The organism is Bacillus sp. LR_5, from assembly GCF_042709275.1.
Genome location: NZ_JAVAXX010000026.1, coordinates 1 through 43,901, shown reverse-complemented (window position 1 = coordinate 43,901; position 43,901 = coordinate 1). Strand labels below are relative to the sequence as shown.

Annotated in this window: 44 protein-coding genes and 1 pseudogene; 30 read left to right on the top strand and 15 right to left on the bottom strand. The window is 47.5% G+C overall.

The window, feature by feature from the left end; genetic code table 11:
- Nucleotides 1-16: 16 nt before the first annotated feature.
- The 5 genes from frlB to RAC86_RS08550 all read left to right on the top strand — a co-directional run bounded on the left by frlB (nucleotide 17) and on the right by RAC86_RS08550 (nucleotide 5,062).
- Nucleotides 17-1,003 (top strand): fructosamine deglycase FrlB, encoded by a 987-nt coding sequence (gene frlB / locus RAC86_RS08570; protein WP_061187984.1) that lies wholly within the window; start codon nucleotides 17-19, stop codon nucleotides 1,001-1,003.
- Nucleotides 1,004-1,083: 80 nt separating this feature from the next.
- Nucleotides 1,084-2,352, top strand: a complete 1,269-nt coding sequence (locus tag RAC86_RS08565) for an ABC transporter substrate-binding protein (RefSeq protein ID WP_072565234.1) — start codon at nucleotides 1,084-1,086, stop codon at nucleotides 2,350-2,352.
- Between the two features lie 57 nt (nucleotides 2,353-2,409).
- Nucleotides 2,410-3,288: a carbohydrate ABC transporter permease gene (locus tag RAC86_RS08560; protein WP_003222831.1), complete on the top strand. Its 879-nt coding sequence runs from the start codon at nucleotides 2,410-2,412 to the stop codon at nucleotides 3,286-3,288.
- A 3-nt stretch (nucleotides 3,289-3,291) separates the two neighbouring features.
- Nucleotides 3,292-4,194, top strand: coding sequence for a carbohydrate ABC transporter permease (locus RAC86_RS08555; protein ID WP_072565233.1), 903 nt, complete (start codon nucleotides 3,292-3,294; stop codon nucleotides 4,192-4,194).
- A 13-nt stretch (nucleotides 4,195-4,207) separates the two neighbouring features.
- A complete protein-coding gene (locus RAC86_RS08550) occupies nucleotides 4,208-5,062 on the top strand; it encodes a fructoselysine 6-kinase (RefSeq protein ID WP_014115069.1) in 855 nt (284 codons plus the stop codon).
- 24 nt (nucleotides 5,063-5,086) lie between these two features.
- Here the strand turns inward: RAC86_RS08550 and frlR are convergent, their stop codons facing one another.
- Nucleotides 5,087-5,815: a transcriptional regulator FrlR gene (gene frlR / locus RAC86_RS08545; RefSeq protein WP_061187989.1), complete on the bottom strand. Its 729-nt coding sequence runs from the start codon at nucleotides 5,813-5,815 to the stop codon at nucleotides 5,087-5,089.
- A 180-nt stretch (nucleotides 5,816-5,995) separates the two neighbouring features.
- On the opposite strand from frlR, the gene RAC86_RS08540 reads away from it, so the two are divergent.
- Nucleotides 5,996-7,099 carry an ABC transporter ATP-binding protein gene (locus RAC86_RS08540; protein ID WP_072565231.1) on the top strand — a complete coding sequence of 368 codons (1,104 nt, stop codon included), beginning with the start codon at nucleotides 5,996-5,998 and terminating at the stop codon, nucleotides 7,097-7,099.
- A gap of 32 nt (nucleotides 7,100-7,131) precedes the next feature.
- On the opposite strand, the gene RAC86_RS08535 is transcribed toward RAC86_RS08540, so the two are convergent.
- Nucleotides 7,132-7,998: an endonuclease I family protein gene (locus RAC86_RS08535; RefSeq protein WP_072565230.1), complete on the bottom strand. Its 867-nt coding sequence runs from the start codon at nucleotides 7,996-7,998 to the stop codon at nucleotides 7,132-7,134.
- An 81-nt stretch (nucleotides 7,999-8,079) separates the two neighbouring features.
- A pseudogene (locus RAC86_RS08530) lies at nucleotides 8,080-8,151 on the bottom strand (hypothetical protein); the annotation flags it as partial.
- A gap of 556 nt (nucleotides 8,152-8,707) precedes the next feature.
- Here RAC86_RS08530 and allC point away from each other — a divergent pair.
- The 7 genes from allC (at nucleotide 8,708) to pucE (ending at nucleotide 16,629) form a co-directional block, all read left to right on the top strand.
- Nucleotides 8,708-9,946 carry an allantoate deiminase gene (gene allC / locus RAC86_RS08525; RefSeq protein WP_072565229.1) on the top strand — a complete coding sequence of 413 codons (1,239 nt, stop codon included), beginning with the start codon at nucleotides 8,708-8,710 and terminating at the stop codon, nucleotides 9,944-9,946.
- A 16-nt stretch (nucleotides 9,947-9,962) separates the two neighbouring features.
- Nucleotides 9,963-11,213, top strand: coding sequence for a (S)-ureidoglycine--glyoxylate transaminase (gene pucG / locus RAC86_RS08520; RefSeq protein ID WP_072565228.1), 1,251 nt, complete (start codon nucleotides 9,963-9,965; stop codon nucleotides 11,211-11,213).
- A 229-nt stretch (nucleotides 11,214-11,442) separates the two neighbouring features.
- Nucleotides 11,443-12,435: an XdhC family protein gene (locus RAC86_RS08515; RefSeq protein ID WP_072565227.1), complete on the top strand. Its 993-nt coding sequence runs from the start codon at nucleotides 11,443-11,445 to the stop codon at nucleotides 12,433-12,435.
- Nucleotides 12,432-13,049 (top strand): xanthine dehydrogenase accessory protein PucB, encoded by a 618-nt coding sequence (gene pucB / locus RAC86_RS08510; protein ID WP_041521062.1) that lies wholly within the window; start codon nucleotides 12,432-12,434, stop codon nucleotides 13,047-13,049. The genes RAC86_RS08515 and pucB overlap by 4 nt, the downstream gene beginning before the upstream one ends.
- Nucleotides 13,046-13,879 carry a xanthine dehydrogenase subunit C gene (pucC, locus tag RAC86_RS08505; protein WP_072565226.1) on the top strand — a complete coding sequence of 278 codons (834 nt, stop codon included), beginning with the start codon at nucleotides 13,046-13,048 and terminating at the stop codon, nucleotides 13,877-13,879. Before pucB ends, pucC begins: the two co-directional genes overlap by 4 nt.
- A complete protein-coding gene (pucD, locus tag RAC86_RS08500) occupies nucleotides 13,880-16,117 on the top strand; it encodes a xanthine dehydrogenase subunit D (RefSeq protein ID WP_072565225.1) in 2,238 nt (745 codons plus the stop codon).
- Nucleotides 16,108-16,629, top strand: a complete 522-nt coding sequence (pucE, locus tag RAC86_RS08495) for a xanthine dehydrogenase subunit E (protein ID WP_072565224.1) — start codon at nucleotides 16,108-16,110, stop codon at nucleotides 16,627-16,629. Before pucD ends, pucE begins: the two co-directional genes overlap by 10 nt.
- Nucleotides 16,630-16,939: 310 nt before the next feature.
- Here the strand turns inward: pucE and RAC86_RS08490 are convergent, their stop codons facing one another.
- From RAC86_RS08490 to pucR, 7 genes are all read right to left on the bottom strand, one after another.
- On the bottom strand, nucleotides 16,940-17,038 hold the full coding sequence (locus RAC86_RS08490) for a YjcZ family sporulation protein (protein ID WP_003222857.1): 99 nt from the start codon (nucleotides 17,036-17,038) through the stop codon (nucleotides 16,940-16,942).
- Between the two features lie 351 nt (nucleotides 17,039-17,389).
- Entirely contained in the window at nucleotides 17,390-17,506 is a 117-nt protein-coding gene (locus tag RAC86_RS08485) for a YjcZ family sporulation protein (protein WP_003240909.1), read from the bottom strand.
- Between the two features lie 299 nt (nucleotides 17,507-17,805).
- Complete coding sequence (uraH, locus tag RAC86_RS08480; protein WP_072565223.1) at nucleotides 17,806-18,156, bottom strand: hydroxyisourate hydrolase; 351 nt, start codon at nucleotides 18,154-18,156, stop codon at nucleotides 17,806-17,808.
- A complete protein-coding gene (gene pucL / locus RAC86_RS08475) occupies nucleotides 18,156-19,640 on the bottom strand; it encodes a factor-independent urate hydroxylase (protein ID WP_072565222.1) in 1,485 nt (494 codons plus the stop codon). Before pucL ends, uraH begins: the two co-directional genes overlap by 1 nt.
- 12 nt (nucleotides 19,641-19,652) lie before the next feature.
- On the bottom strand, nucleotides 19,653-20,945 hold the full coding sequence (pucK, locus tag RAC86_RS08470) for a uric acid permease PucK (RefSeq protein WP_061188004.1): 1,293 nt from the start codon (nucleotides 20,943-20,945) through the stop codon (nucleotides 19,653-19,655).
- 5 nt (nucleotides 20,946-20,950) lie between these two features.
- Nucleotides 20,951-22,300: a uric acid permease PucJ gene (pucJ, locus tag RAC86_RS08465; RefSeq protein ID WP_072566776.1), complete on the bottom strand. Its 1,350-nt coding sequence runs from the start codon at nucleotides 22,298-22,300 to the stop codon at nucleotides 20,951-20,953.
- A gap of 146 nt (nucleotides 22,301-22,446) precedes the next feature.
- Nucleotides 22,447-24,042 (bottom strand): purine catabolism transcriptional regulator PucR, encoded by a 1,596-nt coding sequence (pucR, locus tag RAC86_RS08460; protein ID WP_072565221.1) that lies wholly within the window; start codon nucleotides 24,040-24,042, stop codon nucleotides 22,447-22,449.
- 175 nt (nucleotides 24,043-24,217) lie between these two features.
- Here pucR and RAC86_RS08455 point away from each other — a divergent pair, with 175 nt between their 5' ends.
- The 7 genes from RAC86_RS08455 to yunB all read left to right on the top strand — a co-directional run bounded on the left by RAC86_RS08455 (nucleotide 24,218) and on the right by yunB (nucleotide 30,347).
- Nucleotides 24,218-25,558 (top strand): allantoinase, encoded by a 1,341-nt coding sequence (locus tag RAC86_RS08455; protein WP_072565220.1) that lies wholly within the window; start codon nucleotides 24,218-24,220, stop codon nucleotides 25,556-25,558.
- 95 nt (nucleotides 25,559-25,653) lie between these two features.
- Entirely contained in the window at nucleotides 25,654-26,001 is a 348-nt protein-coding gene (locus RAC86_RS08450) for a YunG family protein (RefSeq protein ID WP_014115046.1), read from the top strand.
- Between the two features lie 37 nt (nucleotides 26,002-26,038).
- Nucleotides 26,039-26,887, top strand: coding sequence for a DUF72 domain-containing protein (locus RAC86_RS08445; protein WP_072566775.1), 849 nt, complete (start codon nucleotides 26,039-26,041; stop codon nucleotides 26,885-26,887).
- 17 nt (nucleotides 26,888-26,904) lie between these two features.
- Entirely contained in the window at nucleotides 26,905-27,726 is an 822-nt protein-coding gene (locus tag RAC86_RS08440) for a sulfite exporter TauE/SafE family protein (protein WP_072565219.1), read from the top strand.
- Nucleotides 27,727-27,745: 19 nt separating this feature from the next.
- A complete protein-coding gene (locus RAC86_RS08435) occupies nucleotides 27,746-29,134 on the top strand; it encodes a bifunctional metallophosphatase/5'-nucleotidase (RefSeq protein WP_072565218.1) in 1,389 nt (462 codons plus the stop codon).
- A gap of 64 nt (nucleotides 29,135-29,198) precedes the next feature.
- On the top strand, nucleotides 29,199-29,504 hold the full coding sequence (locus tag RAC86_RS08430) for a YunC family protein (RefSeq protein WP_014115042.1): 306 nt from the start codon (nucleotides 29,199-29,201) through the stop codon (nucleotides 29,502-29,504).
- A gap of 69 nt (nucleotides 29,505-29,573) precedes the next feature.
- A complete protein-coding gene (gene yunB / locus RAC86_RS08425; RefSeq protein ID WP_041521060.1) occupies nucleotides 29,574-30,347 on the top strand; it encodes a sporulation protein YunB in 774 nt (257 codons plus the stop codon).
- Between the two features lie 27 nt (nucleotides 30,348-30,374).
- Here yunB and lytH read toward each other — a convergent pair whose 3' ends face one another.
- Complete coding sequence (lytH, locus tag RAC86_RS08420; RefSeq protein ID WP_041521059.1) at nucleotides 30,375-31,355, bottom strand: L-Ala--D-Glu endopeptidase; 981 nt, start codon at nucleotides 31,353-31,355, stop codon at nucleotides 30,375-30,377.
- Between the two features lie 234 nt (nucleotides 31,356-31,589).
- Here lytH and lipA point away from each other — a divergent pair, with 234 nt between their 5' ends.
- Nucleotides 31,590-32,486, top strand: a complete 897-nt coding sequence (lipA, locus tag RAC86_RS08415; RefSeq protein ID WP_003222888.1) for a lipoyl synthase — start codon at nucleotides 31,590-31,592, stop codon at nucleotides 32,484-32,486.
- Between the two features lie 15 nt (nucleotides 32,487-32,501).
- Here the strand turns inward: lipA and RAC86_RS08410 are convergent, their stop codons facing one another.
- Nucleotides 32,502-33,137, bottom strand: a complete 636-nt coding sequence (locus tag RAC86_RS08410; RefSeq protein ID WP_061188010.1) for a YhcN/YlaJ family sporulation lipoprotein — start codon at nucleotides 33,135-33,137, stop codon at nucleotides 32,502-32,504.
- A gap of 113 nt (nucleotides 33,138-33,250) precedes the next feature.
- Here RAC86_RS08410 and RAC86_RS08405 point away from each other — a divergent pair, with 113 nt between their 5' ends.
- The 3 genes from RAC86_RS08405 to nucF are packed head-to-tail and all read left to right on the top strand — an operon-like array spanning nucleotide 33,251 to nucleotide 34,783.
- Nucleotides 33,251-33,526 carry a YutD family protein gene (locus tag RAC86_RS08405; RefSeq protein ID WP_003228682.1) on the top strand — a complete coding sequence of 92 codons (276 nt, stop codon included), beginning with the start codon at nucleotides 33,251-33,253 and terminating at the stop codon, nucleotides 33,524-33,526.
- 23 nt (nucleotides 33,527-33,549) lie between these two features.
- Nucleotides 33,550-33,984 (top strand): DUF86 domain-containing protein, encoded by a 435-nt coding sequence (locus tag RAC86_RS08400; RefSeq protein ID WP_072565217.1) that lies wholly within the window; start codon nucleotides 33,550-33,552, stop codon nucleotides 33,982-33,984.
- A 28-nt stretch (nucleotides 33,985-34,012) separates the two neighbouring features.
- A complete protein-coding gene (nucF, locus tag RAC86_RS08395) occupies nucleotides 34,013-34,783 on the top strand; it encodes a 5' nucleotidase NucF (RefSeq protein WP_072565216.1) in 771 nt (256 codons plus the stop codon).
- A gap of 25 nt (nucleotides 34,784-34,808) precedes the next feature.
- On the opposite strand, the gene RAC86_RS08390 is transcribed toward nucF, so the two are convergent.
- Nucleotides 34,809-35,309: a phosphatidylglycerophosphatase A family protein gene (locus RAC86_RS08390; RefSeq protein WP_014115036.1), complete on the bottom strand. Its 501-nt coding sequence runs from the start codon at nucleotides 35,307-35,309 to the stop codon at nucleotides 34,809-34,811.
- 152 nt (nucleotides 35,310-35,461) lie between these two features.
- Between RAC86_RS08390 and cotNH the strand changes: the two genes are divergently transcribed.
- The 5 genes from cotNH to RAC86_RS08365 all read left to right on the top strand — a co-directional run bounded on the left by cotNH (nucleotide 35,462) and on the right by RAC86_RS08365 (nucleotide 42,025).
- Entirely contained in the window at nucleotides 35,462-36,490 is a 1,029-nt protein-coding gene (gene cotNH, locus RAC86_RS08385; protein ID WP_072566774.1) for a spore coat-associated protein CotNH, read from the top strand.
- Between the two features lie 167 nt (nucleotides 36,491-36,657).
- Complete coding sequence (locus RAC86_RS08380; RefSeq protein ID WP_061188012.1) at nucleotides 36,658-37,959, top strand: homoserine dehydrogenase; 1,302 nt, start codon at nucleotides 36,658-36,660, stop codon at nucleotides 37,957-37,959.
- The gene (thrC, locus tag RAC86_RS08375) at nucleotides 37,959-39,017 is read left to right on the top strand and encodes a threonine synthase (protein WP_061188082.1); all 1,059 of its coding nucleotides are present in this window, start codon (nucleotides 37,959-37,961) and stop codon (nucleotides 39,015-39,017) included. Before RAC86_RS08380 ends, thrC begins: the two co-directional genes overlap by 1 nt.
- Complete coding sequence (gene thrB, locus RAC86_RS08370) at nucleotides 39,014-39,943, top strand: homoserine kinase (protein WP_072565215.1); 930 nt, start codon at nucleotides 39,014-39,016, stop codon at nucleotides 39,941-39,943. Before thrC ends, thrB begins: the two co-directional genes overlap by 4 nt.
- Before the next feature lie 108 nt (nucleotides 39,944-40,051).
- Complete coding sequence (locus RAC86_RS08365) at nucleotides 40,052-42,025, top strand: S9 family peptidase (RefSeq protein WP_072565214.1); 1,974 nt, start codon at nucleotides 40,052-40,054, stop codon at nucleotides 42,023-42,025.
- A gap of 41 nt (nucleotides 42,026-42,066) precedes the next feature.
- Here RAC86_RS08365 and RAC86_RS08360 read toward each other — a convergent pair whose 3' ends face one another.
- Nucleotides 42,067-42,402, bottom strand: a complete 336-nt coding sequence (locus RAC86_RS08360; RefSeq protein ID WP_171017000.1) for a NifU family protein — start codon at nucleotides 42,400-42,402, stop codon at nucleotides 42,067-42,069.
- A 99-nt stretch (nucleotides 42,403-42,501) separates the two neighbouring features.
- Between RAC86_RS08360 and RAC86_RS08355 the strand changes: the two genes are divergently transcribed.
- A complete protein-coding gene (locus RAC86_RS08355; RefSeq protein WP_072182293.1) occupies nucleotides 42,502-42,828 on the top strand; it encodes a YuzD family protein in 327 nt (108 codons plus the stop codon).
- A 223-nt stretch (nucleotides 42,829-43,051) separates the two neighbouring features.
- On the opposite strand, the gene RAC86_RS08350 is transcribed toward RAC86_RS08355, so the two are convergent.
- Nucleotides 43,052-43,901 (bottom strand): NAD(P)/FAD-dependent oxidoreductase (locus RAC86_RS08350; RefSeq protein ID WP_377885490.1); only part of this gene is annotated, 850 nt, incomplete at its 5' end.

The following is a 43,901-nucleotide window of genomic DNA, read 5'->3' as shown; positions in this document are numbered from 1 at the left end:
ATGAGGAGTGAAGGATTTGAGTCAGGCCACAGCAAAAGTAAATCGTGAGGTTCAAGCTTTCTTGCAGGATTTGAAAGGGAAAACCATTGACCATGTATTCTTTGTCGCATGCGGAGGGTCTTCGGCCATTATGTATCCGAGTAAATATGTGTTTGACAGGGAGTCAAAATCAATCAACTCCGACCTTTACAGCTCTAATGAATTTATTCAGCGCAACCCTGTTCAGCTTGGTGAAAAGTCTCTTGTTATTTTGTGCTCGCATTCGGGAAATACCCCGGAAACAGTCAAAGCCGCTGCGTTTGCAAGGGGCAAAGGCGCACTTACGATTGCGATGACGTATAAACCAGAGTCTCCTTTAGCGCAGGAAGCACAATATGTTGCCCAGTACGATTGGGGTGACGAGGCGCTTGCGATCAATACGAACTATGGCGTTCTGTATCAAATCGTTTTCGGCACCCTGCAAGTATTAGAAAACAATACGAAATTTGAACAAGCAATTGAAGGTTTAGATCAATTGCAGGCTGTGTATGAAGAAGCCCTTAAGCAGGAAGCTGACAACGCACAGCAATTCGCAAAAGCTCATGAAAAAGAAAGCATTATTTATACAATGGCAAGCGGTGCAAACTACGGTGTCGCTTACTCCTACAGCATCTGCATTCTCATGGAAATGCAATGGATTCATTCCCACGCCATTCATGCCGGAGAATATTTTCACGGACCATTTGAAATTATTGATGAATCCGTGCCGTTTATCATCCTGCTCGGTTTAGATGAAACTAGACCTCTTGAAGAGCGGGCGCTTACCTTCTCGAAAAAGTATGGCAAAAAGCTCACAGTGCTTGATGCCGCATCTTACGACTTCACTGCAATTGACGATTCAGTTAAAGGCTACCTTGCTCCGCTCGTTCTCAACCGTGTACTGAGAAGCTATGCGGATGAGCTGGCAGAGGCGAGAAATCATCCTTTATCTCATAGAAGATACATGTGGAAAGTTGAGTATTGATCTGAAACTGAGGAACCATTATGCATTAGACTATAATGTTATATAACATTATAGTCTAATGTCCAGAGGAGGCCAACCCTTTGAAGAAAATGTTGTTGTTTTTGATCATTGCAGCTGTCAGTATGCTCACCATTGCGGGCTGTTCGAGCCAGGGCAGTTCATCGGACGGAAAGGTGACATTGAAATTTTTCCACAGATGGCCGAAGGAGCCGGAAAAAAGTTATTTTGAAGAGGTTGTTAAGGAATTTGAAAAAGAACATCCGGATATCGACATTCAAATTGAAGCCGTTTTGAATGACTCTTATAAAGATAAAATTAAGGTCATGCTGGGAACCACCAGCCCTCCTGACATTTACTTCTCTTGGAGTGACGAGTTTGCTTTTAAATTCATCAGAGGCAATAAGGCACTTGATCTTTCGTCCTACTACGAAAGTGATACAGATTGGTCATCACAGCTCGTTCAATCGCAAGTTACACCATTTACTTATGAAAACAAGCAATATGGCGTGCCATGGCAAATGGACGCTAAATCATTCTTTTATAATAAAGACATTTTTAAAAAGCTGAACCTTGATCCTCCGAAGACATGGGATGAATTAATCGATGTGTCAAAGAAGCTGAAAGAAAATGGCTACACACCAATTAGCTTCGGAACAAAGGCGACGTGGACAATCTCGCACTATATCGGCACGCTCAATCAGCGGATGGTCGATGAAAAAACACGGGAAAAGGACTATAACGCCAAAACGGGTGAATTTACTGATGAAGGCTATGTAAAAGCACTTGAAAAGCTTCAGGAGCTGATGCCTTACTTCAATAAACATGTAAACTCCGTCGACCACGAATATGTAAGACAGCAATTTAAGAGCGGAAAGTCGGCGATGATATATGCAGAAACAGCGGAAATCAAGCTGGTTGAACCGGTGAATCTAGGGATGTTCCCATTCCCTGAAATCAGCGGGCAAAAAGGATCATCAGAAGCGTTAACGGGAGCGCCGGAAGGGTTCATGATTGCCTCAAAAACAAAACATCCGAAGGAAGCGATGGAATTTTTGCAGTTTCTGACGTCGAAAAAAATGGGTGAAAAGCTCGTCAAAGATGTCGGGAAATACAGCGCGGTGCAAGGAACGGCTACCGAAGAAAATTCTACAGCCATTCAGCGTGAAGCGGTTCAGCAAATTGTTGATGCCAAATCAATGGTTCCATGGTTTGATATGGATGTCGATGTTGAAATCGCAGATGCGTACTTAACGAGCGTCCAGCAAATGCTTGGCGGCGACATGACACCGGAGCAGGTGATGAAAGCTGTTCAAAAAGCAGCGAAGCAAATGAGAGCGTCAGCTGAATAAATCAAAGAAAAGGTGAAACTTCGCACCTTTTCTTTTTATAAAGGAGATGAGATATCCTTGGTCAATCAGAATAAAATAATCCCCTATTTGTTTTTGGTGCCCGCTCTCGTTTTTTTACTTTTTGTTTATATCCCGATTTTTGAGAATGTCTTCCTCAGCCTGTTTCAGTGGAGCTCTTTTTCTCCGGAAAAAACGTTTATCGGATTGAAAAACTATGTTGAATTATTTCATGATCCTGTCTTCTATCAGGCACTTACCAATAATGTGCTTTACGCAGTGATCTCAATTGTATGCCAGGTATTTGGCGGTTTGATTTTGGCGGCGGTGCTTGAGGATAAGCTGGTCAGAAAATGGTCGCCGTTTTTTCGTACTGTTTTCTTTTTGCCGGTTGTCATCTCAATGACGGTGATCGCGCTTTTGTTTGATTTTATTTACAACCCTGAGACGGGGCTTTTGAATCAGCTGCTTCAGGCGGTCGGTCTTGATCAGCTGACGAGAGCCTGGCTCGGGGAGGACAGCACGGCTATGCTTTCTGTTATTTTTGTGTCTCAATGGCAATCTGTCGGTTATATTGCGATGCTGTACATTGTGTCGATTCAAAAAATACCGGATGAACTGTATGAAGCGGCCAGGCTTGACGGCGCGGGGAAAATTCAGCAGTTTTTTCATATTACCGTTCCCCAGACGAAAGAGATGTCTTTTGTTGCGGTGGTCATGACGCTGACCGGCGCCTTTACGGTATTTAATGAACCGTACATATTGACAGGCGGCGGGCCGGGAAACGCTTCAGAAGTTTTAAGCACGTTTTTATATAAAAGCGCCTTTACAAAGGATATGATGGGCTATGCCTCAGCGATTGCCACAGTTGTGTTAATCATTACGCTCGCATTGTCGCTCATGCAAATGAAGTTCTTTAAAACTGGAAAGGAGGAGTAACAGATGCTGCCTCAGAAGAAGACAGATTCGTTCAGATTGGAGCCTGTGCCTGACCGGCACATTGAGATGAAAAGAAAGCCTAGACGAAAATGGTACATCGGAGAAACGTCTGTGTGGGTTTTTCTGTTTCTTTATCTGATTGCGATCGCCTATCCGCTTCTATGGATGGTGATGAGCGCCTTTAAAAACTCGGACGATATTTTTGAACATAGCTGGTCGCTGCCGTCTTCGTGGCATCCGGAAAATTTTGTGTCCGCCTGGAATCAGGGGATTTCTTCTTATTTTATGAACAGTGTCATCGTCACGTCGCTTACGTGTGTGATCACCGTCTTTATCAGTGCATGGGCGGCGTACGGCCTTTCCCGGTTTGAGTTTAAAGGAAAAGGATTCTTTTTGGTGCTTTGTCTTGGCGGTTTGATGCTGACGCCGCAGGTCAGTCTTGTGCCGCTTTATTCTATTATTCAGTCGCTGGGCCTTTACAATACGTATTGGGCGTTAATCCTGCCGTATGCTGCTTACCGGATCCCGTTCACCATCATTTTGATCCGCTCTTATTTTCTCTCTATTTCCAAAGAATTGGAGGAGGCGGCTTATTTAGATGGCTGTACGAGTTTCGGGGTATTTTTCAGAATTTTCTTACCAATGAGCGTGCCGATTTTGGTGACATCCGGCATTTTGACGGCTTACCATACGTGGAATGAGTTTATGTTTGCGATTATTTTCATAGATGATGAGAGTTTGCGGACCATTCCAGCCGGGCTGATGCAGTTCAGAGACGCACTGCAGACAGACTGGGGCGTCCTGCTGGCGGGATTAACGATTTCGGCTGCGCCCATTATTATTCTATTTTTATTTATGCAGAAATACTTTGTCCGCGGAATTGCAAGCGGAAGTGTAAAAGGATAAAGGAGGAAGCACAATGAAATTGATTGCGGTTGGAGATAACGTTGTAGATTACTATCAGGACCAAGAAACGTTCTACCCGGGAGGAAATGCCTTAAACGTCGCAGTGCTTGCCAAACGGCTCGGGCACGAGGCTTCCTATATCGGAATCGTCGGCAATGACGAAGCCGCGGCACATCTTTTGAACGTACTGAAATTGGAGAAGGTCAATGCGGATTATATTCGCCAGGCGCACGGAGAAAACGGAATGGCGATTGTCACCCTTGATGAACAGGGGGACCGTATTTTTGTCAGATCAAATAAAGGCGGTATTCAGTCCCGGCTCCGTCTTGTGTTTCAGGAGAAAGATGTATCCTTTATCAGCGGACATGATCTGCTGCATACCAGTGTGTACAGCAGACTTGAGAACGATCTTCCGCAGCTGTGCGGCCTGATCCCGGTCTCCTTTGATTTTTCAACCAATCGGGAGGATAATTATTTGAGGAAGGTCTGTCCTTATGTGACGTATGCGTTTTTTTCAGGCAGCGATTTGAGTGAGTCAGAGTGCGGCGAGCTTGCTGAAAAAGCTCATAAGTATGGAGCGAAAGTCGTATGTATGACCCGCGGGGGCCAAGGGGCGATCTTGTCTGCGGGTGACCGAATCTATCATCAGCCGATTGTGGAAACTGATATAATAGATACACTTGGAGCGGGAGATTCATTTATAGCGGGTTTCTTGACTGCTTTTTGCGAGAAGCAGGACATAATGCATGCTTTGGGCAAAGCGGCGGAAACGGCTGCAAAAACATGCGGCGTGTACGGGGCTTTCGGCTATGGCCATCCTTTTCGCTTGGAGGATGGGGGAAGCAGTGAAAAAACGAGAATACTATAAGCAGTGTCTCGTTTTTTATGCCTGTTATGTGTAGGGGCTGTTGATGGTAAAAGTAACACGGTTTGTGTGCATCAAAAACAATGAGCAGTAGATTGGCTGGTCGTTTGATGTAAAAGCCGTTTTATCGATTTCAAATAGCGCATCCCCTATATCGCAATCCAGGTATTTGCTTTCCTCCTGCTGGGCATATACAACATTTAATAGCTTCGTATTGTGTGTGGGCACAACTTGGTATTGCTGTCGCAAAATATCATGCATGGATACGCCGTCAGCAATAAAGGTATCAATGCCGGGAAACAAATCCAGCGGATAATGTGTCACTTCAAAGGTGAGCGGCTGATCATCGTTATATAAAATCCGTTTTAATTCAACGACAGGGCTCTCGGGATTGATTTGCAGCTTTTCGGCAATGGGTTTTGCCGCCGGAATGATCTCATGGGACAGCACCTGATGCTTCGGTTTTTTGCCGGTTGATTCCATAAATTCCGAGTAGCCGTTTACTGCAATCAGCTCTCGTTTTAATTTAGGGCTTTTAACGAACGTTCCCTTTCCTTGCTGCCGGATCAGATAGCCTTCTTCAACTAAATCGAGAATGGCTTTCCTGACGGTAATGCGGCTGACATTATACTTGCTGCAAAGCTCGTTTTCAGTAGGCAGCTTGGCGGTTGGGGAATACACGCCCTTTTTGATGTCATCAGTGATGATTTGTTTTAGCTGAATGTATAAAGGTGTAGAACTTCCGTTGTTTAACAAAGAGTAGCCTCCTTTTAACCTATTATTCATATTATAATGTATTATGACGTTATAATACAAATTTACATTTTTTATTTTAGAAATATAGCAAAAATAGGAATCGATTACTCTAAAAATAACAGAAAGACCAAGTTGTTTCCAGTGACGAAATAACAGATCAAAAGATAGGGGGAATTTCTGATGGCTGCATTATCATTTGAACATGTCAAAAAATCATATCACTCCCAATTAACGGTGAAGGACTTTGATTTAGATGTAAAGGATAAGGAGCTTTTGGTGCTGGTGGGGCCGTCAGGATGCGGAAAATCGACAACGCTGCGTATGGTGGCGGGGCTGGAAAGCATCTCTGAAGGAAACCTCCTCATTGATGGGGAACGGGTCAATGATCTCCCGCCGAAAGAACGTGATATTGCGATGGTATTCCAAAACTATGCGCTCTATCCGCATATGACGGTATTTGATAATATGGCGTTCGGATTAAAACTTAGAAAGATGGCGAAACAGGAAATTGCTGAGCGGGTTCATGCGGCAGCTAGAATTTTAGAGATTGAACATTTGCTGAAGAGAAAACCGAAGGCGCTCTCTGGCGGACAGCGGCAACGGGTGGCGCTTGGCAGATCGATTGTAAGGGAGCCGAAGGTCTTTTTAATGGACGAGCCGCTTTCCAATCTGGATGCAAAACTGAGAGTGACGATGCGGACAGAAATCAGCAAGCTGCACCAGCGTTTAGAGGCAACCATCATTTATGTCACGCATGACCAGACCGAAGCGATGACAATGGGCGATCGGATTGTCGTGATGAATGATGGGGAAATCCAGCAGGTGGCGAAACCTCATGACATTTATCATTACCCGGCAAATCTGTTTGTCGCAGGCTTCATCGGCTCTCCCGGAATGAACTTTCTGACAGGCGCCATTGAAGAGCACCATGGCGAGCTGTTTTTCACAAACCCTTCGATCCGGCTTCATATTCCTGAAGAAAAAGCGAAGCGGCTTAAAGAAAAGGGATATGCCGGCGAGCAGATGATTGCCGGCGTCCGGCCGGAGCATATCACACATATGACTGAAAATGATCAGCTGTTTGATTCAGTGTTTAAAGCGAAGGTGGAAGTGAATGAAAATCTGGGATCAGAGCAAATTGTACATGTCACGTCTGGGGGCGAGCGGCTCACGGTCCGCCTGGACGGAAACACGCGAATCGCCGCAGGCGATCTGATCCAGCTGGCAGTGAAAATGGGTCACGCCGTCTTTTTCGATGCGGAGACAGAAGAGGCTGTGTATTAGAAAAGGTGCTCCTAAACAGGAGCACCTTTTTCTTACGGCCAAATGTCGTCAGCCCATTCAGGGTGGTCAATAAATGGATTGCGGTTATGCTGATATTTCTCATAAATGATTTCATTTCTTTTTCTCTCGCGGTCATCAACCGGGTCCTGCCTATTCCATTCAAGCAGGACAGATTGTTTTCCGTGATAAGGGGCTGAGCCGTTGCCTGTTTTATCATTAAGCTCAAGGTCAGGGTAGCCGTCATCACCTTCGTAACGGACAGCCATGTAAAACAGCATGCGCGCCACATCGCCTTTTACATCATCGCGAGGCTCCCATGAATCTCCATCATAATAATTTCCCGGCGCTTTTGCATATTCAGTGCCGCCGTTGTCAAAATCCATATTTCCTCTGGCGCTGTTGACTTGAACGTCAGCCGGGCGCAAATGGTGAATGTCGGTGCCAGGTCCCTTGCTTGTACCAAAATTGCCATGAGATTTCGCCCAGACATGCTCGCGGTTCCAATCGCCGATATTGCCGCCGTTCAGGTTTTTCGACCGCGATTCATTCGTATAGAGCAGGATGACGTTATTCGGGTTTGCCGGATCTTCATCGGTTTCTTTCAGCGCGTTCCATACTTCGCTGTAGGACAGCATCGTGTGTCCGCTAACGATGCGGTGCAGAGCGCTTTTTAGCGATTCTCCTGTTTTTCCTTCAGCCCCTTCATAATAGGTATCTGTGTCAGTGTAGGGTGCAGCGGGAGCGGCTAATGAGAGAAGGCCCACGGTTCCTGAAGGGGAAGACGCTAATCGGTCATTCAGACTCAATGCGGTTTGCGGGCTTGCTGATGCGGCGGGCGCAAACCATCCGGAAATCAGTAATACACAGACGAGCGGCAGAAACCTTGTTCTTTTTGTCATCACTTGCCCTCCTTTTATCAGATCATGTCTATTATCTAAAAATGAAATCAAGGATAGAAGTGTCATTTTGTATATTTTTCTTTAAAATTGTAAATTAGTTCCTTTGGAGGAGGCAGATATCCACTGTTCCAATATCTTTAGGCCCCGTTTTTGCTTCAGCTGAGATTTGGCAAGGTCTGTTCCTTCTTCAATTGATGTGGTATGTCCGAATAAATAGTAACGCAGTCCCGCATTCATGATGACTTGCTTTCTTTCATAGTCTAATCCGGCTTCCTCGCTGCCGCTGAGAATCGCCTTGATTTTTTCTGCCTGTCCGGCCTGGCTCATTATTTGATCCACTGCTGCTTCGTCCGACGTTTCTGTTTTGATCCGTTCTGCGATCAGAAATGCCGCGATTTGCACATCGCTTGCTTTACCGGAAAACATCGCTTCTCCCGCAAGCTTGGCTTGTTCATATGAAAGGTGTTTTGACCCCCTTTTCCTCTTGCTGTGTCTTTAATCCATTGTTGCATTTTGGCTCTCTCCCTTACTGTGTTTTCTTTTGACTTTACATGAAAATGGCACTGCGAGGTAGGGAGGTTTCTGGTTGCTATGGTGCTGGATAGATACTGTGACTAAAAAATAAACGTTTTTTTGGTTATTCTGTCAATGAACTATCGAGTTCCTCCTTCTATAATGAAGTCACCATAACGGCCAGAGGGGGGAGTACATGGAAAAGCAGAAGCTATCAGTCAAAAACAGCATCACAGATTATATTGAATGGCTCGCCCAATACGGCGCATCTGCGGACGGCGGCGTAACGAGGCTTTTGTATACAAAAGAGTGGATGGACGCGCAGCTCGCAGTCAAAACGGAAATGTCTTCATTCGGGCTTGAAACAAGATTCGACGATGTCGGCAATGTTTTTGGAAGGCTTTCGGGCACCCAGTCTCCGGATGAAGTGATTGTAACCGGTTCACATATCGATACTGTCATCAATGGGGGAAAGTATGACGGCGCTTACGGCGTTCTTGCGGCCATGCTGGCGATCAAGCAGCTCAAAGAAACGTACGGAGCGCCGAAAAAAACACTCGAAGCGGTCTCCTTATGTGAGGAGGAGGGGAGCCGTTTCCCGATGACCTATTGGGGATCGGGGAATATGACAGGCGTTTTTTCAGTACAGGATGCGGGAGAACCGAGAGACGAATCAGGAGTTTCACTGCAATCTGCGATGTATGAGAACGGCTTTGGCAAAGGCGTGTTTCAGTCAGCGTATAGGACAGATATCAGTGCTTTTGTTGAGCTTCATATTGAACAGGGGAAGACATTGGAAATGTCAGGACGGGATCTCGGCATTGTGACAAGTATTGCGGGGCAGAGGCGATATCTCGTCACGCTGGAGGGGGAATGCAATCACGCGGGAACCACCTCCATGAAATGGCGCAAGGACCCTCTTGCAGCCAGCAGCCGCATCATTCATGAACTGCTGCTGCGGTCGGAAGAGCAGCCGGATGAGCTTCGCCTGACATGCGGAAAGATAACGGCAGAGCCCAATGTAGCCAATGTCATACCGGGCCGCGTGCAGTTTTCAATCGATATTCGCCATCAGCATCAGCACGTGCTGGAGCAATTTCATGAAGATATGGCTGCTTTGATCAACGGCATTTGCCATCAAAAAGGAATTCGCGCCATGATTGATGAATATATGCGGATAGAGCCTGTGCCGATGGACGAAAGGCTAAAGGCTGCGGCTTTTGAGACAGCGGCAGAAAACGGGATCAGCTGTGAAGAAATGGTGAGCGGAGCAGGGCATGATGCACAAATGATCGGAAGGTGCTATCCGGCTTGTATGCTGTTTGTGCCAAGCCGCGGCGGCATCAGCCACTCTCCGAAGGAATATACTTCAGCCAGACAGCTTGAGATCGGCGTCCGCGCATTGACTGATTTATTATACAAACTGGCTTATTGATAAAGGAGGAATGGCTGTGTCAGGCAGAAAAGAATTATGTACCCCGTTAAGAACGATTATGACGCCGGGTCCTGTTGAGGTTGATCCGCGTGTATTAAGAGTGATGAGTACCCCGATTGTTGGGCAATTTGATCCAGCGTTTACCGGTATCATGAATGAAACAATGGAGATGCTTCGGGAGCTGTTCCAAACGAAAAACCGCTGGGCATATCCGATTGACGGTACTTCACGGGCGGGAATCGAAGCGGTGCTGGCGAGTGTGATTGAGCCGGAAGATGATGTGCTTATTCCAATTTATGGCCGCTTCGGTTATTTGCTGACTGAAATTGCCGAGCGGTATGGGGCGAATGTTCATACGCTTGAGTGTGAATGGGGAACGGTTTTTGACCCGGATGACATCATACGGGAAATGAAAAAAGTGAAGCCGAAAATTGTGGCAATGGTGCATGGGGAAACATCGACAGGGCGGATTCACCCGCTAAAAGCCATCGGCGAAGCCTGCCGAGCCGAGGATGCATTGTTTATTGTCGATGCAGTTGCGACGATTGGCGGCTGCGAGGTTAAAGTCGATGATTGGAAGATTGACGCGGCTATCGGCGGCACACAAAAGTGCTTGTCTGTTCCATCGGGAATGGCGCCGATTACATATAATGAGCGGGTGGCGGATGTGATTGCGGCGCGTAAAAAGGTGGAGCGCGGGATTGCGACACAAGCTGACAGGACAACGCTTTCGGGAAACCGGCCAATCACAAGCAATTATTTTGATTTGAGCCAGCTTGAGGATTATTGGAGCGAAAGACGGCTCAATCATCATACAGAAGCGACGACGATGCTGTACGCCTTGCGTGAGGGTGTCAGGCTGGTGCTTGAAGAAGGTCTTGAAGCCCGTTTTGAGCGGCATCGCCACCATGAGACCGCATTAGCAGCTGGGATTAGGGCAATGGGGCTGAAGCTGTTTGGAGATGACAGCTGCAAAATGCCTGTTGTCACTTGTGTAGAAATCCCCGGCGGCATTGACGGCGAGTCTGTCCGCCACATGCTGTTGGCGCAATTCGGCATCGAAATCGCCAGCTCATTCGGCCCGCTGGCGGGAAAGATCTGGAGAATTGGCACGATGGGCTACAGCTGCAGGAAAGAAAACGTGCTGTTCGTGCTTGCCGGGTTAGAGGCTGTGATGCTGAGACATGGCGCAGGGATCGAAGCAGGAAAAGCCCTCCAGGCAGCCCTTGATGTGTATGAAAACGCTGGCCGCCAGGCAGCGGTATAAAGAAAAGCTTGCGGAACGCCGCAAGCTTTTTTAGTGATGCGATTTCGCTTTTTCTCCAATCTGTTTTTCTTTGTTTGACTCTTTTTACAAATCCTCTTTCTCTGTGTTGCATTTTCTGACGAAGCATGAGTCATTTCTCCTTCCATCATCTATTCTTTATACAAGTTACCTATAAAACCATGCTGAACTTGTTGTTTCTTACAGCGATTTTTGAGAGGGGGATGCAGCATTGGGAAATTTGCACATGGTGTTAGATGCGCTCCTGGAAGATCAGGATGAGGCTGTGCTTGCGACAATTGTTCAAGTGGAAGGCTCATCGTATCGAAAAGCAGGCGCTTCTATGCTCTTTAAGAAAAATGGCGAACGGGTCGGATTGCTGAGCGGCGGGTGTGTGGAAGAAGATTTGCTCCACAGAATTAGTGAACTGGGCGATCAGCTGACGTCAGTGCTGATTCCATATGACATGCGGGCGGAGGACGATCTTTCCTGGGGCATGGGAGCCGGATGCAACGGCATAATTCATATTCATGCGGAGCGAATCACTCAGGAAAAAAGACGGCACTATGAAAGAGTGAGGGACTGCCTTCATTCAGGCAAAGCTGTCACAGCCGTTACGCAGCTCGACTCCTCCCGTTATATATTTCTGTCGGAGAACGGGCAATTTGGGAACTGGCCGGACGCGCCTCTGCAAGACATTCAACGTACCGCTTCAACGCTTCATTTACCGCATTTTGATTCATCAACCAACATGTTTATTCGGCGAATTGAACCGAAGCCGCGTCTCATTCTGTTTGGAGCAGGGCCGGATATTGTGCCGCTTGCCAATTTGGCGGCTGATACAGGGTTTTCTGTTATCGTGACAGATTGGCGCCCCGCTTATTGCACATCCTCTCTATTCCCAAAAGCGGATCGGCTGATCACTGCTTTTCCGGAACAAATGCTGAGTGAATTTCAGTTTTACCCGCATGATGCAGCTGTTGTGGCAACCCACCATTTTCAGCACGATCAAGCGATCATCGACTTCTTATTTTCTCAAAATCTTCATTATATCGGACTGTTGGGTTCGGCAAACCGTACGAAGCGGCTGCTGAATGAAAAACAGCCGCCGGCTCACTTTTACAGTCCGGTCGGGCTGAAGATCGGTGCGGAAGGCCCCGAGGAAATTGCCGTCAGCGTTGTCGCGGAAATCATTCAAACAAGAAAACGGCTGGCGGTTGTATGAGAAACCCCTATATGATCGGAGTGTTTCTCGCTGCCGGCAAAAGCAAAAGAATGGGGCAAAACAAGCTGGCTTTGCCGTTAAAGGGAGAAACCATCGGATCGCTTTCTTTGAAAACCGCTCTCTTGTCCCGCCTTGATCACGTGCTGATCATCGAGAGAACTGAACGTGCTTCCCATGAGTGGATGGGAGCGCCATATCACGCGCCGCCTTTTCGAAAACGCTGGAGCCTGCACGTTTGTCAAGAAGCTGAAAAAGGGCAAGGGCATTCAGTCAGCAGCGGGGTGAGAAAAGCAGAAAGCATGGGAGCGGACGGGGTTGTCATTTTATTAGCCGACCAGCCGCAGCTTTCCGTTGATCATCTCAATGCCCTTGTGGCAATGGCTCCTGAGTCATTTGCCGTGTCTTCGTCTTTAGGCGCGTTCGCCCCGCCAATCTATTTCTCATCGGCTTGTTTTCCTTATGTAAAGGAGTTAAAGGGAGATGAGGGGGCTCGCAGTCTTTTGAAAAGCGGGCAGCTTGGAACAGGAGCCGTTTTGGAGGCAAAGGCAAGCTCGGAGTTGAAAGACATTGATACACCGGAGGAATACGACATGGTGAGGAGGTTGATGGTTTGAATGGCCAAGTGACAAAAGCAAGGATGGATATTCAATTATGGAGGCCGGCAGCGCTCGATGAAGCCTACTCACTTTTGGAGCAGCTTGCCCCAGATGTATGTGCCGTCTCGGGCAGCACGCTGCTTCAGCTTCAGTGGGACAAAGGGATTCTTCCGAAACAGCATCTCGTCAGTCTTGAAGGAATCAACGAGATGAGAGGAATCAGCGCCAGTGACACCCATCTGTCGATCGGGGCGCTTACAACACTGAGTGAATGCAGAAAGAACTCCCTAATTAAGAGTGCGCTTGGTTGTTTCAGCGAAGCTGCTTCCGCTGTTGCTGCACCCGGAATCCGCAGCCGAGCCACGCTTGGCGGCAACATCGCGAGTAAAATCGGGGATTTGCTTCCCCTCCTGCTTGTGCTTGATGCTGAGCTTATCGTGTACCAAAAGGAGCTGATGAGGCTACCGCTTGGCGATTGGCTCATAGATGAAGACTTTGAAACTGCCATCGTTACGCGTGTCATCATCCCTCGTGCGGAGGGAGAGCGAGTGTTTTACCGCAAGCTTGGGAGGCGCCAGGCTTTTACTGGAGCTGTTGCGGTTATAGCTGGACGTTTTTTGAAAGACGGCGGCATTAGCCTCGCCGCTGGCCATGCCGATATTACACCGGAAAGATTAATGGAAAGCGAAGAGATATGGATGGCGTCAGGGTGGAATCCGCACGAGCTTTACGAAACGCTTGTCCGTGAGCTGCCGTTTGCCGCAGATGCTTTTATGTCAGCGGCATACAGAAAAAAAGCCGCTGCCAACGTCATCATGGCAGAGCTGATGGCTGAGGGAGGGGAATAAATGATGATCAACAAACCGTCAAGAATCAGGCCGGATGGAAGAGGAAAGGTCACAGGGGAACTGAAATATATGACCGACCTCAGCTTTCCAGGAATGCTGTATGGCAAAGTGCTGAGAAGCGCTTATCCTCATGCGGAGATCGTGTCGATTTGCACCATGAAAGCTGAAGAAATGGAAGGTGTGCGGGCAGTTGTCACTCATAAAGACGTTCCCGGTTTAAACCGATTTGGCATTGTCATCCCTGATCAGCCGGTTTTATGTACGGATAGGGTACGGTACGTCGGAGATGCGGTCGCCGCAGTTGCTGCGGAAACGGAGGAAATCGCGGAAGCGGCGCTGGAGCTGATTCGTATTGAGTATAAAGAACTGGAGGTCATTGATTCACCAGAAAAAGCGCTTCGGCCGGACGCGCAAAAACTGCACGAGGACGGGAATATCCTGCATCGCGCATGTTTTTCACACGGCGATGTTGAAGAAGGATTTCAAGCATCTGGCACGGTCCTTGAAGAAACCTACGAGCTGCCGCGGCAGATGCATACGTATATGGAAACGGAAGGAGGCGTAGCCGTTCCTGAAGACAATGGGGGCTTTACGATGTATGCAGGAACGCAGCATGGCTATAAAGACCGTTTCCAGCTTGCCCGTATTTTTGACATTTCTGAAGAAAAGATCAGGGTTGTGTCGAGCCCGATGGGCGGCTCGTTCGGCGGGAAGGATGAGCTGAATATCCAGCCGTATGCCGCTCTTTTAGCACTGAAAAGCGGACTTCCCGTCAAAATTCATCAGACCAGAAAGGAATCTGTACGTTCTGGCATTAAACGCCATCCGATGAAGATTACGATAAAAACGGGTGCGGATCATGCGGGGAAACTTTTGGCTCATGATGTGAAAATTGTGGCGGACACAGGCGCTTACGCTACACTCGGACCGGCTGTTCTTGACTTTTCTGTCGAGCACGCCGCGGGGCCTTACCGTATTCCAAATATCCGGACTGAAGGGATATCTGTGTTTACGAACAACGGGGTGGCGGGTGAATTTCGGGGCTTTGGCGGCAACCAAATCACATTTGCCCTCGAAACCCATCTAGATCGTCTCAGCGGCATGCTCGGCATCGACCCGCTGGAGCTGAGAAGAAAAAATATCAGAAAACCGCATGACTTGGGGCCGCTTGAGCACCGGATTGCATCGACTGACGGAGCGGCGCAGGTGTTGAATGCCATTTCTGAATCTCCCATTCTTACAAGAAAACACCAGAACTCAGGGTATATACGGAGAGGCACGGGAGCGGCAATCACAATGCACGGCGGCGGGCTGGGGTATGGACGAATGGATGCGGCAGGAGGCCGTTTGTCCCTTTCAAGTGACGGCAAAATTATGGCTTCGTTCGGATTTGAAGAATGCGGACAGGGTATTCTAGCGGCAATCGAACATATTGTCACCGAGGAGCTGGGCTGTGCTGCGGAAGATATTTCCATTGTCATTGGGGATACCGCAATAGTACCAAAATCAGGCTCATCCACAGCATCCCGCGGCACAAGCATGGTATGGCACGCGATCCGGCGTTTGAAGAAGCCGTTTCTTTCTCAGCTGAAAAAACGGGCGGCAGAATGGAGCGGCTGTTCAGCGGAAAACCTTATTCTTGGTGCCGAGGGCTTGCGTGACCAAAACTCAAAGAAGCTCGTGGTGACGTATAGAGAGCTGGCTGAAGAAGGCCCTTTGGTAGAGGAAACAGCATTCGATTTTCCGACAACGCCTGATCCTGTGGTAGGCGGCCATTTTCTCTACTCATTTGGCGCGGCGGCTGTTGAGGTGGAGGTTGATCTATTAACAGGCGATGTCAAATTGATAGATTGTGAGCACGCTATTGCGGCAGGTCCGGTTGTCAGTCCGCAGGGCTATCGAGGGCAAATCGAAGGCGGCGCTGTTATGGCACTCGGCTATACGCTGATGGAGGAGGCTAAAATGACGGACGGCCGTTATGCGGCGGAAAATCTCGACCAGTATATCATTCCCGGCGTGAAGGATGTTCCCGAAATGAAGCTGACTGCGTTAGAAGAGCTGATGGAAGGCGATTCCCACGGCCCGCGCGGTGTAGGCGAAATCGGAACGATTGCCATCACCCCAGCGATTGTAAAGGCAGTGCACGATGCGGTCGGATGCTGGATAAACAAGCTGCCGATTTCAAGAGAAGAGCTGCTTGACGAGATAGACAGAAAGGGGATGAAGCAATGGACGTAAAAGAAGCTGGACCATTTCCTGTAAAAAAGGAACAGTTCCGAATGACCGTGAATGGGCAGGAGCGGGAGGTTGCAGCCGTTCCTACGACACGTCTGAGTGACCTGCTTAGAATGGAATTTCAGCTGACCGGGACAAAGGTGTCCTGCGGAATCGGCCGCTGCGGAGCGTGCTCCATCCTAATCGACGGAAAGCTGTCCAATGCGTGCATGACCATGGCTTATCAAGTGGACGGCCATTCCATTACAACCATCGAGGGACTTCAAAAAGAAGAACTGGATATCTGCCAAACCGCTTTCCTGGAAGAAGGGGGCTTCCAATGCGGCTACTGTACCCCTGGCATGACGATTGCCCTCAAAGCGCTGTTCGAGGAAAACCCGCATCCCACAGATGAAGAAATAGAAGAAGGGCTGGCGGGGAATTTGTGCCGCTGCACCGGGTATGGCGGGATTATGCGGTCTGCTTGCAGGATTAGAAAAGAGTTGAGCTGCGGGAAAAGGGAGTCCGGTTTTTAAAAGCCGGGCTTATTAGTCTAATCAATTTATTTTCGAATTGTCATATATGTAAAGAGCAGCCGAAGGATCAATTGCCGGTCTCTTGCTGGAGCGTTGTGGACTCACCCAGTGGGAACAAAGATTTTCAAAGCGGTCATATTAGGGTGAACACTGTGGATATTTTAAAGATGCAGATTTGTAGCAAATGTTTATATTTCTCTGATTAAGAAACATTTGTAAGATAAACGAGCAAAACGCCATAAAAATTTTTTATGGCGTCTATCGAACAGGGAGGTGCTCATAAAACGGAGGTGCTAGGCAAAGTTAAAGCTTAAAAACCACCAAAGAAAGAAGTACCAACAATGATTAACAAAATGAATAGCACCACGATTAAAGCGAAGGAGCTACCATAACCATTAGAGTAACCCATATTGCCACCTCCTTTAGTGAGGATAGTATAAGATATGCCAAACGATCATTTTCGACATAGATTTAAGTCTAAAAAAGAGAAAATGAATATTTTGTCTAAAAGTGTAAGAGAGAACGCATAATCAATCACTATCTCAAATGCTGCTGCACCCCAGGAATGATAATTGCTCTCGAAAGAGTTAGTGAAAGGTATACATATCGTATAAGAGTTGCTGGATAGCACAGCAAAAACTCATGAATCATATAAATCGGAAAACTCTGTAATATTTGGTTAATGACATAGCAAAACGCCATAAAGACTTCTTATGGCGTCTAGCCCGAGCCCGAACAGGGAGGTGCTTATAACATACTGTTAAATTGGAACGCCTTCTGGATAACCTCCAAAGAAAGATGCTCCAACAATGATTAATAGAATGAATAGCACTACAATCAAAGCAAAGGAGCTACCATAACCGTTAGAGTAACCCATATTGCCACCTCCTTCAGTGAGGATAGTATAAGATATGGCTAACGATCATTTTCGACATAGATTTAAGTCCAAATAAGAAAAAATGAATATTTTGTTTAAAGGCTAGACAGAATACGCATAATCAAAAACTATTAAACAGTAAGGATAAAGCTTAACAGAAATCAAACATGTAGTATGACCCATACTGCTTCTTACTGTTTTCAAACCAGGAACCTTCTCAAGTAGAGAAGGTTTTTATTTATGCAGTATTGCCAGCCGCCTAAACATATTAAAGCCCGCCTCACCGGCGAGCTTCCTCCTTAACTCCCCCTATACACCTGATAACCAAAAGGCGACAGCAAAAGCGGGATATGATAATTCGCATCTTGATTTGCAAGCTGAAAACGGACGGTGACAATGGTTAAAAACGGCTTATCGGGCGTGTTCACTTTTTGACTCGCAAAATAGTCTCCTGCATGAAATTCCATCACATACTCTCCAGACACCAGCTCTTCCCCTGCCAGCAACGGAGCATCGACTCGGCCGTCATTGTTGGTGAATGTCTCTTTAACAAGGATGACCTCTTCGCCCAGCCGCTTCAATTCAATTTTTACGTTCGCCGCGGGTTTGCCGCAGGTTAAATCTAAGATATGGGTTGTCAGCTTTCCCATCAGGCCTTCAGGCTCCCTAATGCTTCAGCGGCTTTCTGTTTTTCTTTCTCGGCGTCTTCTCTTGTCACGGTAAAGCGCTGGAAACCGAATGGCGGGCGCGGTTCGGTGTAGACTTTTCCTTTGGACCCTGGGATCTCTTCAACGACTGTATCCCATGTGTGGTTTTGAGATTGGAAGCTGACATCAGTGAGCTGCGGGAATGTCGTTAATATTCTGCAGCCGATATGATGGATTAAATTTTGAATTGAAGGGGTTTCGAGTTCGTGAAAAACGGTGCTCGCCAAGTCACGAACTTGCTCAGCCGCGACGTAGCGGGCGGGATCGGTAGCACGTGCGTCATCTGTGTTTTCATACTGCCAGCTGATGTTTAAATAGACAAACAGCGGGCGGTTGCCGTCCTCCGGGAGCGTCGTATATTCGTCCCGGATAAAGCCAACGAAGGAGTTGCCGCTCACCTTGACGAGCTGAAGATCCATGATTTCGCTGTACTGCTCTTTGATCGTTATTGTATCCCCGGTTCGTTCCGCTTTCAGCACAGACCGGGCGCGTTCATTGCGTGATCTTCTAAAGACGAGGTGGCTTGTGCCGAGTTCTTGCTCCTCGTATGCAGGCATCGCCTCAAACGGAATGTCTTCGCCTGTCAAAGTGATCGTGTCCATATGAGAATAGGTATCTAAAAATCGGTGAGCCACATAGTGTAAGAATCCCTCGGTTGTCATCCCTTCATAGGAAGCGAGATGGCGCTGAATAAAGTTTTTCATTGAGTCTGTAGCCACGACGAGTGTATTATCTCCGTCTATAAATGATGGCAGAAAGGCATCTCCGCCAATTTCGCATGTCACATCAATGCCGACAACAGTATTGTCTCTCCCTGTAAAAGAAGACTCTGGGATTTGCCGTACTTCTGTGAGCGGCTTTAAAAACGTTCGGTATGCAAATACATTTCCTTTGCCATAAGACATGGTTCTTTTCATTTGCGTCTCTCCTTTTTCAGTTATGATGTCCGCCAGCCGAAAGCGGGCGATGCGGTAAATTTCTTCAAGAGCCTGCTGGAACTCCGTTTCTCGTTCGTTCTCAAGCCTTTCCAGCAGGGCTTGGTGAATGTCCTGTTTCGTCTTTCCCTTTACCGCTAAAATAAAAGGAAAGCCGAAGCGTTCATAATAGTGCTCATTCAGCTTGAGAAATTCCTCGTATTCCTCTTGTTCAAGTTTGCTGAGCCCCGCGTTTTGCTGCTCTCTTACCGAGGTAACGCTCATTGTTTTCTTTGTTCCGAGACGAGGGTGCTTGTTGATCAAATCCAGCTGTGTCCGGCGATCAGCTGCTTTTACAATGCCGGCCATTTTGTGGTGAAGGTCAGAAAGGGAAGAAAACGGGCGCAATGCCGCGGCTTTCTCCGCAATCCATGAAGAATGTTCAAAAATAGATCCAAGCGTGTCTGTCAGTGTTTGTATGTCCATTTGGTTCAGGTCATCCATTGTGAACATGGGCATCTTCCTTTACGTTTTTATTTCAGCGCCATTCGGCTGTTTGGTTTGAAAAAAAGCGTGCAGTGCAATTGCCGTCAAACTGCCGATCACAATTCCGCTTTCAGCCAAGACTGTGGCCGAGCCCGGGAGAGATGAAAACAACGCGGGAACTGTTGTGGCGCCGAGCCCTAAGCTGACGGAAGAGGCGATAATCAGTAGGTTGCCTTGCGAATCGAAATCAACGCTGGAAAGCATTTTGATCCCGTAAGAAATGACCATGCCGAACATGACAATCATCGCGCCGCCGAGAACTGGGGTTGGAATCACTGTTGTCAATGCTGCGGCTTTTGGAACCAGTCCGATCGCCATGAGCATGATTCCTGTGATGGCGATGACATTGACACTTTTCATTTTTGAAAGCTGAACGATACCGACATTTTGCGAGAAGGCTGTATAGGGAAACGCGTTAAATAAGCCGCCAAGCACAATCGCAAGGCCTTCCGCCCGGTAGGCTTTTTCCAGATCCTTCTCCGACAGCCTGCGGTTTGTGATATCGGCCAGAGCAAAGTAAACACCTGTCGATTCAACCAGGCTGACAATGGCAACGAGGAGCATCGTAACAACAGCCGGCAGCTCAAAGGTTGGCGGGCCAAAATAAAACAGAGACGGAACATGAAGCCAGGACGCCTCTATGACGTCAGAAAAATCGACTTTTCCCATAAAGAATGCAGCCGCTGTTCCTGCGATAAGGCCGAGCAAAATCGCAATGGAGCGTATAAAGCCTTTAAAGAAATAAAACAGCAATAAGATAAAAGCTGTGACGCCAAACCCGAGGAGTACGTTGTCCAGTGAGCCGAAGTCTTTGCTTCCTTCACCGCCGGCCAGGTTATTCATTGCCGTCGGAATCAGGCTGATGCCGATGATCATGACGACTGAACCGGTCACGACAGGCGGAAAAAAACGGACAAGCTTTCCGAAGAAGCCCGCGGCTAAGACGACAATCAGCCCTGCGGCGATAATGGCGCCATATATCGCTGAGACACCGTATGTGCTGCCGATGGAAATCATCGGGCCGACCGCGGTAAACGTACATCCGAGCACAACAGGGAGGCCGATGCCGAAGTATCGGTTTTTCCACAGCTGCAAAAGAGTCGCAGCCCCGCACATGAACAAATCGATCGCAATTAAATACGTCAGCTGCCCCGGATTCAGCCCGATCGCCGCTCCGACGATCAGCGGAACGAGAATTGCTCCCGCATACATGGCGAGCATGTGCTGAAGTCCGAGCATCATCAGCTGAAAGACATTGTGCTGTTCCTTCATTTTTTTTACACCTCTTTTTCTAATGCGAGTGTATGGTCTAATACCGGAAGTTCAGTTTTCTGAGCGGTTGTTTCTTTTTTGCCGCGCAAACTGAAAAATAGATTCAAAAAGATGGCGGTCAGGCTTCCGGTGATGGTTCCGTCACTAACCAGAATCCGGATCGGAGCGGGGAATTCAGCGAAAATCCCGGGCACCGTGCTTGCGCCGATGCCGAGTGCGATTGAGCATGCGATGGTCAGCAGGTGATATTGATTTTTGAGATCCGCTGTGCTGAGCATTTTGACGCCTGACGCAATCACCATTCCGAACATGACAACCGTCGCGCCGCCAAGCACAGCCGCAGGAACGGCAGAAGCAAGGGCTGCAATCTTCGGAATCAGTCCGAGACAGACAAGGATACAGCCGGCGGTAACGACGATGTTTCTTGTTTTCACTTTCGTCAGCTGTAGTAAGCCGGCGTTTTGCGCAAAGGTGTTATAGGGGAAGGCGTTGAACAGTCCACCGATAAGAATGGCGATTCCTTCCGCTCGATAGCCTTTGACAAGGTCTTTTTCGGTTAAAGGTCTGCCGCATATTTTTCCGATTGCGTAGAAAACGCCGGTTGATTCGACAATAATGACGATTCCGACAATCAGCATCGTTAAGATCGGGCCGATTTCAAATGAAGGGGCTCCGAAGTAAAACAGCTTCGGGACTTGAAAGAGCGGGGCTTCAGCGACAGCAGAAAAGCTGACCTTGCCCATGATGGCCGCTGCCGCTGTCCCGGCAGCGATTCCAACCAGAACGGACAGCGTTCGGGCAAACCCTTTGAGAAAGCGGTTGAGGACTAAGATCAGGACAAGGACGCCGACAGAGAGAAGAAGGTTTTCGAGCGAACCGTATTCGGGGTTGGCGCTGCCGTTTATTTTTTCGCCGCCAGCCATATTTTTCACACCTGTCGGAACAAGTGAAAGGCCGATTAAGGTGACAACGGTACCTGTTACGACAGGAGGGAATAACACGGTCAGCTTGCCGAAAAAACGTGCAAACAGAAAGATAAATAACCCTGTCACGATGATTGAACCGTAAATCGCGTGAACGCCGTAGTTCGCGCCGATTGCGATCATCGGGGTGACGGCCACGAATGAACTGCCGAGCATGACGGGAAGCCCGATGCCGATGAATGCTCCGCGCAAGGTTTGCAAAAGCGTCGCCACACCGCACGTTAACAGGTCAATCGCCAACAGGTAAGACAGCTGTTCAGATGTTAGATTCAGCGCCCTGCCGACAAGCAGGGGCACCAAAATCGCACCTGCATACATGGCCAGCACATGCTGAAGGCCAAGAGTGAACACCGCGAACGATTTTTGTTTCACCATAGTCCCTCCTTTTATATGTGAACTTTAGTAACATGATAGCGTGCCGATTGCCGGGTGTCATTGGATACTGTAGCCGAAAAAGACAGGTGTTATTGATGAAAGTGACGAAAAACGATTCAGTTTGTAAGAGAATGTGACAAACATTAGCTGATCAGCCGCTGCATCCGTAAGGCAAGCCGCAAACGCATCGTCGTCTCAGGATCTTTTAAGCTTTTGCCCAGCAGCTCCTCACATTTTTCAAGGCGGTAGATGACGGTATTGCGATGAACGTACAGACGCTTTGCCGTCTCGGAAATTTGGCAGTGTGTCTCTAAATAGACGGACAGCGTATGAAGCAGGCTTTGATCCTCCTGCTGTTTTTCAGCGAGGCTTTGAAGCGTGGAGTTGTAAAATTTCTTCAAATCCTCAACCGGGAGAAGGCGGAGAAGCTCAGGCACATCTTTGGCATGATACACCTGAATAAACTCCGTGCTTCTTGACAAATGCCCTGATTGCAGAGCGTCTGAAGCTTCGGTGAACGCGTCGGGAACGTCAATGAGCTTTTGGCATATGTTGCTGATGCCAAAGGACACAGTCCGTTTAAATTGAGCTCTGACCTGTGTTTGAAACTGCTCTAAAAAGCTGATCACCGAGGCGTGCATTTCACTCCAGCTGTCTGTCGCCTCGATCAGAATAATGCCGACATTTCCTTTAATAAAGAGGTGGGGCGGAAACGGGAACGCCGATAATTCGCCTTCAAGAAATTCGAATACGCCATCGGAGGCGAGCTGATTTTCTGTAAAGCTGATCGATTCGTCATTCCGGTCGAGTTTTCCGGCAATGCACATGTATTTTTGATCCCAGCGCAGCTTAAATTCCTTTGCCCGGTTTTTGATTTCGTCGTCTGAAGAAAATGAGCGCTCAATAAAATTGCTGAAAAACTCATTGCGCGCCCGCCGGCCGAATTGCTTCAGCGCATTTTCCTTCAGCAGTTCAAAGGAAATGACGTTAGCAGCTTGTTCAATGGTGAGAATCAATCCTTTGTCTCCGGCCTGCACCATGTCGGGTATCAGCAGGTAGCCGCAGTTTTTTTCATGATTATAAATAGGAAGGACAGAATACGTTTTTCGATCTGAGAACGTAGAGAAACAAGTGAAAAACGGCCCGGATACGGTATTCAGGGTGCCTTTCAGCTTTTCGGTCTCAAATGAAATCTGATGGGACGCAGAAAGCATTTTGGCATGCTGGTCAAGAAGCAGCACGGGAAGCTGAAGGAGGTCTGACACCTTTTTGAGGAGAGATTGCAGCCCCTTGCCGCTCATAATGTGGTTTGTGAATTTTTTGTGCGCGTAAATGGCTTGCTGCAGCTCGTTAGAACGCATATCGAGAATGTGGCTGAGTGTTGCATTCACAATATCGCCGAGGCGGATGTGTTCAGGAAGCTCGATGATCGGAAACGCGTATGAATCGGCCAGCTCGATGATTTCTTTCGGGATATCCTCCAGGTAGCGCTTTGTTTTAATGCCGAGGCCCGCGCAGCCGCGTTTTGCCATTTGCCGAATCAGCTCAGATAACTGGTGCGGGTGATCCTTCAGGTGATACGCGGTGGTGACGAGCAATTCATTCTTATGCAGAAAGTCTGCGATATCCGGAGCGTCCATCATATTGACATGCTGAACCTCTCTTTCTCCTCCTGCTTTTCCTGCGATTAAATTGGCGTTTTTATAAGCCGGTATTTTCATCACATCAAAAATATTCATAGCGCATTCTCCTTTTCTATAAAAAACATTGGTTAAGATGAATAATTTTCAATAGGAATTCTAGCGGTTTTGCTAATGTAATACGATCATAGTAGCAGTAAACTGTTGAAAATAGAACTGATTGTGTTACATAAACTGACATGAAAAATCGTCAACCTTACATGGGAGGATCAATATGGCTTACGATATGGTGATAAAAGGTGCGAAGGCAGTTACGCCAGATGGCGTTAAAGAAGCTGATATTGCAGTTCAAAACGGTGTCATTACCGAGATTGGTTCAGACATTGAAGCGAGCGGGGCATCAATGATCCAGGCAGAAGGCCAATATGTGTTTCCAGGTGCGATAGACTGCCATGTTCATTTCAATGAACCGGGCAGAGAGGACTGGGAGGGGTTTGAAACAGGTTCGCAAATGATGGCAGCAGGCGGCTGCACCACCTATTTTGATATGCCGCTCAATTGCATTCCATCAACCGTGACGGCAGAGCATCTTCTCGCAAAAGCCGAACTCGGCAGGCGAAAATCAGCTGTGGATTTTGCACTATGGGGCGGGCTTGTGCCAGGTCATATCGATGACATCCGCCCAATGGCTGAAGCGGGGGCGATCGGGTTTAAAGCGTTTTTATCAAAATCAGGCACAGACGAGTTCCGCTCTGTTGATGAACGTACCTTGCTCAAAGGCATGACAGAAATCGCGGCTGCAGGAAAAATCCTCGCTCTTCATGCGGAGAGCGACGCAATCACAAGTTATTTGCAGATGGTTTTGGCCAATAAAGGAAAAGTGGATGCGGATGCGTACGCCGCCTCCCGTCCGGAGGAAGCCGAAGCTGAAGCGGTGTATCGCACGATCCAGTATGCGAAGGTGACAGGCTGTCCGGTTCATTTTGTCCATATCAGCACGGCGAAAGCGGTCCGGCTGATCAGAGAGGCGAGACAGGAAGGGCTTGATGTTTCGGTTGAAACATGCCCGCATTATGTCTTGTTCAGCCATGACGATTTACGGGAAAAGGGCTCTGTCGCAAAATGTGCGCCCCCGCTCCGGTCACAGCAATCGAAGGAAGCGCTGATCGAGGCGCTCATTGCGGGGCACATTGACATGGTTTCCTCAGACCATTCCCCTTGTCGTCCGTCTTTAAAGCGGGAGGATAATCTGTTTTTATCATGGGGCGGAATCAGCGGCGGACAGTTTACTTTATTGGCCATGCTTCAACTGGCGCTTGAGCGGGACATTCCATTTGAAACCATCGCTGAATGGACAGCAGCGGCCCCTGCGAGACGATTCGGACTTCAGAAAAAAGGGCGGCTTGAAGCGGGATGTGATGCGGATTTTGTGCTCGTCAGCATGGAGCCGTACACTGTCACAAAAGAATCGATGTTTTCAAAGCATAAAAAAAGCATTTACGAAGGACATACATTTCCCTGCAGCATTTCGGCCACTTACAGCAAAGGCCGGTGCGTGTACAATGATGGGGAAGCAGTCAGCGAAATTGATGGAGCACTGGTCGTTCCTTCGTAAGCCCGGCGATTTTACCGCCGGGTTTTTTGATTTCCTCCGTTCTTGTTTTTAAAATGAAATCAACGTGGTATCTTTTTTTAAAGGAGGCGGAGGCAATGGAACATATCACATACATACTCAAGCAATCTTGGTCGCGCCATACGAGCTCTAAATGGACGGAAGAATGCCCGGCATGCGGACAATGCGGTGTGACGGCATTGGTGATTCAAGATCAATTCGGCGGCGCCATTTTCAAAACCAAAGTCGGTGAGAGCTGGCATTTTTATAACAGCATCAATGGCGTGATGTACGATTTTACGAGTGAACAGTTTCAGGCGCCGATTGAATATCAGCATATTCCTTCTTCAAGAGAAGAGGCGTTTTTAGATACGAATGAGGAACAATACCAGCATCTTCGTTCAGCATTTTCCCGCCATATGAACAGCATTTCCGAGGAAACCTGAAAACACGTGTGATAAACTGGGAGAGAGGTGAATGATTGTGATTTATATCGGACTGACGGGATGGGGGGATCATGACAGCATCTATCCGCCGAAAACGGCCAGCCAGAAAAAATTGCAGGCCTATTCCTCCCATTTTCCGATCGTTGAATTAGACGCGAGCTTTTACGCAATTCAGCCGGCGCGAAATAATGAAAAGTGGGTGAAGGAAACGCCGGAAACCTTTCAATTTATCGTGAAAGCGTATCAGGGCATGACAGGGCATCAGCGCGGAGAAATCCCCTTTGATTCAAAAGAGGAGATGTTTGACGCGTTTAAGGTGTCTTTAACGCCATATTTACATAGCAATAAGCTTGCCATGGTGCTGTTTCAATTTCCGCCGTGGTTTGACTGCAAGAAGGAGAATGTCGTTTATTTGAGATGGTGCAAGCACCAAATGGGAGATATTCCATGTGCGCTTGAATTCAGAAACCGCTCCTGGTTCTCGCCGCCATTTTATGAGCAGACGCTTTCATTTATGAAAGCGGAAGGCTGGATTCACAGTGTCTGTGATGAACCGCAAATCGGGGAAGGCAGCGTCCCGACTGTGTTGCGCGCGACCGATGAAAACAAAACGCTCGTCAGGTTTCACGGACGCAACAAGCAGGGCTGGATGAAGCCTGACGGCGGGAAAAACTGGCGGGAGGTCAGGTACTTATACCGCTACAATCAACAGGAGCTGGCGGATTGGAAAAAGCACCTGAATGAATTGCAGCAGCAATCTAAGGATGTTTTTGTCCTGTTCAACAACAATTCCGGCGGAGACGCCGCGGATAATGGCAAGCAGATGCTTGAACTGCTTGATATCGAGTACAGCGGACTTGCGCCGAGACAGCTCGATTTATTTTAGAAAAGAGGTTTTGATTGATGTCGTTGGTGATTTTGGTCGTACTGGGATTAATCGCAGGTACGGTAGGAAGCCTGATTGGGCTTGGCGGCGGAATTGTGATCGTGCCGTCTCTGATGTTTCTAAGCACAGTGACGCCGCTGTTTCAGGATGTGACGCCGCAGGTCGCAATTGGAACTTCGCTTTTGGTCATTATTTTTACGGGTCTTTCTTCAACTTTGGCTTATATTAGATATAAAACCGTTGATTATAAGAGCGGGCTCATTTTCTTTATTGGTTCAGGTCCCGGCAGCATTATCGGGGCTTACGTGTCAAAGCTGTTCAATTCAAACTCGTTTTCCATTTGGTTTGGCATTTTTATGATTCTTATTTCATTATCCTTAATGCTCAAAGCGAAAGCCCGGACGATCAACAAAGCGCACAAAGGGATTATTCGGACATTTCAGGATGATGCCGGTGAGCCTTATACGTACTCATATCAGGCGCCTATCGGCATTGCGATTGCCTTTGTTGTCGGCTTTTTAGGGGGGCTTTTCGGAATAGGCGGCGGATCGCTCATGGTTCCGGCGATGATGCTGTTATTCCTGTTCCCGCCGAAAGTTGCGGTGGCAACATCCATGTTTATTATTTTCCTGTCCTCTATGACAGGGTCTGTTTCACATGTTATTTCCGGGCACGTCAATTGGCTGTATGCACTAGCACTTGTGCCCGGCGCCTGGTTCGGCGGAAAGCTTGGCGCCGCCATCAACAGAAAAATGCAGACGAAAACGATCGTAATGATCATGCGGATCGTATTGATTTTAATCGGCTGCCAGCTCATTTATGAAGGCATTTTCAGCTGAACGATTAGGGAGAGATAATATGAAGGAGAAGCTCCGCTTATATCATACAAATGATTTGCACAGCCATTTTGAAAACTGGCCGAAAATTGTAGATTATATCGAGCAGAAAAGAAAAGAGCATCAATCAGACAGCGAAGAGACGCTCGTTTTTGATATTGGCGATCATCTTGATCGTTTTCAATTCGTGACAGAGGCGACTTTCGGAAAAGCGAATGTCGATCTCTTAAACCGTCTTCACATTGATGGAGCGGTGATCGGCAATAACGAAGGGATTACGCTTCCGCATGATGAGCTCGCAGCCTTATATGATCATGCTGAATTTCCCGTTATCGTCTCTAATCTATATGACAAAAACGGAAGCCGTCCGTCCTGGGCGGTTCCTTACCATATCAAAACATTGAAAAACGGTATGTCCATTGCTTTTTTAGGTGTAACTGTGCCGTATTATCCCGTTTATGACAAGCTGGGATGGACAGTAACCGATGCTTTTGAAAGCGTAAAAGCAACCATTCAGGAAGTGAAAGGGCAGGCTGATATCATCGTTCTGCTGTCACATTTAGGCATCCTAGATGATCAGGCAATGGCTGAAGCGGTACCTGAGATTGATGTAATCCTCGAATCGCACACCCATCATTTGCTCGAAGATGGACAAGTGGTAAACGGCGTGTTGCTTGCCAGCGCCGAGAAATACGGGCATTATGTGGGCTGTGTAGAAATCACGGTGGACAGCATACAGCGAAGCATCATCAGCAAAACAGCGTCTGTGCGAAACATGGCGGAATGGACAGGAGAATCAGCAGAAACAAAAGCGTTTCTCAAAGAAAAAGAACGTGAAGCCGAGGAGAAGCTGTCCGATGCTGTTGCGGAGCTTGCGCAAGATGCCGAGGTGAAGTGGTTTGAAGAATCAGAGCTGCCTTTGCTTTTGGCGTACGCGTTAAAGGAATGGTGCGGGACGGACATCAGTATGGTGAATTCCGGTGTCATTCTCGGTCCCCTGAAAGCGGGTCCTGTGACGAAGCTGGATCTGCACCGCATCTGCCCTCATCCGATCAACCCGGTGGCTGTCCGACTGACGGGAGAAGAATTGAAAGAGACCATTGTCCATGCCGCTTCAGAACAAATGGAGCAGCTCCGGATCAAAGGGCTCGGCTTCCGCGGAGAAGTAATGGGAAAAATGGTGTACGCGGGTGTTGCTGTAGAAACGAAACGGCTGGATGACGGAATCACGCATGTCACACGAATCACGCTGAACGGGGAAGAGATAGAAAAACATAAACAATACTCTGTTGCGGTGCTTGACATGTTTACCCTCGGCAGACTGTTTCCGATCATACGTGACGCCGCAGAAAAAGAATATTTTATGCCGGAGTTTTTGCGGGATCTGCTCGCTTGGAAGCTCGCGCAATAAGAAGGTCAGCCCACAACAAGCTGTGCCCTTCATCATAAAGTGATGAATGAAGGGAGTGGTTGACGTGGTAAATCTGACACCAATCATGATAGAAGGACAGCCTTTTACAGCTGTGACAGTGAAGCTTCCAAAAACGAATTTTATGGCTGTCACAAATGAGCACGGATACATTATGTGCGGCGCGCTTGATGTGGCGCTGCTGAATGAAAAATTAAAGGAGCGGGGCATTGTGGCGGGGCGCGCAGTTGGTGTACGCACCATTGACCAGCTGTTAGACGCACCTTTAGAATCCGTCACGTACGCCGCGGAAGATCTCGGCATTCATGCCGGCATGAGCGGCAGAGCAGCGCTTTTGAAAATGGTGAAATAAAAATTTGGCCCGGCTATTACTATGTCCCCTCTTACAAGCATACATTGTGATATGTAAGGGGGGATTTTCTTGCCAAGATATCGCGGCCCTTTTCGCAAGAGAGGACCTTTGCCTTTCCGGTACGTGATGCTTCTGTCAGTTGTCTTTTTTATCCTGTCAACAACAGTCAGCCTTTGGATGATCAATGGCTCGATCAAACCTGTTTTAATGGACATCGGCGAGATGGAAACGAAGCGTATAGCGACAGAGGTGATCCAGGATTCGATTGAGGATTATATGTCTGACAGTGAAAATATGAAAGATATGTTTCAAATGAATTCTGATGAAAACGGAAACTTAACGACAATCGATTTTAATACACAGGTTGTAAATAGTGTAAAAACAAAAGTGACAAAGCAGCTTCAGGCTCATCTAAAAGAGATGGAAACCCACTCCGGACACAGCGGCGCCAGTGAAAATATTATGATCAACATTCCGCTGGGACAGGTAACCGGCAACAGCCTCCTCGGAAACCTAGGGCCGAAAATCCCAGTCCGGTTCAATTTAATCGGTGACGCTTTTACAGATGTCAAAACCAAAATCAAGCCATATGGCATAAATAATGCACTTATTGATATCAGCATCTTTGTCGAAATTAAAGTGAAGGTCATCATTCCGTTTGCAAGCAAAACCGCTGTCGTCACAAATAATGTTCCTGTATCGATTAAAGCAGTGCAGGGCGAAGTGCCCCAGTTTTATAACGGAAGCGGCGGCTCAGGTGTCACGCCTTCTGTCCAGCTCCCAAGCAGCAAAGATGAGGACAGTGCCGAATCGGAATCGAAAAATGAAAAAAGCAGCAAATAAGCCGCCCGTTGAAGAGGCGGCTTTTCGTTATTTCTTTTTTTTGTATTCATATCGCTCCCACGCTCTCAAGTGCGGGTATGGATCAAACGACCATTCGGTTTTTCCGTTATCTTTGTACATGCCGTAGTGAAGATGCGGCGGGAACTTTCCAGCTGTTCCCGGCGGGCCGTATCCTGAGCTGCCGACTGATCCGATCACTTGGCCGGGCTCAACGATCTGTCCTGTTTTAATCCCTTTGGCAAACCCATTGAGATGGGCAAAATAATGATACGTATTGTTAATGTCTCTGATGCCGATTCTCCATCCTCCGAAGCGGTTCCAGCCCTTCATTTCAACTATGCCGTAACAGGTAGATTTGACAGGAAGGCCATAATGGGCAAAGATATCCGTGCCTTCATGAATCCGTCTTCCTCCGAAGCCGCGGGCATCTCCCCACGTGCTGCGATAGCTGTAATCGGTTCTGATCGGAAGCGGAAACGCATGCTCGCCCAGATCAATATGGCCGTAAGCTTTAAACAGCTTCATGAATTCAGATATGATCCCGACTGTCTGATCGCGTCGGTAATAATTCCAAAGCCCGATACGGATGTTGTCCTCATCTGTGCCATACGACAGCAAGTATTGGCTGAATGTATACAAAATATCTTCATCATTGCTGACCTCGGCTTTTCCGTCTCCGTCACCATCCATCCCAATCCCATCGAATACTTTGATGCTTAACGGTGCATCGTCTTTCGGATTCGGGTTTTCAGGCCCGCTCCAGATTTCATCCGGTATATAGATGCTGATGATTCCCGCTTTGTCAGGCAGATCTTTTCGGTTACTCCGCACATTTTCCTCGTACTGGTCTACTGCGGCGAGCGCATACCAAGGAATCTGCGTCACAGCCTCGACTTTATGATATAATTCCATCCGTTTCGACAGCACTGGATCTGAAAGCTTTTTTCCAGACGCAGAAGGCTCAAACGCAAACAAAAGGAGAAGAAGAGCGGATAACAAAACTTTCACAAAATAATCTCCTTTCATATTGAATACACATAGTTTGCGGCAAGCCGGCTTAAAAATGTCAGTAATCATCTTCCCTTGTCGAGAAATTTTTCCTATGTTAAAGTGTCTAAAGAAAAGACTTTCTTTAGTTAGAAAAACATTATTTTTGTTGCAGAAATAAAACCTGCACCTTTCTCGTTTTCAGAATGTTTCGTGTCAGAAATTGAGTATATTGGATATTGGAGATGATGGGAATTGGCAAAGAAAGACGAACACCTCAGAAAGCCCGAATGGCTCAAAATCAAATTAAACACAAATGAAAACTATACAGGGCTCAAAAAACTCATGCGTGAAAACAACCTGCATACCGTATGCGAAGAAGCAAAGTGTCCGAATATTCATGAATGCTGGGCGGTCAGACGTACAGCTACATTTATGATTTTAGGTTCTGTTTGTACAAGAGCATGCCGTTTCTGTGCTGTCAAAACGGGCCTTCCGACTGAGCTAGATCTGCAAGAGCCGGAACGCGTAGCGGATTCTGTCGCGCTTATGAATCTGAAACACGCGGTCATTACGGCTGTTGCGCGTGACGACCAGAAAGACGGCGGGGCAGGCATTTTTGCGGAAACTGTCCGTGCGATCCGCAGAAAAAGCCCGTTCACAACAATTGAGGTGCTGCCGTCTGATATGGGCGGAAACTATGATAACCTGAAAACCTTGATGGATACACGCCCAGACATCCTGAATCACAATATCGAAACGGTTCGCCGCCTGACGCCAAGAGTCCGCGCGCGTGCGACGTACGACCGTTCGTTGGAATTTTTGCGCCGTGCGAAAGAAATGCAACCTGACATTCCGACAAAATCAAGCATCATGATCGGACTCGGCGAAACGAAGGAAGAAATTATTGAAGTCATGGACGACCTCTTGGCAAACAACGTGGATATTATGGCAATCGGCCAATATCTGCAGCCGACGAAGAAACATTTGAAAGTTCAAAAGTACTATCACCCTGATGAATTTGCAGAATTAAAGGAAATCGCGATGCAAAAAGGCTTCAGCCACTGCGAAGCCGGCCCGCTTGTCCGTTCTTCTTACCATGCGGATGAACAAGTGAACGAAGCATCTAAAAAGCGCCAAGCACAAGCATAATGCCAAAACGCCAGATCATCTGGCGTTTTTGTCATTCCTATCGGTTTTCATGTCCTGTCGGGTTTCTCCGTTGGCATTTTCATTCTCTGAGACGGGGCTTCCTTGCGGGGAGGTTTTCATTTCTTGAATCGTCCCCGACATGATTTCTCTGATATCCCTTGAACCAGAGCCGAGATTGCTGAAATTTTCGATCGACTGCATATGGTTTGGATTATCAGAAATATACACATGATAGTATCGCGGTATTACAGAAGCAGCCGTTTTTTTCACCTGATCGGCGGTCAGCCCGCGGTTTTTAGAATCGGTTTTGTATACGACAAGCGCTTCTTGATCGGTGACCAATGTTGCAGCATCTTGAATATGGGGGAGCTGAACCGTTAAACTTGATATGATGTGAGCGGTTTCTTCCCGGTTCATTACCGGCGTTTTCTGCTGTTCGCCGTCAAATTGTTCTTTTTGATAGCGGACATAGCCAAATTGTTCGTTCTCATCATGCCGGTTAAAAGCCTCGTTGCGGTCAGACACATGAATGGGTCTGGTTTGATTCTGCGCCTGATTTCGGACATTTTGCCCGGCATTGTCCAATCCTGCGCCTCCGCACCCGGATAAAAGCCCGGTCAACAGGCAGAGGCTGACAGCAGTTCGTTTCATTTGTAAATCCCTCCTCATGTGTAGGGTAGCCAAATCGCATGATTTATTCTTTAGCAATTGATGGGGACGGGGCAATGAATTATGATAGGAATGAGTGAAAAAGAGGTGAGATCATGATTCTTATTCAAAATGCCGAATTTGAATTGGTGCACAATTTTAAAGACGGCTTCAATGAAGAGGCTTTTAAAGCCCGTTACTCCGATATTTTAAATAAATACGATTATATTGTGGGAGACTGGGGATACGGTCAGCTCAGGCTCAAGGGCTTCTTTGACGACCAGAATCAAAAGGCAACCTTCGAAACGAAAATCAGCACATTAGATGAATACATTTACGAATACTGCAATTTCGGCTGTGCGTATTTTGTCTTGAAACGGATCAGAAAATAAACATACACAAAGGGGATGCTGTCATGTATTTTGTTGACAGAAACAAGATCGAGCAAACACTCAGGTTCTATGAGCACCAGCTGGCGCTTTTTAACTCACAAACAGACTGGCAGTCTGAAATCGGGGGACCGGCGCTTCAGCGTATAGGACATTTGTTAATCGAATGCATCCTGGATACAGGCAATGACATGATTGACGGTTTTATTATGCGGGACCCGGGCAGCTATGATGACATTATGGACATACTTGTTGATGAAAAAGTTGTCACGGAACAAGAGGGAAGTGAGCTCAAGCAATTGATCGCCTACCGCAAAACATTAGTTCAGCAGTACCTGCTCGCTGACAGCGCCGAGCTTTACAGGCTGATCACGGCACATCAGACAGCTCTGCAAGACTTCCCGCAACGGATCAGAAGCTACTTGGAAACAGAGCTTGTCCCTGTTTCTGCGTTTAAATAACAACTGGAAAGCCACAGGAGTGTTGGAAATGAAAACATATAAAGGGTATTTAATTGATTTAGACGGAACGATGTACAATGGCACGGAAAAAATCGAGGAAGCGTGTGAATTTGTCAGAACGCTGAAAGATCGCGGAGTTCCTTATCTTTTCGTGACAAACAACTCTTCGCGCACACCGAAGCAGGTGGCGGACAAGCTCGTGTCTTTTGATATTCCCGCAACAGAAGAGCAGGTCTTCACGACCAGCATGGCGACTGCCCAGCATATCGCTCAGCAGAAAAAAGACGCGTCTGTGTATGTGATCGGGGAAGAAGGAATCCGCCAGGCAATTGAAGAAAACGGCCTGACGTTTGGCGGGGAAAACGCGGATTTTGTCGTTGTCGGTATTGACCGTTCCATTACATACGAAAAATTTGCTGTCGGCTGCCTGGCAATCAGAAACGGTGCCCGCTTTATTTCCACTAATGGAGATATTGCGATCCCGACTGAAAGAGGTCTTCTGCCTGGAAACGGTTCACTGACATCTGTATTAACTGTATCCACAGGCGTACAGCCGGTATTTATCGGCAAGCCGGAATCAATCATTATGAAGCAGGCGATGCGCGTTCTTGGCACGGATGTGTCCGAAACACTCATGGTCGGCGACAACTATGCGACGGACATCATGGCCGGCATTAACGCCGGTATGGATACGCTGCTCGTTCACACAGGCGTAACGAAAAGAGAGCATATGACAGACGATATGGAAAAACCGACTCACGCCATTGACTCTCTGACCGAATGGATTCCATACATTTAAAAAAGGGCGCCCTAAAAGGGTGCCCTTATTCTGTATGCCGCGCGCGGTGTGCGAGCCTGCTTGAGGCCGCGGCGGAAATCGCGCCGACGATGTCATCTAAAAAGGTATGGCATTCGCCGGTTGATTTATCATTTAAATGTTTAAGGATGCCGGGTTTTTCTTTGTCGATGTAACCGTAGTTCGTAAACCCGATTGATCCGTAAATGTTCACGATGGAAAATGCCAGAACTTCATCTACCCCATATAGGCTTTCATCTGTTTCCAGCATCGTTTGCAGCGGCTCAGACAGCTTTTTCTGCTCAGCAAGAATATCCAATTCAATGCCCGTTAAAATCGCATTTTGCACCTCGCGTTTTGCGAGAACGCGATTGACGTTCAACGTGCATTCATCAATGTTTAAATCCGGATGATATTTTTTCTGAAGAAAAAAGACAAGCTCGGCAATGTCTGATACCTCAACGCCGCGCTCCTTCATCCGTGCTCTTGCTTTTGCTTCCATCTGACTGATTTGTTCGTTTTCTGACATCAGCTTCACCCAATCTTTTTTACTAGTTTATACAAAATGTTTGAGATGTTTACGACTTTTTCTTGCGCCTTCGTCGGATTAAAATATGTATTCATAATTCCGGACGTGTATGACTACGATGTGATGAGCCCTAATTCAACAGGCAGGTGATCATTGTGAAAGGTACAATAAAAGAAAAATACGGTATTCACATTAGGCAGCTTTCCATGTACCAGCACACATATCAATGCTTTCAGACGCCGAATTCATTTTTTCTGATTGTCCCCGTTTCCCAATTCTCAGAGACAGAACTGGCAGAGCTTTATTACATGAGTCAGTATTTACAAGAACAAAGTGACCCATACGTTTCGGTTTTTATCTTTACAAAAGAAGGTGAGCTGACGTTTGAACATGAGGGGAAAACGTACGCTCTGCTGAAGGCGGCACCCCCTTTTTCAAACCGTGCGTTCTCCATTGGACAGGAGCTGGCGGAATTTCACCGAAAAGGCAGAGGGTATCCGTATGAAGTGAAGGCAGCCGGAAGAATCGGCCAGTGGAAGGATCTGTGGGGAAAACGCATTGATCAGCTGGAGGTGTTTTGGCAGCGAAAGGTTCATACCCCTCCTCACGAGCCATTCGATAAAAAAATGATCGAATCATTTCCATATTATTTAGGACTGTCAGAAAACGCGATACAATATTTAGTGGACACTGAGCTGGATGACAAGCCTCAAGCCGCAGATTCAGGAACGATATGCCATCAGCGGATGGAAAGGCATACATGGTCACCCGAATCACTGATCAGGATTCCTGCGGATTGGGTATTTGACCACGCCTCACGCGATTTGGCTGAATATATGAGGCATACGTTTTTGCATCATAGACAAGATTTTCATCAGCAGGGTTTTCACTTTTTGCAGGAATACGAGCAAGTTACGCCGCTATCTTCGTTTTCAAAACGTCTTTTATACAGCCGCCTGCTCTTTCCGCTTCATTATTTTGAAATCGTGGAGAGCTACTACATGTCACCAGAATCAGAAAAGCATTATTATGAAGAGCAGCTTGACTTCATTCTTAGCGACTGCGAACGCTATGAGCAATTTCTAAATACGGCGCAGGAATTCATGAACATGCGGGCGCAGAAACCGTTTGTTCCCCGCGTGAGCTGGCTCGGCAAAGGCGGAAAAATAATTAGAAAATAAAGAATCTTGTCATATCAACGTGTTAAGCGGTTACATTCATAAAATTCAGCCGATTACTGTCTTGTCAAAACAGGAGTGGGCTTATATAATGTTTGTAACTTATATGTCTGTGTTGAGTTAACAATTGTCTTTTTCAAGAGGACAATTAAAAGAAAGGTGGAGTTTTTTTGAAAGCAATTCGTGTAGGGCTTTTAGGTTTAGGTACCGTCGGAAGCGGTGTCGTTAAAATTATTCAAGACCATCAGGATAAGCTGATGCATCAGGTCGGCTGTCCGATTACGATAAAAAAAGTGCTTGTAAAAGATCTAGAGAAAAAGAGAGAAGTAGATTTGCCGAAGGAAGTGCTCACGACAGAAGTGTATGATGTCATCGATGATCCAGATGTTGATGTCGTCATCGAGGTGATCGGCGGAGTTGAGCAGACAAAACAATATTTGGTCGACGCGCTGAGATCGAAAAAGCATGTTGTCACAGCAAACAAGGATTTAATGGCTGTGTACGGTTCTGAGCTGCTTGCTGAAGCGAAGGAAAATGGCTGCGATATCTACTTTGAAGCCAGTGTTGCCGGCGGGATTCCGATTCTGCGCACGTTAGAGGAAGGCCTCTCATCAGACCGGATTACAAAGATGATGGGGATCGTGAACGGAACAACGAACTTTATCTTAACAAAAATGATCAAAGAAAAAAGCCCATACGAGGAAGTGCTCAAAGAAGCGCAAGATCTTGGCTTTGCCGAAGCAGATCCGACTTCAGACGTGGAAGGGCTTGACGCCGCACGGAAAATGGCGATATTGGCGCGCCTCGGCTTCTCGATGAATGTAGATTTGGAAGACGTCAAAGTAAAGGGGATCTCCCAAATTACAGACGAGGACATCAGCTTCAGTAAACGTCTCGGCTATACGATGAAGCTGATCGGGATTGCTCAGCGTGACGGCAGCAAAATTGAAGTCAGCGTACAGCCGACGCTGCTTCCTGACCATCACCCGCTTTCTGCTGTGCATAATGAGTTTAACGCCGTTTACGTATACGGAGAGGCTGTTGGTGAGACGATGTTCTACGGGCCTGGAGCCGGGAGCATGCCGACTGCGACATCCGTTGTTTCTGACCTTGTCGCGGTCATGAAAAATATGAGGCTCGGCGTAACCGGCAACAGCTTTGTTGGGCCGCAATATGAGAAAAACATGAAGTCGCCGTCTGACATTTACGCACAGCAATTTTTAAGAATTCATGTAAAAGATGAGGTCGGTTCATTCTCGAAAATTACGTCTGTGTTCTCAGAGCGGGGCGTGAGCTTTGAAAAAATCCTTCAGCTGCCGATTAAAGACCATGATGAGTTGGCAGAAATCGTGATTGTGACACACCATACATCAGAAGCTGATTTCAGTGATATCCTGCAAAACCTAAATGATTTGGAAGTCGTTCAAGAAGTCAAAAGCACATATCGTGTAGAAGGGAACGGTTGGAGCTAATGTGGAAAGGTCTTATCCATCAATATAAAGATTTTTTACCTGTAACAGATCAAACACCGGCGCTTACTTTACATGAAGGAAATACACCTCTTATCCATCTGCCGAAGCTGTCTGAGCAGCTCGGAATTGAGCTTCATGTCAAAACAGAAGGTGTCAACCCTACGGGATCATTCAAAGACCGCGGAATGGTTATGGCTGTGGCGAAAGCAAAAGAAGAAGGCAACGATACGATTATGTGCGCGTCAACAGGAAACACGTCCGCTGCTGCGGCTGCTTATGCAGCCCGCGCCAACATGAAGTGTATCGTCATCATCCCGAACGGCAAAATCGCGTTCGGAAAACTTGCTCAGGCTGTCATGTATGGAGCTGATATTATAGCAATTGACGGAAACTTTGACGATGCGCTTAAAATTGTCCGTTCCATCTGTGAGAAATCACCAATTGCTCTTGTCAACTCAGTCAACCCTTACCGCCTTGAAGGCCAAAAAACAGCTGCCTTTGAAGTGTGTGAGCAGCTGGGCGAAGCACCGGATGTTTTAGCGATCCCGGTCGGAAACGCAGGCAATATCTCAGCGTATTGGAAGGGCTTCAAGGAATATCATGAGAAAAACGGCACAGGCCTCCCGAAAATGCGCGGATTTGAAGCGGAAGGCTCGGCGGCAATCGTTCGCAATGAAGTAATTGAAAATCCGGAAACAATAGCAACAGCCATTCGTATCGGAAACCCGGCAAGCTGGGACAAAGCTGTAAAGGCAGCTGAGGAATCCAACGGGAAAATTGACGAAGTCACTGATGATGAAATCCTTCACGCGTATCAGCTGATCGCCCGTGAAGAAGGCGTGTTTGCAGAACCGGGATCCTGCGCTTCCATTGCTGGCGTTCTGAAACAGGTGAAATCCGGAGAAATTCCGAAAGGCAGCAAGGTCGTCGCTGTGTTAACAGGAAACGGGCTGAAAGATCCGAATACAGCAGTAGACATTTCAGAAATCAAGCCGGTCACATTGCCGACGAATGAAGACAGCATCCTTGAATATGTAAAAGGAGCGGCCCGTGTATGAACGAAGCCGACATGCTGTTCACTGTCACTGTTCCCGGAAGCACAGCTAACCTAGGCCCCGGCTTCGATTCAGTTGGAATGGCGCTCAGCAGATATTTGAAGCTGACCGTCTTTGAAAGCGACAAGTGGTCTTTTGAAGCTGAAACAGAAACAGTCGCCGGAATTCCGGCGGGTACAGATAATCTGATCTATCAAGTGGCAAAACGGACAGCAGATTTATACGGTAAAGAAATGCCGCCTGTCCATGTGAAAGTGTGGAGCGACATTCCGCTCGCACGCGGCCTTGGCAGCAGCGCCGCGGCGATTGTAGCGGCCGTTGAACTGGCTGATGAATTATGCGGCTTAAAGCTCTCTGAAGCGGACAAGCTGCATGTAGCCAGCCTTGAAGAAGGACACCCGGATAATGCGGGCGCTTCTCTCGTTGGCGGACTTGTCATTGGCCTGCATGAAGATGACGAGACACAAATGATCCGCGTCCCGGATGCTGACATTGATGTTGTCGTTGTCATTCCTTTTTACGAAGTGCTGACAAGAGACGCAAGAGACGTGCTTCCGAAGGAATTTCCATATGCCGATGCCGTAAAGGCAAGTGCCATCAGCAATATCCTCATTGCTGCGATCATGTCTAAGGATTGGCCGCTCGTCGGGAAAATCATGAAGAAGGATATGTTCCACCAGCCATACCGGGCGATGCTTGTGCCTGAGCTGTCCAAAGTAGAACACGTCGCCGAGATGAAGGGCGCATACGGAACGGCTCTCAGCGGGGCAGGCCCGACGATTCTTGTTATGACTGAAAAAGGAAAGGGAGAAGAGCTCAAAGAACAGCTCGCGCTTCATTTCCCTCATTGTGAAGTCGACGCTTTGACCGTTCCGAAAGAGGGAAGTATAATAGAGCGAAATCCTTTATACCAAGTAAAAAGTGTATAGATCATGCCAAGCGTCCCTCAGCATCAGCGGAGGGCGCTTTTTTTCTGCTGGAGATAAAGGAGTTTTTATTTAGAAAAACGAAATAGTTGTTAAAAGGAGGAGATGAACATGAAAAAGCTGATAACCGCAGAAGACATCACAGCGATTGTCTCTGTAACCGATCCTCAATACGCCCCAGATGGTATCCGTGCCGCATATGTCCAGTCACAAGTGAATCAAGAGAAAGATTCGTATACATCAAATATATGGATCTATGAAACGAAAACAGGCAGGTCTGTTCCTTGGACACAAGGAGAAAAGCGGTGCACGGACCCAAGATGGTCTCCGGACGGGCGCACGCTTGCCTTTATTTCTGATCGTGAAGGCGATGCAGCACAGCTGTATATCATAAGTGCTGAAGGCGGGGAAGCAAGAAAACTGACTGATATCCCGTATGGCGTGTCAAAGCCAATATGGTCCCCGGATGGCGAATCGGTGCTTGTTACTGTCAGTTTAGGAGAGGGAGAAAGTATTAATGATCGAGAGAAAACGGAGCCGGACAGCTTTGAACCTGTTGAAGTTCAAGGTCTAGCCTATAAACGGGACGGCAAAGGGCTGACGAGAGGTGCGTATGCCCAGCTTGTGCTTGTCAGCGTGAAGTCTGGTAAGGTGAAGCAGCTGACAAATCACAAAGCCGATCATGGCGACCCTGCTTTTTCTCCTGACGGCAAATCGCTTGTTTTCTCAGCTAATTTGACTGAAACGGACGATGCCAGCAAGCCGCACGATGTCTGCATGATGTCGCTGGATACTGGAGATCTCAAGCAGATTACGTCTCATCGCGGCTCATTCGGACCAAGCTCATTTTCACCGGACGGAAGGTATCTTGCTTTGCTTGGACATGAAAAGGAATATCAGAATGCAACGTTCGAAAAGGCGTGGCTCTATGATATCGAACAAGACAACCTTACATGTCTGACTGAAATGCTTGACGTTCATTTAGCGGATGCGCTCATTGGAGATTCACTGATCGGAGGTGCCGAACAGCGCCCGGTTTGGACGAAAGACAGCCAAGGGTTTTATGTCATCGGCACAGATCAAGGCAGTACGGGAATCTATTATATTTCGATTGAAGGCCTTGTGTATCCGATTCGTCTCGAAAAAGAGTACATCAATAGTTTTTCCATTTCACCTGACGAACAACACTTTATTGCCAGTGTGACAAAGCCGGACAGACCGAGCGAGCTTTACAGCCTCCCGCTTGGGCAGGAAGAGAAACGGCTGACTGGCGCGAATGACAAGTTTGTCGGCGAGCATACGATTTCAATACCTGAAGATATTCAATATGTCACAGAAGACGGCGTGACGGTGAACGGCTGGCTGATGAAGCCTGCACAGCCGGAAGGTGAAGCCTCATATCCTCTTATTCTCAACATACACGGCGGTCCGCACATGATGTACGGGCATACATATTTTCATGAATTTCAAGTGCTGGCGGCGAAAGGATACGCAGTGGTTTATGTCAATCCGAGAGGAAGCCACGGTTACGGGCAGGAATTTGTGAATGCCGTCAGAGGAGATTATGGAGGAAAGGATTATGCGGATGTGATGCAGGCTGTGGATGAGGCTATCAAACGAGATCCGCAGATTGATCCTAAGCGGCTCGGTGTCACGGGCGGAAGTTATGGAGGCTTTATGACCAACTGGATCGTTGGACAGACGAACCGCTTTAAAGCCGCTGTCACCCAGCGCTCGATTTCAAACTGGATCAGCTTTCATGGCGTCAGTGATATCGGCTATTTCTTTACAGACTGGCAGCTAGAGCATGACATGTTTGCAGACACAGAAAAGCTCTGGGACCGTTCCCCTTTAAAATACGCAGCAAACGTGGAGACACCGCTTTTGATTCTGCATGGCGAGCGAGATGACCGGTGCCCGATCGAGCAGGCGGAGCAGCTATTTATTGCTCTGAAAAAAATGGGCAAGGAAACGATGCTTGTCCGTTTTCCGAAAGCATCGCACAGTTTGTCACGCAGCGGACACCCGGTACAGCGGATCAAGCGCCTGAATTATATAAGCTCATGGTTTGATCAATATCTCTAATAAAAAAGCCAGGCTGATTAACGATCAGCCTGGCTGCTTTATTAAAAGACTTGTTCTACTTCAACGACACCCGGCACTTCTTCAAGAAGAGCGCGTTCAATTCCGGCTTTCAGCGTAATTGTTGAACTTGGGCAGCTGCCGCATGCGCCTAGAAGACGAAGCTTAACGATACCTTCATCTACGTCTACAAGCTCACAGTCACCGCCGTCACGAAGTAAAAACGGACGAAGTTTGTCCAGTACTTCCTGCACCTGTTCTTTCATTTCAACTTCAGTCATGACATTCGCTCCTTTCGTCATCATAAAACCATTATATTCAGTGTAACAATAAAAATCTATTGTTTGGTTTGCAAAGTTGCTTTCCCTATTATAGCACATTAAGACTTGAACACAAAAACGGTTTTTTTCTATAAAAACGTCTTTTGTCTCTGTATACTGAAAGAAAGGATATACATAGGGGGAAGGAGGCGTTTACCAGTGACAAAACCTGTCGTGCTCAGCGTGTACGGGGCAGAAACCGTTTGTGCAAGCTGTGTCAATATGCCGACGGCCAAGGATACATACGAGTGGCTTGAGGCTGCGCTGAAAAGAAAATATCCAAATCAGCCTTTTGCGATGCAATACATCGATATTTATGAGCCGCCTGACAATGAACTTGCAAAAGAGCTTGCGGAAAAAATCAGAAATGACGAGTATTTTTATCCGCTTGTTCTTGTAGAAGACAAAATTGTTGGTGAAGGCAATCCGAAATTAAAAGACGTTTATGAGGAAATGGAGAAGCATGGGTATACAGAAAACCGCTGACATGATCAGCGGTTCCAGCGTGTGGACAAACCCTCGCATTCGTTGTCAAGCCTGTGCGTTGGTGCTCACGAATTAAAACATTCGCTCCGCTCCAATGCTCGCCTTTCCTAGACTTCAAGGGTTTTCAAACACGCTGAAAAGATGAAAACGGCTAAAACTAAAACCGTTTTAGCCGTTTGTAATCATTTAAACCGCTGAAATGATCAGCGGTTCTTCTCTATCATTAACCGTTATGATGTTTGTACATCCACAGCAAGCCGGATTTCAACATGCGCGGAACACGGCCGATCAGCGGGCGGTCAGCAACAAGACCGAAGCCGGCTTTTTTTCCGAGTGAACCGAGGACGCCTTTCAGCTTAAACTGCGGCATTGATTCTGGAAGGGCTTCTCCATTCCAGCGTTTTTGCAAGATTTGGACAATCTGCTCTGCTTGAGCCTCTGCCAGCTGGGCGCTCGGTGCATGAGGGAGGCTGGCGCAATCGCCGACAACGTACAGATGTTCATCACCAGGAAGATTGTGATGAGGCGTTAATACGATACGCCCTTGTGCGTCCTTTTCCACATCTAAGTCTCTGACGACTTTGTTCGGCTGTATGCCGGCTGTCCACACGATGGCGTCTGCAGAAATCGGTTCATCGTGGTTATACACAATGCCTTCTTCAACTTTTGTGATATTTGCCCTGTTAATAATGCGGACACCGTGCTCTTCGAACCAATTTTGCACATATTTGCTCAAACGCTCGGGAAAGCTTGATAAAATGAGATTACCGCGGTCGAACAGAATGATGTTCAGGTCATCACGGCTTTCTCTCAGTTCACTTGCAAGTTCAACGCCGCTTAAGCCCGCTCCGACAATGGCGACAGTGGCATTAGCGCTCAGGTTATTCAGCTTTTGATAGGTTTCGCGGGACTGGTCGATGGTTTGAATGCTGTAGGTGAATTCAGGCGCTCCCGGCACGTTGTGATATTTATCCTCGCAGCCGAGCCCGATTACAGCGTCATCGTAAGAAATCGGTTCACGATCTTGGAACAGCACTTGTTTTTGTGCAATATCAATTGATGAGATATCACCA

Bases quoted from the DNA above. Each gene is read 5' to 3' on its own strand.
- RAC86_RS08555 (WP_072565233.1), top strand. From the start codon at position 3,292: ATGCTGCCTCAGAAGAAGACAGATTCGTTCAGATTGGAGCCTGTGCCT.
- RAC86_RS08550 (WP_014115069.1), top strand. From the start codon at position 4,208: ATGAAATTGATTGCGGTTGGAGATAACGTTGTAGATTACTATCAGGAC.
- RAC86_RS08540 (WP_072565231.1), top strand. From the start codon at position 5,996: ATGGCTGCATTATCATTTGAACATGTCAAAAAATCATATCACTCCCAA.
- RAC86_RS08535 (WP_072565230.1), bottom strand. From the start codon at position 7,998: ATGACAAAAAGAACAAGGTTTCTGCCGCTCGTCTGTGTATTACTGATT.
- allC (WP_072565229.1), top strand. From the start codon at position 8,708: ATGGAAAAGCAGAAGCTATCAGTCAAAAACAGCATCACAGATTATATT.
- pucB (WP_041521062.1), top strand. From the start codon at position 12,432: ATGAGAAACCCCTATATGATCGGAGTGTTTCTCGCTGCCGGCAAAAGC.
- pucD (WP_072565225.1), top strand. From the start codon at position 13,880: ATGATGATCAACAAACCGTCAAGAATCAGGCCGGATGGAAGAGGAAAG.
- pucE (WP_072565224.1), top strand. From the start codon at position 16,108: ATGGACGTAAAAGAAGCTGGACCATTTCCTGTAAAAAAGGAACAGTTC.
- RAC86_RS08490 (WP_003222857.1), bottom strand. From the start codon at position 17,038: ATGGGTTACTCTAATGGTTATGGTAGCTCCTTCGCTTTAATCGTGGTG.
- RAC86_RS08485 (WP_003240909.1), bottom strand. From the start codon at position 17,506: ATGGGTTACTCTAACGGTTATGGTAGCTCCTTTGCTTTGATTGTAGTG.
- uraH (WP_072565223.1), bottom strand. From the start codon at position 18,156: ATGGGAAAGCTGACAACCCATATCTTAGATTTAACCTGCGGCAAACCC.
- pucL (WP_072565222.1), bottom strand. From the start codon at position 19,640: ATGTTCACAATGGATGACCTGAACCAAATGGACATACAAACACTGACA.
- pucK (WP_061188004.1), bottom strand. From the start codon at position 20,945: ATGAAGGAACAGCACAATGTCTTTCAGCTGATGATGCTCGGACTTCAG.
- pucR (WP_072565221.1), bottom strand. From the start codon at position 24,042: ATGAATATTTTTGATGTGATGAAAATACCGGCTTATAAAAACGCCAAT.
- RAC86_RS08455 (WP_072565220.1), top strand. From the start codon at position 24,218: ATGGCTTACGATATGGTGATAAAAGGTGCGAAGGCAGTTACGCCAGAT.
- RAC86_RS08450 (WP_014115046.1), top strand. From the start codon at position 25,654: ATGGAACATATCACATACATACTCAAGCAATCTTGGTCGCGCCATACG.
- RAC86_RS08440 (WP_072565219.1), top strand. From the start codon at position 26,905: ATGTCGTTGGTGATTTTGGTCGTACTGGGATTAATCGCAGGTACGGTA.
- RAC86_RS08435 (WP_072565218.1), top strand. From the start codon at position 27,746: ATGAAGGAGAAGCTCCGCTTATATCATACAAATGATTTGCACAGCCAT.
- RAC86_RS08410 (WP_061188010.1), bottom strand. From the start codon at position 33,137: ATGAAACGAACTGCTGTCAGCCTCTGCCTGTTGACCGGGCTTTTATCC.
- RAC86_RS08405 (WP_003228682.1), top strand. From the start codon at position 33,251: ATGATTCTTATTCAAAATGCCGAATTTGAATTGGTGCACAATTTTAAA.
- RAC86_RS08400 (WP_072565217.1), top strand. From the start codon at position 33,550: ATGTATTTTGTTGACAGAAACAAGATCGAGCAAACACTCAGGTTCTAT.
- nucF (WP_072565216.1), top strand. From the start codon at position 34,013: ATGAAAACATATAAAGGGTATTTAATTGATTTAGACGGAACGATGTAC.
- RAC86_RS08390 (WP_014115036.1), bottom strand. From the start codon at position 35,309: ATGTCAGAAAACGAACAAATCAGTCAGATGGAAGCAAAAGCAAGAGCA.
- thrC (WP_061188082.1), top strand. From the start codon at position 37,959: ATGTGGAAAGGTCTTATCCATCAATATAAAGATTTTTTACCTGTAACA.
- thrB (WP_072565215.1), top strand. From the start codon at position 39,014: ATGAACGAAGCCGACATGCTGTTCACTGTCACTGTTCCCGGAAGCACA.
- RAC86_RS08365 (WP_072565214.1), top strand. From the start codon at position 40,052: ATGAAAAAGCTGATAACCGCAGAAGACATCACAGCGATTGTCTCTGTA.
- RAC86_RS08360 (WP_171017000.1), bottom strand. From the start codon at position 42,402: ATGTGCTATAATAGGGAAAGCAACTTTGCAAACCAAACAATAGATTTT.